This is a genomic window from Halomonas nitroreducens (genome assembly GCF_003966155.1).
GTDB lineage: Bacteria > Pseudomonadota > Gammaproteobacteria > Pseudomonadales > Halomonadaceae > Halomonas > Halomonas nitroreducens.
This window is the reverse complement of sequence record NZ_RXNS01000015.1, coordinates 56865-114535: the sequence shown is the minus strand read 5'-3', so window position 1 is coordinate 114535 and position 57671 is coordinate 56865. Positions and strand designations below refer to the sequence as shown.

46 protein-coding genes (2 of these 46 cut by a window edge) are annotated in these 57671 nt (G+C 68.7%); 29 read left to right on the top strand and 17 right to left on the bottom strand.

Annotation, left to right across the window (positions count from 1 at the left end):
• The 9 genes from EKG36_RS15515 to EKG36_RS15475 all read left to right on the top strand — a co-directional run.
• Positions 1–578: the 3' portion of a TonB-dependent receptor gene (locus EKG36_RS15515; RefSeq protein ID WP_126485714.1), read on the top strand. 1555 nt of this gene lie to the left of the window's left edge; 578 of the gene's 2133 nt are visible here — the last part of the coding sequence; the start codon falls outside the window, past its left edge; the stop codon is at positions 576–578.
• Positions 579–935: 357 nt separating this feature from the next.
• Positions 936–2483, top strand: coding sequence for a pyridoxal phosphate-dependent decarboxylase family protein (locus EKG36_RS15510; protein ID WP_126485712.1), 1548 nt, complete (start codon positions 936–938; stop codon positions 2481–2483).
• 19 nt (positions 2484–2502) lie between these two features.
• On the top strand, positions 2503–3831 hold the full coding sequence (locus tag EKG36_RS15505; protein ID WP_126485710.1) for a lysine N(6)-hydroxylase/L-ornithine N(5)-oxygenase family protein: 1329 nt from the start codon (positions 2503–2505) through the stop codon (positions 3829–3831).
• A complete protein-coding gene (locus EKG36_RS15500) occupies positions 3828–5000 on the top strand; it encodes an MFS transporter (protein ID WP_126485708.1) in 1173 nt (390 codons plus the stop codon). Before EKG36_RS15505 ends, EKG36_RS15500 begins: the two co-directional genes overlap by 4 nt.
• Before the next feature lie 3 nt (positions 5001–5003).
• On the top strand, positions 5004–7451 hold the full coding sequence (locus EKG36_RS15495) for a GNAT family N-acetyltransferase (RefSeq protein ID WP_126485706.1): 2448 nt from the start codon (positions 5004–5006) through the stop codon (positions 7449–7451).
• A 112-nt stretch (positions 7452–7563) separates the two neighbouring features.
• Complete coding sequence (locus tag EKG36_RS15490; protein ID WP_126485704.1) at positions 7564–8070, top strand: RNA polymerase sigma factor; 507 nt, start codon at positions 7564–7566, stop codon at positions 8068–8070.
• A 71-nt stretch (positions 8071–8141) separates the two neighbouring features.
• Positions 8142–8891 (top strand): siderophore-iron reductase FhuF, encoded by a 750-nt coding sequence (gene fhuF / locus EKG36_RS15485; RefSeq protein ID WP_126485702.1) that lies wholly within the window; start codon positions 8142–8144, stop codon positions 8889–8891.
• The gene (locus EKG36_RS15480) at positions 8888–9832 is read left to right on the top strand and encodes a helix-turn-helix transcriptional regulator (protein WP_126485700.1); all 945 of its coding nucleotides are present in this window, start codon (positions 8888–8890) and stop codon (positions 9830–9832) included. Before fhuF ends, EKG36_RS15480 begins: the two co-directional genes overlap by 4 nt.
• 104 nt (positions 9833–9936) lie before the next feature.
• Complete coding sequence (locus EKG36_RS15475) at positions 9937–12045, top strand: TonB-dependent siderophore receptor (protein WP_126485698.1); 2109 nt, start codon at positions 9937–9939, stop codon at positions 12043–12045.
• Between the two features lie 235 nt (positions 12046–12280).
• Here the strand turns inward: EKG36_RS15475 and EKG36_RS15470 are convergent, their stop codons facing one another.
• A complete protein-coding gene (locus tag EKG36_RS15470) occupies positions 12281–14467 on the bottom strand; it encodes a TonB-dependent siderophore receptor (protein ID WP_126485696.1) in 2187 nt (728 codons plus the stop codon).
• Between the two features lie 199 nt (positions 14468–14666).
• The gene (locus EKG36_RS15465; RefSeq protein ID WP_126485694.1) at positions 14667–16469 is read right to left on the bottom strand and encodes an ABC transporter ATP-binding protein; all 1803 of its coding nucleotides are present in this window, start codon (positions 16467–16469) and stop codon (positions 14667–14669) included.
• A gap of 148 nt (positions 16470–16617) precedes the next feature.
• On the opposite strand from EKG36_RS15465, the gene EKG36_RS15460 reads away from it, so the two are divergent.
• The 10 genes from EKG36_RS15460 to EKG36_RS15415 all read left to right on the top strand — a co-directional run bounded on the left by EKG36_RS15460 (position 16618) and on the right by EKG36_RS15415 (position 29333).
• Positions 16618–17385 carry an ATP-binding cassette domain-containing protein gene (locus EKG36_RS15460; RefSeq protein WP_126485692.1) on the top strand — a complete coding sequence of 256 codons (768 nt, stop codon included), beginning with the start codon at positions 16618–16620 and terminating at the stop codon, positions 17383–17385.
• Between the two features lie 14 nt (positions 17386–17399).
• Complete coding sequence (locus EKG36_RS15455; RefSeq protein ID WP_425459607.1) at positions 17400–18284, top strand: ABC transporter substrate-binding protein; 885 nt, start codon at positions 17400–17402, stop codon at positions 18282–18284.
• Complete coding sequence (gene fhuB / locus EKG36_RS15450; RefSeq protein WP_126485690.1) at positions 18274–20286, top strand: Fe(3+)-hydroxamate ABC transporter permease FhuB; 2013 nt, start codon at positions 18274–18276, stop codon at positions 20284–20286. Before EKG36_RS15455 ends, fhuB begins: the two co-directional genes overlap by 11 nt.
• A gap of 196 nt (positions 20287–20482) precedes the next feature.
• Complete coding sequence (locus EKG36_RS15445; RefSeq protein ID WP_126485688.1) at positions 20483–22645, top strand: TonB-dependent receptor; 2163 nt, start codon at positions 20483–20485, stop codon at positions 22643–22645.
• A gap of 257 nt (positions 22646–22902) precedes the next feature.
• Complete coding sequence (locus EKG36_RS15440; RefSeq protein WP_126485686.1) at positions 22903–24372, top strand: DHA2 family efflux MFS transporter permease subunit; 1470 nt, start codon at positions 22903–22905, stop codon at positions 24370–24372.
• Entirely contained in the window at positions 24369–25442 is a 1074-nt protein-coding gene (locus tag EKG36_RS15435) for an ABC transporter substrate-binding protein (protein WP_126485684.1), read from the top strand. The genes EKG36_RS15440 and EKG36_RS15435 overlap by 4 nt, the downstream gene beginning before the upstream one ends.
• The gene (locus EKG36_RS15430) at positions 25436–26434 is read left to right on the top strand and encodes a FecCD family ABC transporter permease (RefSeq protein WP_126485681.1); all 999 of its coding nucleotides are present in this window, start codon (positions 25436–25438) and stop codon (positions 26432–26434) included. The genes EKG36_RS15435 and EKG36_RS15430 overlap by 7 nt, the downstream gene beginning before the upstream one ends.
• A gap of 2 nt (positions 26435–26436) precedes the next feature.
• Positions 26437–27483 carry a FecCD family ABC transporter permease gene (locus tag EKG36_RS15425; RefSeq protein ID WP_126485679.1) on the top strand — a complete coding sequence of 349 codons (1047 nt, stop codon included), beginning with the start codon at positions 26437–26439 and terminating at the stop codon, positions 27481–27483.
• Positions 27484–27567: 84 nt separating this feature from the next.
• Entirely contained in the window at positions 27568–28428 is an 861-nt protein-coding gene (locus tag EKG36_RS15420) for an ABC transporter ATP-binding protein (protein ID WP_126485677.1), read from the top strand.
• The gene (locus EKG36_RS15415) at positions 28425–29333 is read left to right on the top strand and encodes a ferredoxin family protein (protein WP_126485675.1); all 909 of its coding nucleotides are present in this window, start codon (positions 28425–28427) and stop codon (positions 29331–29333) included. The genes EKG36_RS15420 and EKG36_RS15415 overlap by 4 nt, the downstream gene beginning before the upstream one ends.
• Positions 29334–29423: 90 nt before the next feature.
• On the opposite strand, the gene EKG36_RS15410 is transcribed toward EKG36_RS15415, so the two are convergent.
• The 4 genes from EKG36_RS15410 to EKG36_RS15395 are packed head-to-tail and all read right to left on the bottom strand — an operon-like array spanning position 29424 to position 33515.
• On the bottom strand, positions 29424–30575 hold the full coding sequence (locus EKG36_RS15410; protein ID WP_126485673.1) for a metal ABC transporter permease: 1152 nt from the start codon (positions 30573–30575) through the stop codon (positions 29424–29426).
• Positions 30575–31723, bottom strand: coding sequence for a metal ABC transporter permease (locus EKG36_RS15405; protein WP_126485671.1), 1149 nt, complete (start codon positions 31721–31723; stop codon positions 30575–30577). Before EKG36_RS15405 ends, EKG36_RS15410 begins: the two co-directional genes overlap by 1 nt.
• On the bottom strand, positions 31720–32502 hold the full coding sequence (locus tag EKG36_RS15400) for a metal ABC transporter ATP-binding protein (protein WP_126485669.1): 783 nt from the start codon (positions 32500–32502) through the stop codon (positions 31720–31722). Before EKG36_RS15400 ends, EKG36_RS15405 begins: the two co-directional genes overlap by 4 nt.
• A gap of 32 nt (positions 32503–32534) precedes the next feature.
• Positions 32535–33515: a metal ABC transporter solute-binding protein, Zn/Mn family gene (locus EKG36_RS15395; RefSeq protein ID WP_126485667.1), complete on the bottom strand. Its 981-nt coding sequence runs from the start codon at positions 33513–33515 to the stop codon at positions 32535–32537.
• Positions 33516–33697: 182 nt separating this feature from the next.
• Here EKG36_RS15395 and EKG36_RS15390 point away from each other — a divergent pair, with 182 nt between their 5' ends.
• Complete coding sequence (locus tag EKG36_RS15390; RefSeq protein WP_126485665.1) at positions 33698–34258, top strand: PRC-barrel domain-containing protein; 561 nt, start codon at positions 33698–33700, stop codon at positions 34256–34258.
• 79 nt (positions 34259–34337) lie between these two features.
• On the opposite strand, the gene proX is transcribed toward EKG36_RS15390, so the two are convergent.
• Genes proX through EKG36_RS15375 form a run of 3 tightly spaced genes read right to left on the bottom strand, consistent with a single transcriptional unit; the run spans position 34338 to position 37617 of the window.
• Positions 34338–35396, bottom strand: a complete 1059-nt coding sequence (proX, locus tag EKG36_RS15385; RefSeq protein ID WP_126485663.1) for a glycine betaine/L-proline ABC transporter substrate-binding protein ProX — start codon at positions 35394–35396, stop codon at positions 34338–34340.
• Between the two features lie 44 nt (positions 35397–35440).
• Positions 35441–36367, bottom strand: a complete 927-nt coding sequence (locus tag EKG36_RS15380; RefSeq protein ID WP_221766096.1) for an ABC transporter permease — start codon at positions 36365–36367, stop codon at positions 35441–35443.
• A gap of 2 nt (positions 36368–36369) precedes the next feature.
• The gene (locus tag EKG36_RS15375; protein ID WP_281274430.1) at positions 36370–37617 is read right to left on the bottom strand and encodes a quaternary amine ABC transporter ATP-binding protein; all 1248 of its coding nucleotides are present in this window, start codon (positions 37615–37617) and stop codon (positions 36370–36372) included.
• A 254-nt stretch (positions 37618–37871) separates the two neighbouring features.
• Between EKG36_RS15375 and EKG36_RS15370 the strand changes: the two genes are divergently transcribed.
• From EKG36_RS15370 to EKG36_RS15340, 7 genes are all read left to right on the top strand, one after another.
• A complete protein-coding gene (locus tag EKG36_RS15370; RefSeq protein ID WP_126485659.1) occupies positions 37872–38090 on the top strand; it encodes a DUF1656 domain-containing protein in 219 nt (72 codons plus the stop codon).
• A gap of 2 nt (positions 38091–38092) precedes the next feature.
• Positions 38093–38953 carry an efflux RND transporter periplasmic adaptor subunit gene (locus EKG36_RS15365; protein ID WP_126485657.1) on the top strand — a complete coding sequence of 287 codons (861 nt, stop codon included), beginning with the start codon at positions 38093–38095 and terminating at the stop codon, positions 38951–38953.
• A 6-nt stretch (positions 38954–38959) separates the two neighbouring features.
• Positions 38960–41017, top strand: coding sequence for an FUSC family protein (locus EKG36_RS15360; protein WP_126485655.1), 2058 nt, complete (start codon positions 38960–38962; stop codon positions 41015–41017).
• A gap of 54 nt (positions 41018–41071) precedes the next feature.
• On the top strand, positions 41072–41947 hold the full coding sequence (locus tag EKG36_RS15355; RefSeq protein ID WP_126485653.1) for an AEC family transporter: 876 nt from the start codon (positions 41072–41074) through the stop codon (positions 41945–41947).
• Positions 41948–42352: 405 nt separating this feature from the next.
• Positions 42353–43555 (top strand): quaternary amine ABC transporter ATP-binding protein, encoded by a 1203-nt coding sequence (locus EKG36_RS15350; protein ID WP_126485651.1) that lies wholly within the window; start codon positions 42353–42355, stop codon positions 43553–43555.
• Positions 43555–44394: an ABC transporter permease gene (locus EKG36_RS15345; RefSeq protein ID WP_425459606.1), complete on the top strand. Its 840-nt coding sequence runs from the start codon at positions 43555–43557 to the stop codon at positions 44392–44394. The genes EKG36_RS15350 and EKG36_RS15345 overlap by 1 nt, the downstream gene beginning before the upstream one ends.
• A gap of 288 nt (positions 44395–44682) precedes the next feature.
• Positions 44683–45555 carry a glycine betaine ABC transporter substrate-binding protein gene (locus EKG36_RS15340; RefSeq protein WP_126485649.1) on the top strand — a complete coding sequence of 291 codons (873 nt, stop codon included), beginning with the start codon at positions 44683–44685 and terminating at the stop codon, positions 45553–45555.
• A gap of 134 nt (positions 45556–45689) precedes the next feature.
• Here EKG36_RS15340 and EKG36_RS15335 read toward each other — a convergent pair whose 3' ends face one another.
• From EKG36_RS15335 to EKG36_RS15300, 8 genes are all read right to left on the bottom strand, one after another.
• A complete protein-coding gene (locus EKG36_RS15335) occupies positions 45690–47099 on the bottom strand; it encodes an aminotransferase (RefSeq protein WP_126485647.1) in 1410 nt (469 codons plus the stop codon).
• Positions 47100–47175: 76 nt separating this feature from the next.
• Complete coding sequence (locus EKG36_RS15330; RefSeq protein WP_126485645.1) at positions 47176–48588, bottom strand: APC family permease; 1413 nt, start codon at positions 48586–48588, stop codon at positions 47176–47178.
• Positions 48589–48661: 73 nt separating this feature from the next.
• The gene (locus EKG36_RS15325) at positions 48662–50149 is read right to left on the bottom strand and encodes an aldehyde dehydrogenase (RefSeq protein ID WP_126485643.1); all 1488 of its coding nucleotides are present in this window, start codon (positions 50147–50149) and stop codon (positions 48662–48664) included.
• 204 nt (positions 50150–50353) lie between these two features.
• Positions 50354–51304 carry a LysR family transcriptional regulator gene (locus EKG36_RS15320; protein ID WP_126485641.1) on the bottom strand — a complete coding sequence of 317 codons (951 nt, stop codon included), beginning with the start codon at positions 51302–51304 and terminating at the stop codon, positions 50354–50356.
• 226 nt (positions 51305–51530) lie between these two features.
• Positions 51531–52742 (bottom strand): acetylornithine deacetylase, encoded by a 1212-nt coding sequence (argE, locus tag EKG36_RS15315; RefSeq protein ID WP_126485639.1) that lies wholly within the window; start codon positions 52740–52742, stop codon positions 51531–51533.
• A 205-nt stretch (positions 52743–52947) separates the two neighbouring features.
• The gene (locus EKG36_RS15310; RefSeq protein WP_126485638.1) at positions 52948–53622 is read right to left on the bottom strand and encodes a DUF1028 domain-containing protein; all 675 of its coding nucleotides are present in this window, start codon (positions 53620–53622) and stop codon (positions 52948–52950) included.
• Positions 53619–54044: a RidA family protein gene (locus EKG36_RS15305; protein WP_126485636.1), complete on the bottom strand. Its 426-nt coding sequence runs from the start codon at positions 54042–54044 to the stop codon at positions 53619–53621. Before EKG36_RS15305 ends, EKG36_RS15310 begins: the two co-directional genes overlap by 4 nt.
• The gene (locus tag EKG36_RS15300) at positions 54044–55378 is read right to left on the bottom strand and encodes a flavin-containing monooxygenase (RefSeq protein WP_126485634.1); all 1335 of its coding nucleotides are present in this window, start codon (positions 55376–55378) and stop codon (positions 54044–54046) included. The genes EKG36_RS15305 and EKG36_RS15300 overlap by 1 nt, the downstream gene beginning before the upstream one ends.
• Positions 55379–55842: 464 nt before the next feature.
• Between EKG36_RS15300 and EKG36_RS15295 the strand changes: the two genes are divergently transcribed.
• A complete protein-coding gene (locus EKG36_RS15295) occupies positions 55843–56268 on the top strand; it encodes a universal stress protein (protein ID WP_126485632.1) in 426 nt (141 codons plus the stop codon).
• A 42-nt stretch (positions 56269–56310) separates the two neighbouring features.
• Positions 56311–57671 carry the 5' portion of a BCCT family transporter gene (locus EKG36_RS15290; protein ID WP_126485630.1) on the top strand. It continues 301 nt past the right edge of the window, so only the first 1361 of its 1662 coding nucleotides appear in the window; its start codon is at positions 56311–56313; the stop codon falls past the right edge of the window.

Sequence of the window (57671 nt, the reverse complement as noted above, 5' to 3'; positions counted from 1 at the left end):
AGCTCGGCTGGCGCTATAACGGCGCGGAATGGATGAGCCAGGCGGCGGTCTACTACGCCTGGTCCGACAAGGCGGTGGAAAATGCCGACGACCTGAGCGTCATCGTGGTCGAGGAGGAAAAGCGCGACTATGGCCTCGAGGGCGCCGTGACCCGCTACTTTGATCATGGCTTCGAGGCCGGGGGCACCCTGCACCTGATCCGTTCCGAGCAGAAGAATGCCGACGGCGACTGGGACAAGCGCGATGCCCGCTACGCCTCGCTGTCCTCCGCCACCGCCTTCGTCGGCTGGTCCGACCTCGACCGCTCGGCGCGCCTGCAGGCCAGCCGCGCCTTCGACCTGGAAGACGAGGAGGACCGCAAGATCGTGGGCTTCACCACCGTGGACCTGACCCTCGGCCAGCAGACCGAGTTCGGTAGGTTCAGCCTCGGCGTGCAGAACCTGCTCGACGAGCAGTACTCCACGGTCTGGGGGCAGCGCGCGGCGATGTTCTATTCCCCCTACTACGGGCCGGAATACCTCTATGACTACCAGGGACGCGGCCGCACCTACACCCTGAACTGGTCGCTCAACTACTGATCGGCCGCCCCGCCGGTTTCAATCGTCCTGCGCCCACCCTTGCGGTGGGCGTTTCCCTGGACCTTCGACGGTGCGGTGGATAAGTGCCCGCCTCCATGTCGAATGAAGTGACGATCGCCTCGGCCGGCCACTCTTCCTCCAAGCCACCCTGTTCTCCAGCCCCCTTCCTCGCCGCCAGAAAAAATGTCGTCGTCGCGGTTCAGAACCCGTCGGCTCCTGCGTCATCCATGGGGCCACAACTAATAAATGAAAAGCATTCGCATTCTCATACGAGCCTGCCTCGCCTCCGCGAGGCACCGTTCGATACCCCCAAGCCGGGCCCGGGGCCCGGCAGCGACGAACTGACAAGGTGACCCCATGACGACACGGCTAGAGGAACGGGGGCCGAACATCGGCACCGAGCCGGCCCCCCTGGCGATGGACCAGCTGTTCAATGCCCGTCACGCCGAGGCCTACTGGCAGCAGGCGACCCGCTGCATCGACCTGGTGCGGCGCAAGGTGGCCCACGTGGAGCGGCCCTTCACCGGCGCGCGCCCCGAGGATCTCGAGGGGCTCTTCGCGGCCATCGACCTGGACGCGCCCCTCGGCGAGCTGCGCCCGGCCCTGGAGGAACTGGAGCGGGTCTACCTGGACGATGCCGTCTACTTCCATCATCCCCGCTACGTGGCGCACCTCAACTGCCCCATCGTGCTGCCCGGCATCCTCGCCGAGGCGATTCTCTCGCCGATCAACTCCTCGCTGGACACCTTCGACCAGAGCGCCGGCGGCACCTTCATCGAGCAGTCGCTAATCGACTGGACGGCCAGCCGCATCGGCCTGGGCGAGGACGCCGACGGGGTCTTCACCAGCGGCGGCACCCAGTCGAACCTGATGGCGCTGATGATCGCCCGGGATCACTATGGCGCAAAGCTGGCCGGCCACGGCGGCAACAAGCAGCAGGGGCTGCCGCCGGGCCACCAGCGGCTGCGCATCCTCGGCTCCGAGGTCAGCCACTTCAGCCTGCAGAAGTCGGCGGCGATCCTCGGGCTCGGCTACCAGGCGGTGATGCCGGTGGCCTGTGACGATCAGTACCGCATGGACCCCGCGGCCCTCAAGGCCCGCCTGGAGGAGTGCCTGGCGATGGGCCTGATCCCCCTCGCCGTGGTGGCCACCGCCGGCACCACCGACTTCGGCAGCATCGATCCCCTCGAGGAGATCGCCGCGCTGTGCCGCGAGCACGGCATCTGGCTGCACGTGGATGCCGCCTATGGCGGGGGCCTGCTGTGCTCGCATCGCTATCGTCACCGCCTGGCAGGCATCGAGTACGCCGACTCGGTGACCGTCGACTACCACAAGACCTTTTTCCAGCCGGTAAGCTGCAGCGCCTTCCTGGTGCGTCGGCGCAGCGACCTGCGCCACGTCACCTACCACGCCGACTACCTCAACCCGCTGTGCCAGGCCGAGGCCGGCACCCCGGACCAGGTCAACAAGAGTCTGCAGACCACCAGGCGTTTCGATGCCCTCAAGCTGTGGCTAACCCTGCGCATCATGGGCGCCGACGCCCTGGGCGAGATGTTCGAGCGGGTCATCGACCTGGCCGGCGAGGCCCACGCGGCGCTGGCCCGCCAGCCTGAGGTCGAGGTGCTGCTCGCCCCGCCCATGAGCACCCTGGTGTTCCGCTACCGCCCGGCGGGCCTCACCGACGCCGAGCTCGACGAGCTCAACGCCCATGTGCGCACGGCGTTGTCACGGAACAGCGAGGCGGTGATCGCCGCCACCCGGGTCGCTGGGAAGCGCTACCTCAAGTTCACCCTGCTCAACCCCGACACCCGCCTCGAGGACCTCACCGCCATCGTCGAGCGCATCGTCCACCACGGCCGTGACTGGTGCGAGGCCCAGGCCCCGACCCGCGCCGCCGCTTCCTGAATTCCAGCGAGACACGACCATGACCCAACACGTCCACGACTTTATCGCCATCGGCCTCGGGCCCTTCAACCTGGGCCTCGCTTGCCTGACCGACCCCATCGAGGAACTCGACGGTGTCTTCCTGGAACGCCGCGACGGCTTCGACTGGCACCCCGGCATGCTGCTGGAGGACGCCACCCTGCAGACCCCCTTCATGTCGGACCTGGTCACCATGGCCGACCCCACCAGCCGCTTCAGCGTGCTCAACTACCTGAAGCAGCAGGGCCGGCTCTACAACTTCTACATCCGCGAGAACTTCTTCCTGCTGCGCAACGAGTACAACCGCTACTGCCAGTGGGCCGTCGAGCAGCTCGACAGCATTCGCTTCGGCACCGAGGTGACCCGCATCGACTTCGATGCGGCAGAGGGCGTCTACCGGGTGAGCTGCCGCGACACCGGAAGCGGCGAGGCCCGGGTCCACCTGGCCCGGCACCTGGTGCTCGGCACCGGCACCACGCCCTACCTGCCGGAGGGCTGCCGCGACCTGGACCCGCGCCCGCTGCACTCCAGCGAGTACCTGGAGCACAAGGCCGAGCTGCAGCGCCAGGCGGCCATCACCCTGGTCGGCAGCGGCCAGAGCGCGGCCGAGATCTACCACGACCTGCTCGCCGACATCGACCGCTTCGGCTACCGGCTCGACTGGATCACCCGCTCGCCGCGCTTCTTCCCGCTGGAGTACGGCAAGCTGACCCTGGAGATGACCTCGCCGGACTACATCGACTACTTCCACGCCCTGCCCGAGGCCACCCGCAACACCCTGATGCAGCAGCAGAAGAGCCTCTACAAGGGCATCAACCTGGAGCTGATCGACGCCATCTACGAGCTGCGCTACGCCAAGGAGCTGGGCGGCGAGGTGCGTTCCGACCTGCTGACCAACACCAGCCTGGAGACCTGCCGCCATGACGCCGCGCGCGGCGAGTACGAGCTGACCCTGTGGCACAGCGAGCAGCGGCGTCACTTCCGCCACCGCACCCCGGCGCTGATCATGGCCACCGGCTACCGCTACCACATGCCGGACTTCCTGGCGCCCATCACCTCGCGCATCGCCTTCGACGACGCCGGGCGCTACGCGGTGGGCCGCTTCTACGACATCGACGGCGGGTGCGGCGAGATCTTCGTGCAGAACGCCGAGCTGCACACCCACAGCCTGGTGGCGCCGGACCTGGGCATGGGCCCCTACCGCAACGCCTGCATCATCCGCGCCCTGACCGGCCGGGAGGTCTACCCCATCGAGGAGCGCATCGCCTACCAGCGCTTCGGCGCCCCCAGCGAGGCCGTCTTCGAACCCATGGACGCGGAGCCCGCATGAGCCCGACCCCCTGGCTGGTGGCCGTGACCGCGGTGGCGGTGGTCAGCGACGCCATGCTGCTGCCCTTCTACCCGCAGTTCTTCGCCGAGCGCTTCGGCGTGACCGCCCCGTCCCACGTCGGCGCCTACCTGGCCATGAGCTGCCTGGTGGTGATGCTGGCGCTGCCCGGCTGGGCGCGACTGGCGCGCCGGGCCGGCACCCTGCGCCTGCTGATCGGCACCCAGGTGCTGGCCGGTGGCCTGAGCCTGTCCTGTGCGGTGGTCACCTCGCTGCCGTGGTTCTGGGGCCTGTCGCTGGCCATGCTGGTGGCCAAGGCCAGCTACCTGCTGGTCTACCCCTACCTGATGCACTTCGAGCCCCAGCATCGCCACACCACCCTGATCGGGTTGCTCTCGGTGGTAGTGCATGCCGGCGGCATCCTCGGCGCCGTGATCGGCGGCCTGGTGCTGGAGCACTGGCAGGCGGCCCAGGTATTCCGGGTGATGGCGGTCAGCGATGCTCTCCAGGTGGCGGTCTGCCTGCTGCTCCTGCGTCGCGGCCGGGCGCCCCATGCCGCTCCCGCCACCCCGCCGGCCCCAGGCACCAGCGGCGCCATCCTGCGCCTGGGCGTGGTGATGCTGCTGTTCTACTTCAGCGCCTACCTGGCGAGGCCCTTCTTCGCCCAGTACTGGGCGCTGGCCTCGGGCCTGCCCGGCGAGGTGCTGGCCGGCGCGGTCTTCGCCATCCCCGGCGGCGTGGCCGTGGCCCTGCTGGCCCTCGACCTGCTGGGCCGCCGCCCCGGGGGCGAGGCCATCATCCTGCCGCTGGCCATCGGCCTCACCGGCCTGCTGCTGCAGGCCAGCGGCGAGATCGCCGCCATCCTGGCTGGCCGCCTGCTGTTCGGCTGGGCGCTGTTCCGCGTCACCGTGCGCCTGGAGGTGCGCATCTTCCAGCTCAGCACCCCGGCGCGCTACGCCAGCGACTTCAGCAAGATCCATGTCTTCCAGGGGCTCGGCGTGCTCGTCGCCTCCTGGGGCGCCGGCCGCCTGGTCGACGCCCAGGGCCTGGCCAGCCCCTTCCTCGTCGCCGCGCTGGGCTTCGTCCTCTGCGCCCTGGCCCATCGCCTGCTGCTGGCCCGCGCCGAGGCAACCCCGGCGCGGCCCACCGACCCCGTTTCTGCAAGGACCTGACCCATGAACCTCTTCCACCCGACCCCGACCACCCGCATCACCTATTCACGCCACGTCCAGGGGCTGGGCACCTTCAGCCTGCGCCCGCTGCACCTGCCCGAGGACCTGGCGCGGATCCATGCCTGGGTCAGCGCACCCCGGGCCCGTTTCTGGGGCATGCAGGGCCACTCGCCGGAGCGGGTCCAGGCCTTCTACCGCGACCTCCAGGAGAGCGACCACGCCCAGGGCTACCTGGGGCTGTTCGACGGCGAGCCGGCCTTCCTGGTGGAGTGCTACGACCCCCGCCACGATCCCATCGGCGAGCACTACGCGGTGGCCGAAGGCGACCGCGGCATGCACTTCCTGGTAGCCCCGGCCGAGACGCCGCTGCCCGGCTTCAGCGCCCAGGTGATCACCACCATCCTGGCCTTCATGTTCGAGGATGCCGATACGCGGCGAGTGGTGGTGGAGCCGGACGTCAACAATCGCAAGATCCATCCGCTCAACCGCCGGGTCGGCTTCGTCTACGACCGCGAGGTCGAGCTTCCCGAGAAGACCGCCCACCTGGCCTTCTGCGACCGGGCGGCCTTCGCCTCGGCGGTGAGCGCCGAGAACCCGCGCCTGGACCCGAGCCTGGCCGCCGACCCGGCCCGCGCCGCCGACCACCTGACCCCCGAACTCTGGGCCCGAGCCAACCGCTGGCTGATCCGCAAGGCCATCGCCGAGTTCACCCATGAGCGGCTGCTGGCGCCCGAGGCGCTGTCCGTCGACGCGGACGGCCACGGCGACTACCGGCTGGCCGCCCCGGACGAGGCGGCCGAGTACCGCTTCCGCGCCCGCCGCCTGGCGCTGGATCACTGGGTGATCGACCTCGACTCCCTCGAGAAGCGCGTCGACGGCGCCCCGGCGGAGCTCGACGCCCAGGCGTTCATCCTCGAGTTCCGCCGCTCCCTGGGCATCGGCGACGAGATGCTGCCGGTCTACCTGGAGGAGGTCGCCAGCACCCTGTTCGGCGGCGCCTACAAGCTCGCCGGCACCCGCCCCGACGCCGACGGCCTGGTCGACGCCGACTTCCAGACCCTGGAGGCCGCCATGACCGAGGGCCACCCGGTGTTCGTGGCCAACAACGGCCGCATGGGCTTCGACGCCGTGGACTACCATGCCTTCGCGCCGGAGGCCGCCGCCCCCATCACCCTGGTGTGGCTGGCCGTGCACCGCGAGGACGCCCACTACAGCGCCATCGAGGGCCTGGACTACATGGCCCTGCTGCGCGACGAGCTGGGCGAGGCGACGCTCGCCGACTTCCACCGCCGGCTCGAGGCCCGCGGCCTCGCCCCGGCGGACTACCTGCTGATGCCCGCCCATCCCTGGCAGTGGTTCCACAAGCTGGCCATCACCTTCGCCGCCGAGGTGGCCCGGGGCCGCATCGTCTGCCTGGGCTACGGCCACGACCAGTACCGCGCCCAGCAGTCGATCCGCACCTGGTTCAACGTCAGCCAGCCGAGCCGGCGCTACGTGAAGACGGCCCTGTCGATCCTCAACATGGGCTTCATGCGCGGCCTCTCGCCCAACTACATGCGCGCCACCCCGGCCATCAACGACTGGATCAAGGCCCTGGTCGACGGCGACCCTGAGCTGCGTGCCCAGGGCTTCACGGTGCTGCGCGAGGAGGCGGCCATCGGCTTCAGGCGCGATGCCATCGAGCCGGCCTTCGACCGCTACAGCGCCTACAAGAAGATGCTGGCCTGCCTGTGGCGGGAGAGCCCGGTGCGCTACCAGCAGGACGGCCAGCGGCTGATGACCATGGCCGCCCTGCTCCACGTGGACGCCGACGAGCGAGCCCTGCTGCCCCGGCTCATCGCCACCTCGGGGCTCGCCACCCGCGACTGGCTGGACCGCTACCTGCGGGTCTACTTCCGCCCGCTGCTGCACTGCTTCTACGCCTACGACCTGGTGTTCATGCCCCACGGCGAGAACCTGATCCTGCAGCTCGAGGACGGCGTGCCGGTGCGCGCCATCATGAAGGACATCGCCGAGGAGATCGGCATCATGAACACCGAGGTGGCGCTGCCCGAGGCCATCTCGCGCATCGCCGTCGAGGTGCCCGAGCCGCTCAAGGTGCTGTCGATCTTCACCGACGTCTTCGACTGCTTCCTGCGCTTCGTGGCCCCGATCCTCGTCGAACAGGGCGACATCACCGAGGGCGAGTTCTGGGAGCGGGTGGCCCGCTGCGTCATCGACTACCAGCAGGACCACCCCGAGTTCGCCGAGAAGTTCGCCCGGCACGACCTCTTCGCCCCGGAGTTCACCCGCTCCTGCCTGAACCGGCTGCAGCTCAACAACCACCAGCAGATGATCGACCTGGCCGATCCGGCGAAGAACCTCCAGTTCGCCGGCACCCTGGTCAATCCCATCGCCGCCTATCGCCCGCAGACCGCGACCAATCACGCCAGCGAGGACGCCCTGGCCTGACACCATCCGCTGGCCAGGCGTCGCCTCGGCGGGGGATGCCTGGCCAACTATATTTGATAATAAGTCTCATTATCATAGAATACGCGACTTCGGTTCCCAGGACGGAGCTCGCATGACTGCCCACCCCGATCTCGATGCCCTCTTCCAGCGTTACGCCACGGACCTCGCTGGCTACCTGCGGCGCCAGCTGCAGTGTCCCCACCTCGCCGAGGACCTCTGCCAGGAGGTCTTCCTGCGCCTCGGCCAGCACCCCGAGCCCGGCCGGCTCGAGGAGCCCCGGGCCTACCTGTTCCGCATGGCCCGCAACCTGGTCATCGACCATCATCGACGCTGCCGCTCGCGTCCCGTCAGCCACCCCCTGGACGACCCCGCCCTGTGTCTGTCCTGTCCGCGCCCCTGTCCCGAGGAAGCGACCGAGCACCACCTCCACCTGATGCGCCTGCGCGAGGCCCTGGACGCCCTGCCACAACGCTTGCGGCAGGCGCTGACCTGGCACCGGCTCGAGGGGCTGACCCAGGCGGAGATCGGCCGCCGCCTCGGCGTCTCCGAGCGCATGGCCGGGCGCTACGTGGCCCAGGCCATCGAGCATTGCCGGGCGCAGCTGGAGGCCGCAGCCTGACACGCGGCCTCATTTGATAACGATTCGCATTTTAATTATCATCCGGCATCGACGTCCCCGGTGGAGGCACCATGACCCAAGCGCTGTCGACGCTCTATATCGGCCCCCTGGAGGGCCTGACGCCGCCCCGGGTCGCACCAACGCCCGGCCCCGACGCCCTGCCCGCCGGCATGCTGCTCGACCCCGCCTACCTGGATACGCTGTTCGCGCGTTTCGGCGCCCAGTATGGCCACGGCGACCGCCGGGCGGTGGCCTCGCTATGGTCCAAGTGGCACTTCAGCGGTCTCGCGGTTCATGGCCTGGCCGCCAACCTGCTGCTCGAGCGCGACCTGCCGCTGGGGCTGGACGACCTGCACCTGGTGCAATCCGCCGAGGGCCAGACCACCGGCCTCGAGCTGCACCACGCCGGCCGCCCGCTGGCCGAGCTCGGCGCCCTGACGCGCTTCGCCACCCTGCTCGACGACCACCTGACGCCGCTGGTCGAGGCCCTGGCCACGGCCACCGGGGCCTCGACCAAGGTGTTCTGGAGCAACGCCGGCAACTACTTCGAGCACTTCGCCGGCGCCCTGGCCGACCACCCCATGGCCGCCCCGGACGTGAGCGAGCCCGCCCAGGCGCTGATGGAGAGCCGAACCCTGCCCGACGGCCGCCGCAACCCGCTCTACCGGCCGGTGCGCTATGTCACGCCCGACGCGCCCGAGGCGCCCGCGCGGATCCGCCGGCTGTGCTGCATCCGCTACCTGATCGACGAGCTCGGCTACTGCGCCAACTGCCCGCTGGAGTGCCGGCGCGCCGGCAAGGCGGCGAAGGAGGCCGGATGAGCCTGCCCGCTGCCGGCGTGCGCCCGCACACGCCCCGGGACCTGCAGGCCTATGGCCGGCGCTACGGCCTCGACTACCGGGTCCCGGGCCTCTCGCCCCGGGCAAAGGCTCCGGTGGTACGAGGCCTGGTGCGCGAGTTCGCCCCCCGACACGGCATGCAGCTGGTCGCCTCCGACGTGGAGGTACTGCATCGCTACGACTCCCGCTCCAGGGCGAGCTCGCCGCTGTCGATCATCGTCCTGCTGGAGGGGCGAGCGGAGGTGGTCATGGGGAACGAGGGCCCGCTTACCCTCAGCCCCGGCATGGCGCTGAGCGTGCGGCTCGAGGGCGAGCGCTGCCTTGAGGCCTCCCAGCCGGCTGGCCAGCGCCTGCGCGCCCTGACCCTGAGCCTCGACGAAGGCTGCCTGGCCCGGCTGGGGGCGAGGGCACCGGCGCCCGCCGCTTCCCACCTGCATGCCTGGCAACTACCCGAGCCGCTACGCCAGGGCCTGGAGCAGGCCCTGACCACGCCGCTCCCGGGCGAGGCCCAGCGGCTGGTGCTCGAGGGGCTGAGCCTGCAGCTGCTGGCCCACGGCGGCTGCTTCGGTGATCCCATGCCGTCCTCCGCACTGCGCCTGGCGCCCCAGGAGCGCGAGCGCCTGGAGCGAGTCCGCGAGGCGCTACACGAGGACCCCGCCGGCGACCATCGCCTGGCGTCCCTGGCCGAGCTCGCCGCCATGAGCCCCGCCAGCCTCAGGCGCAAGTTCCGCGCGGCCTATGGCCGCTCGGTGTTCGACTACCTGCGCGAGTGCCGACTCACCCTGGCTCGGGACTACCTGCGCAAGGGCTACAGCGTACAGCAGGCGGCCCACTTCTGCGGCTACCGCCACGCCAGCAACTTCGCCACCGCCTTCCGCCGTCACTTCGGCCATTCGCCGAGTTCCCTTCCCGAGACGAGCTGAGCATCCCGCATAGCCGAGTGATCATTGCGCATACCTCGCGGGCCAGGCAAAAGGGAACAATTCTCATTACCTAAAGTCACTCAGTATCATTACAGGACCCCTTCATGCCCACTCCACGCCCGCTGGCGCTGGCGGTATCCCTCGTTGCCGCCGGCACGGCCCTGGTCGCCCACGCCGAACAGGCCGAACAGGCCGAACAGGCCGAACAGGCCGAACAACTCTCCACCCTGACCGTCACCGCCCAGGCGGCCACCAAGACCGAGACGCCCTTCAACGAGACGCCGCAGTCGGTCTCGATCGTCGAGAACGAGCAGTGGGAGGCCCGCGGCGCCGCGACCGTGCAGCGCGCCGCCGACTACACGCCGGGCGTCTACACCAACCAGGTCGGCGCCTCCAACCGCTACGACTACCTGGTGCTGCGCGGCTTCACCGACGGTAGCGTCAGCAATACCTTCCTCGATGGACTCAAGGTGATGAGCGACGGCGGCTCCTTCAGCTCGCTGGTCATCGACCCTTACTTCCTGGAACGCATCGAGGTGGTCAAGGGGCCCGCCTCTGTGCTCTATGGCCGTGCCTCTCCCGGCGGCCTGGTCGCCCAGACCAGCAAGCGCCCCGAGTTCGAACGCAGCGGCGAGCTGCGCCTCGGGGCCGGCAACAATGCTCAGCGCAGCGCCGCCTTCGACCTCACCGGCCCGCTGGACGACGAGCGCCGCGTCGCCTTCCGGCTGACCGGCCTGGCCCGGGCCGCCGACACCCAGTTCGGCCCGGTGGAGGAGGAACGCTATGCCTTCGCCCCCCAGCTGACCTGGGACGTCACCGATGCCACCAGCCTGACCCTGCACGCCTACCTGCACAAGGACCCGGAAGGCGGCTACCATGCCGGCCTGCCCTTCGAAGGCACGGTGGTGGATCACGCCGGGCGGCGCGTCTCCAATACCTTCTTCGAGGGCGAGGACGACTTCGACAAGTTCGAGCGCGAGCAGCGCATGGTGGGTTATGAACTGGAGCACCGCTTCAACGACGCCCTGACCGGTCGCCAGAAGCTGCGTTACACCGAATCCGACGTCGAGCTCGAGCAGGTCTATGCCTGGGGCTGGGCCAACGACACCGAGCTCAACCGCTACTTCTCCAGCGGTGACGAGTCCCTGGAGGCACTGGCGGTGGACAACCAGCTCGAGGCCCGCCTCGCCACCGGTACCGTGGACCACACCCTGCTGGCCGGTGTCGACTACCAGCAGCGCGACAACGACGTGGTCTGGGGCTCGGGCGCCTTCCCCACCATCGATGCCTTCGATCCCGAGTACGGCGCCGAGCCCACCGCCATGTTTCCGGACATCCGTCGCAAGCGGGAACTCGAACAGACCGGCGTCTACCTCCAGGACCAATTGGCGCAGGGGAACTGGCGACTGAACCTGGGCGGGCGCCATGACTGGGTCGATGTCAGCAACAGCGACCGCGACAGCGGGGCCGAGAGCGAACTGGATGATACCCAGTTCAGCGGTCGCGCCGGGGTGCTCTACCTGTTCGACAACGGCCTGGCCCCCTACGCCAGCTACACCACCTCCTTCAGCCCGAACTCCGCCATCGACGAGAACGGCGACCTGATCGAGCCCTCTCAGGGCGAGCAGGTCGAAGCAGGTCTGAAGTTCCAGCCAACCGGCACCCAGGACCGCTACAGCCTGGCGCTGTTCCACATCACCCAGGAAAACCTCGCCACCAAGCGCGCCAGCGAGACCTTCTTCCGCGCCACCGGCGAGATCGAGTCCCGGGGGGTCGAGCTGGAGGCCCACACCCAGCTGACCGACAACCTGCGCCTGCAGGCCGGCTACAGCTACACCGACGTGACCCTCGAGAAGACCGGCGATGCCAACGAGGGCAACACCGACAACTGGGTGCCGCGCCATCAGGCCTCGCTGTGGGGGCAGTACGCCGTCCAGCAGGGCGGACTCGCCGGCCTGGATGCGGGCCTCGGCGTGCGCTACTACGCCGACATCTACGCCGACGAGGCCAACACCGAGAAGGTGCCCGACTACTACGTGGTCGATGCCACCCTCGGCTATGACCTGGCCGAGGTGGGCCTCGAGGGCGTCTCGACCCGGCTCAACGTGACCAACCTGCTCGACGAGGACTACGTTTCCGGCTGCAGCAGCATCAACTTCTGCTACTTCGGCGCCGAACGCAGCGTGAAGGCGACGGTCAGCTATAACTTCTGACCCCGTCCCTCCCCTGCCATTGGCAAGACGACACCGGCGGCCCTCGGGCTACCGGTTTTTCTTGTCCGAGCGGAAGCGAGCCTGCGAGCGCACCGAGGATGGCCGAGGCGATCCCGTGGATGGGCTGGCGCTTATCTCCCCCACGAGCACCGCAGTGCCTTGCTCGCAGAAACGCAAAGGGCCCACCCCGTCACCGGGGTGAGCCCTGGTTGGCCTGGCTAAACTGCTCCGGGCCTTAGTAGGTCCAGGTCAGCTCGGCCATGACGTGGCGCGGGGCGCCGTGGAAGGCCTGGTCCCACTTCAGGCTGGTCAGGTATTTCTCGTCGGTGACGTTGTTGACGTTCAGCGAGCCGGTCAGGCTGTCGCTGAAGTCGTAACTGGCCATCAGGTCGACCAGCGCGTAGGCCTCCTGGCGGGTCTTGCCATCGGCGAAGTCACGCTCCCGATCGATATCGTCCTGCCAGCGCACCCGGGCACCGACCTTGAGCGCGTCCAGTGACGCCGGGCGATAGCTGGTGGCGGCCCGCACCAGATGACGCGGGATATAGGTGTTGGTGGCCTCGCCGTCGGCGTCCTCGATCTCCAGGTAGGTGTAGCCGACACTGGCCTGCCAGCCCGGGGCCAGCTCGCCGGCCAGGGTGACCTCCACGCCCTCGCTGGTAATGCCGTCGACGCCTTTGTGCACCTGCTGGGTACCGACCATCTCCCCCGTCGGCTCGGCGACGTTGTTCTGTTCGGTACGGAACAGCGCCAGGGCCGCATCGGCACCGCCGTCGAAGACGTCGGCCTTGAGCCCGACCTCGTAGCTCACCCCCTCGACGGGATCCAGGAAGTCGCCATTGCCGTCGATCTCGGTCTGCGGATTGAAGATCTCGGTGTAGCTGGCGTAGAGCGAGGCCTGCTCGGTGACGTCGAAGATCAGGCCCGCATACGGAGTCAGCTCTTCGTCGAGGTTGGTGTCCTGGGAGCTGGCGTACTGCTCGCCCACGGTGTCGAGCCAGCTCAGACGGGCGCCGACCACGGCGGTCCAGCGATCGGCCAGGTCCAGCTTGCCGGCACTGTAGAGGCTGCGCTCCCGGATGGTGGCATCCCCCACGGTGGAGGGATAGGCGATCCAGGCATCGGGCTCGGGATAGCTGCCGTCCCACTCCTCGAGCGGCGGCAGGCCCTCGCTCAGCGCCGTGGTGGGGTAGCGGGACTCCTGCTGGTTGCGGCTCTCGCTCCAGTCCGTACCCAGCACCAGCTGATGGCGACGCCCGAAGGCCTGGACGTCGCCCTTGGCATGCAGGTCGGCGGTCCACTGCTCGAGGTGGCGATCGTACTGGCTGATGAACAGCTGGCTGCTGTCGACGGTGCCCGTGGCAGCATCGGGCACCCCCCAGATGTAGAGCAGCTGGGTATCGGACACCATGTCCAGGTAGTTCACCGTGCCCTTGATCTGCCAGTCGTCCGAGAGCCGCTGGGTCAGCTCGACGAAGCTGCGCTGGGTCTCCACGTCCCAGTAGGACCAGTCGGGCGCGGAGGTAGTGGAAACATCATAGTCCGTCGGGTCGCCGGCCGAGTCGTAGAGCGGCAGCGATCCCCACATGTTGCTGTCGGTGTTGTTCTGCTGCCAGGTATGGCCCAGGGCCAGTTGCGTGCTGTCCGTCAGGTCGGCTTCCAGGACGCCGTACAGCACGCCCCGCTCCCGATGCAGCCGATCCAGGTAGGAGTCGCCGTCCTGCCCCGCGGCCACCAGGCGGCCGCGCACCCGGCCTTCATCGTCGAGGGGGCCGGAGACATCCAGCGCCAGGCGGCGGTGGTCATCGCTGCCCAGGGTCCCCGTGACGGACACCTGGGGTGTCGCGGTGGGCCGCTTGCGGATGAAGTTGACGGTGGCCGCCGGGTTGCCCGAACCGGACATCAGGCCGGTGGCGCCGCGCACCACCTCGACCCGGTCGTAGACGGCCGTGTCGACATCGCCCTGGACGTTGTTGTAGGGCATCGGCACGCGCAGGCCGTCGATCTGCAGGTTGGAGATCTCGAAGCCCCGCGAGGTGAAGTAGGTCCGGTCGGTCTCCAGTCGTTCCACCGTCACGCCCGGCGTGGTCTCCAGGACGTCGTTGATGGTATCGAGATTGAAGTCCTCGATCTGGGCGCGGGTCACCACCGAGACGGATTGCGGCGTCTCGCGAGGCGTCAGGTCGAGCTGGGTCGCGGTGCTGGTGCGCGAGACCCGATAGTCGTCGGAGCCCTCGGTGACGATCGACAGCGCCTCGGCCTCGACGGTGACCGTCTCGAGTTCCTCGGCGGACTCGGCCTGCTGGGCCAGCAGGGTGGGCGACATCAGCACGAAGGCGCTGGCGGTGGCCAGGCCGAGGGCCCGGCGCACGGCCAGGGCGAGGGGATCGACCCCGCAGAGACGGGAAACAGGATGAGACATGTGAGCAAGCCTTGAGTTCTGATGCAACGGGAACGCGCATGATAATGACTCGCATTGGTCACAACAACCAATAATGATTCACATTTATTTCTTGCTGCTCGTTCGCCCCCTGCCCTGGCTGGTGCCGAGCCCCGCGCAAGAACGGCACCGGCGGCCAGGGGCCGCCGGTCGAGGAAGGGAGTCAGGATGGCGATGACGATCAGGCCAGGGAGACAGGCGCCGCCTCGACCTCGCCGGTCTGCACGCGCCACTGGGCGGCGTAGCGGCCCTCGCCGGCGAGCAGCTCGGCATGGGTGCCCCGCTCGACCACTCGGCCGGCCTCGATGACGGCGATCTCGTCGGCGTGGACGATGGTCGAGAGGCGGTGGGCGATCATGATCACGGTGCGGCCATGGCCGATGCGCCTGAGCGAGCGCTGGATGGCCGCCTCGGTCTCGTTGTCCACGGCGCTGGTGGCCTCGTCCAGCACCAGCACCGGCGGGTCCTTGAGCAGCGCCCGGGCCAGCGACAGGCGCTGGCGCTGGCCGCCGGAGAGACGCACGCCGCGCTCGCCCACCGGGGTGTCGAGGCCCTGGGGCAGGGCCTGGATGAAGTCCCAGGCCTCGGCCGTCTTGGCCGCCTCGACGATCTCGGCCTCCGCGGCGTCCGGCTTGCCATAGGCGATGTTGTCGCGCACCGAGCCCTCGAACAGGTAGACGTCCTGGCTGACCAGGCCGATGGCCCGGCGCAGCGAGGCCAGGGAAACCTCGCGGATCGGCTGGCCGTCGATCTGCACCCGCCCCTCGGCTGGGTCGTGGAAGCGCAGCAGCAGCTTGATCAGCGTCGACTTGCCGGAGCCGGTGGCGCCCACCAGGGCCAGGGTGTGCCCCGCCGGTACCGCCAGGTCGACGCCCTGGACCCCGGCGTCGCCCTCGCCGTAGCGGAAGGCGACCCCTTCGAAGGTCACCGCGCCGCGAACCGGCTCGGCCAGCGCCTGGCCGGCGTCGTCGCGCACCCGGATGGGCGTGGCCAGCAGGTCGAGGATGCGCCGGGTGCTGGCCATGGCCCGCTCGAAGAGGTCGATGACCTGGGCCAGGCCGGTGAGCGGCCACAGCAGCCGCTGGGTGAGGAACACCAGCACGCCGTACGCCCCCACGTTGAGCTCGCCCTTCAGGGCCATCATGCCGCCCACGGTGAAGGTGGCCAAAAAGCCGGTGAGGATCGCCATGCGGATCACCGGGATGAAGGCGGAACTGATGCGGATGGCCCGCCGGTTGGCCTCCACATAGGCCTCGCTGGCGGCCCTGAGACGCTCGGCCTCGCGGGCCTCGGCGGTGAAGCTCTTGATGGTGGCGATGCCCGCCAGGTTGTTGGCCAGCCGGCTGGACAGGTCGCCGACCCGTTCGCGGACGTCGGCATACAGCGGCCCGGCCTTGCGCTGGAAGTAGAAGGCCCCCCAGACGATCAGCGGGATCGGGGTGAAGGCCAGCAGGGCGATCAGCGGCGAGAGCACGAAGAACACCGCGCCCACGGCCACCACGGTGACGCCGACCTGGATCATGGCGTTGGCCCCGCCGTCGAGGAAGCGCTCGAGCTGGTTGACGTCGTCGTTCATGGTCGCCACCAGCTGTCCGGAGCTCCGCGACTCGAAGAAGCCCATGTCCAGGCGCTGGGCGTGTTCGTAGGCATCCTGGCGCAGGTCGGCCTGCAGGCGCTGGGCCAGGTTGCGCCAGAGGATCTGGAAGAGGTACTCGAACAGCGACTCGCCGGCCCAGATGAAGAAGGTCAGCCCGCCGAGCACCAGGATCTGCTGCTGGGCGGTGGTGAAGCCCAGCCCGGCCACGAAGCTTTCCTCCTGGTTGACCACCACGTCGATGGCCACGCCAATCAGGATCTCCGGGGCGATATCGAAGAGCTTGTTGAGGATCGAGCAGACGCTGGCGGCGATGATGCGACGCCGATATCCCCGGGCATAGCGCAGCAGGCGCCCCAGGGCCTGGAAACTGGAAGCGGTGGACGACATCGGGCCTTTCCTTGTGGATGGGGGCTCAAGCCTACGGCATGCACGTCGCCGGACCAACCGATAACATTGATAAGAATTCTCGTTTGCCTTACGCTTTGCGTCGCAACGGACCGCCCCGGGTGGCGGCCTCCCGCTAGCGGAGCCTTCCATGATCGAAACGCGCGCCGCCTCCTTCGAGGTCAACGGCCAGTGCCTGCTGCATCCCCTCGACCTGGCCTTCGATGAGGGCCGGGTCCATGGCCTGATCGGCCACAACGGGTCGGGCAAGTCGACCCTGCTCAAGCTGCTGGCCCGCCAGCAAGCCGCCAGCCGGGGCGAACTCAAGCTGGACGGCAAGCCGCTGACGGCCTGGGGTCATCGAGCCTTCGCTCGTCGGGTGGCCTACCTGCCCCAGCATCTGCCCGCCGCCGAGAACCTCACCGGGCGCGAGCTGGTGGGCTTCGGCCGCTATCCCTGGCATGGCCTGCTGGGCCGGCATGGCCGCGAGGACGAGGCAGCCATCGACCGTGCCCTGGCACTGACCCATACCGAGCCCTTCGCCGACCGCCAGGTCGATACCCTGTCCGGCGGCGAGCGCCAGCGGGTCTGGCTGGCCATGCTGCTCGCCCAGGGCAGCCGCTTCCTGCTGCTCGACGAGCCCCTCGCGGCCCTGGACATCGCCCACCAGGTGGAGGTGCTGGCCCTCACCCGCCGGCTGTGCCGGGAACTGGGCCTCGGGGTGATCATCGTGCTCCACGACATCAACATGGCATCACGCTACTGCGACCACCTGATGGCCCTGCACGGCGGCCGCCTGCTGGCCCAGGGCGCGCCATCGGAGATGATGAACGGCGACACCCTGCAGGCCATCTACGGCATTCCCATGCACGTCATGGCCCACCCGACCGGCGAGCACCGCGTCGCCATCGCCCACTAGGCCCGGAGATCGCCTTGCTTCGCCTTCGCCGTCCTGACCGACACCCCTGGCTCCGCTGGCTCTCCGGCCTGTTGACCGGGCTTTTGGCCACCTCGGCCACGGCCGGCCCGCCCCGCCTCGCCACGCTCGACTGGACCCTCGCCGAGACCCTGGTAGCCCTGGGCACCCCGCCCCGTGCCGTGGCCCAGGTCGAGGCCTACCACGCCTGGGTGGGCGAGCCGGCCCTGCCCGACACGACCACCGACCTGGGGCTGCGCAGCCAGCCCAACCTCGAGCTGCTGGCGGGCCTGATGCCGGAACGCATCCTGATCTCGCCGATGTTCGCCAACCTGACCCCCAGGCTCCAGCGCATCGCCCCGGTGGAGTCCCTGCCGCTCTACAGTCCCGGGCGCGACACCTGGAGCGAGATGCGCCAGCTGACCCGCTCGCTGGGCCGCCTGGTCGAGCGACCCGAGGCGGCGACGCGGCTGATCGAGGACACCGAGGCCCGGCTCGACACCCTGCGCCAGCGACTCACCGAGACGACACCGCCCCTGTTGGTGGTGCAGTTCATGGATAGCCGCCATGTGCGGGTGTTCGGCACGGGTGGCCTCTACCAGGCGGTGCTCGATCGGCTGGGCCTCGACAACGCCTGGAGCGGGCCCACCAACGCCTGGGGCTTCTCGCTGGTGGGCATCGAGGCGCTGGCCGGCATCGATGCCCGCCTGGCGGTGGTGGAACCCTATCCCGCCGGGGTCCACGAGGCCCTGGCCGAGGGCGGACTGTGGCAGCACCTGGTCGAGACGAGCCGCGGGGCCCCCATCGTGCTGCCGCCGGTCTGGAGCTTCGGCGCTCTGCCCTCGGCGACACGCTTCGCCGAGCTGCTGGTGACTGCCCTGGAGCCCGACGATGCCGCCTGACGTCCTCGCTCCCCGTCGCCCGTGGCGCCCCCGGCTGACCCCGAGGCGCCTCTGCCTGCCGCTGGCCCTCGGGGTGCTGGCCCTCGGCATCCACCACCTCCTCGCCGGCCCCGGCCTGGTGACAGGGCTCGCCGCCCTGTTCCGCGCCAGCGTCCCGGCCGAGGCGACCGCGACGCTGGTGCTGCACTACGCCTGGTGGCCACGGCTGGCCATGGCCCTGCTCGCCGGGGGCGGCCTGGCGCTGGCCGGGGTCCTGATGCAGCAGGTGCTGCGCAATCCCCTGGCCGCCCCCACCACCCTGGGCGTGGCCAGCGGCGCCAACCTGGCGCTGATGGCCGCGACCCTGATGGCCCCCGGCCTGCTGGGGCTGGGGCGGGAATGGGTGGCCCTGGCCGGCGGGGGCATGGCCATGGGCCTGGTCTTCGCCCTGGCCTGGCGGCGCGGCCTGGCGCCGGTGGTGGTGGTGCTCGGCGGCCTGGTGGCCAACCTCTACTTCGGCGCCCTGTCCATGGTCCTGCTGCTTTTCCATCAGGAGGAGCTCAAAGGGCTGCTGATCTGGGGGGCCGGGTCGCTTTCCCAGAACGGCTGGCAGGACGCCGCCTTCCTGGCGCCGCGCCTGGCGCTGGGCGCCCTGGCCGCGGCCTGGCTGCTGCGCCCGCTGGCGGTGCTGGAGCTTGACGAGGCCGGCGCCAGGAGCCTCGGGGTCTCGCTCAAGCACCTGCGCCTGGCCGGCCTGGGGCTGGCGGTCTTCCTCACCGGCTGCGTGGTCAGCGTGGTGGGCATCATCGGCTTCATCGGCCTGGCGGCCCCGAACATCGTGCGGCTGGCCGGCGCGCGGCGCCTGGGCGCGCGGCTCGCCTGGTCGACGCTGCTCGGCGCCCTGCTGCTGGCCACCACCGACCTGCTGCTGCAGCGCGTCTCGGGCCACCTGCCCACCCTGATTCCCACGGGGGCCACCACCGCGGCCCTGGGCGCGCCCCTGCTGCTGTGGCTGATCCCGCGGCTGCGCCTGGGCGGCGAGGCTCCGCCCCGGGAGGCCCGGGCCCTCGGCCGCCGGCATCCGTCCCCCGGGCGCCTGGCCAGCGGACTTGCCCTCGGCCTGCTGGGCCTCGCCGGGGTCGCGGTCCTGGCCGGCCAGGGCCCCGACGGCTGGCAGTGGGTCGCCCCCAGCAACTGGCACGTGCTGCAGTGGCGAGCCCCCCGGGCACTGGCAGCCGCCGGTTGCGGGGTGATGCTGGCCATCGCCGGCACCCTGATCCAGCGCCTCACCGCCAACCCCATGGCCAGTCCCGAGGTGCTCGGCATCAGCGGCGGCAGCGCCATCGCCCTGATGGGCGCCATCTTCCTGCTGCCCGCCCCGAGCAACCTGACCCTGGTGGCCGCCGGCACCCTCGGGGCACTCGCCAGCCTGGCGGTACTGGTGGGGCTGAACCGCCAGAGCGGCTTCCAGCCGGAACGGCTGCTGCTCACCGGGGTGGCCATCACCGCCCTGTTCGAGGCGGTCAAGGCCGTGGTGCTGGCCGGCGGCGATCCGCGGGGGCAGCAGGTCATCGCCTGGCTGTCCGGGTCCACCTACTACGTCGACCTGACCAGTGCCCTGGTGGTGAGCGTGGCGGCCCTGCTGCTGGCCCTGGTCGCCGCGCCGCTGACCCGCTGGCTGGACATCCTGCCCCTGGGCGGGGCCACCGCCACGGCCCTGGGCGTACCCCTGGCCCGCTCTCGCCTGGTGTTGCTGCTGCTGGTGGCGCTGCTCACCGCCGGGGCCACCCTGGTGGTGGGGCCGCTCTCCTTCGTCGGCCTGCTGGCCCCGCACCTGGCCCGGCTGCTGGGCTTCTCCCGGGCCGGCGCACATCTGCTCGGCGCCGCCCTGGCCGGGGCGCTGCTGATGGTGCTGGCCGACTGGCTGGGCCGCCAGTGGCTGTTCCCCGAGGAGATCCCCGCCGGCCTGGTGGCCTCGCTGCTCGGCGGCGCCTACTTCATGTGGGGGCTGCGCCGCCTCTAGCCGATGCCCCGGCGCCGGGGCATCGGCGCTGGAGCTCCCCGAGGCTGCCAGCCCCGCCCGTGGCGGCGACAGAATACTTTGAAAACGATTATGATAATCGTTATCATTTGATCCGCTCTATATCAGCGTCATTCGCGAGCTCTCACAACAACAAGCCACTCGCGCCATTCAGGATCAACCAAGGAACGCCCGTCAGATGCCCACCCTTTCTCTATCGCCTCATACGCGACTGCTGCCCCTCGTGCTGTTCTCCGCCCTGCCCGCCACGGCCCTCGCCCAGGCCACCACGAGCACCGAGTCCGAGCAAGCGGCCGGCGGTGACGAGCTGAACCCCATCGTCATCACCGCCACCCGTAGCAAGAGTACCGAGGGCGAGACCTCCCAGAAGGTCACCATCATCACCCGCGAACAGATCGAGCAGCAGCTGGCGATCACCCAGGACCCCGGCCAGGTGCTCAGTAACCTGATCCCCTCCTACTCGCCCAGTCGCCAGAAGCTCTCCAACGCCGGCGAGTCCTTCCGCGGTCGCTCGCCGCTGTTCCTGGTCGATGGCGTCCCCCAGAGCAACCCGCTGCGCGACAGCGCCCGCGACAGCTATACCATCGACCTCTCCATGGTCGAGCGCATCGAGGTCATCCACGGGGCCAGCGCCGAGCATGGCCTGGGGGCCACCGGCGGCATCATCAACTACGTGACCAAGCGTCCCGACGGCGCCGGGGTCCGCCAGCATGCCGGCGTCAGCCTGACCAGCGACGACGACTTCGAGTCGGATGGCTTCGGCCACAAGCTCGACTATCGCCTCAGCGGCCAGGACGGCGACTGGGACTACCTGGTAGCCGCCAGCCGCCAGGAACGCGGTGTCTTCTACGACGGCAACGACGAGCGCGTGGGCATTGCCTACCCCGGCGAGCTCCAGAACTCCACCAGCTACGACCTGCTGGCCAAGGCGGGCTACTGGTTCGACGACGACCAGAATCTCGAGGTGGCAGTCAATCACTTCGAGCTGGAGGGTGACGGCGACTACGTGCCGGTGCCCGGCGATCGTGATGCCGGCATCGCGACCACCGCACGCAAGGGCGACCCGGATGGCGAGCCTGGCTATAACGAGGTCACCACCGCCCGGCTGTCGTATTCCCACACCGACTTGCTCGGCAACAGCCTGGACGCCCAGCTCTACAGCCAGCGCTTTCGCGCCCGGTTCGCCACCACGCCCTACTTCCCCTACCAGGTCGACGGCGAGACCCGCTTCGACCAGACCCGCAACGAGTCCGACAAGGTGGGCGCCAAGTTCACCCTGTCCCGGGACGGCCTGCTTAACGATCGCCTGACCCTGACCACCGGCCTCGACCTGCTCCAGGACGAGACCCGCCAGGAACTGGTGCATACCGGCCGCACCTATGTCCCGGAAAGCCAGTTCCGCAACTATGCGGTCTTCCTGCAGGGCGACTATGCCCTGACCGACGCCCTGAGCGTCAACGCGGGGGTCCGCCACGAGCAGGCCGAGCTGAACGTCGACGATTTCAGCACCCTCGATCGCACCACCGACGATGGCGACCCCAAGGACGTGACGCAGGACCTGGTGGATGTCGACGGCGGCAGCCCCGACTTCGACGAGACCCTGTTCAACGCCGGCCTGGTCTACCAGGCCACCGACTGGGCCCAGCTCTACGCCAACTACTCCGAGGGCTTCGGCATGCCCGACGTGGGCCGGGTGCTGCGCGGCATCGAGGCCCCCGGCCAGGACGTCGATACCCTGCTGACGCTGCAGCCCATCGTCACCGACAACCGCGAGATCGGCGCCCGCTTCGACTGGGACCGCTACGGGCTCGAGCTGAGCTACTACGAGTCGAACTCCGACTTCGGCGAGCGCCTGACCGAGGAGAATGGTGTCTGGGTCGGCAACCGCGAGAAGACCGAGATCCAGGGCTTCGAGATCACCGGCGATGCTCGCCTCAACGACGCCCATGAGCTGAGCCTGTCCTACACCCATGCCGAGGGCGAATCGGACACCGACGGCGATGGCCGCGTGGACACCGAGCTGACCGGCATCAACATCGCCCCGGACACCCTGAAGCTGGGCTGGAGCGCCGCCTGGAGCGAGAAACTCTCCTCGCACCTGCAGTACCGCTACTACTTCGACCGCAGCGTCGACGATCCCGAGCTCGAGTTCGACGGCTATGGCCTGGCAGACGCCTCCCTGACCTATCGCCTGCCGGTGGGCCGCGCCAGCCTGGGTATCGAGAACCTCACCGACGAGGACTACTTCACCTACTACTCCCAGGCGGCCCGCGTCAGCGACGACTACTACTTCAAGGGGCGCGGTCGGACCCTCACCCTCGGGTACCAGGTCGACTTCTGAGTCGGAGCCGAAGCGTCCGAGTGACCTGGCTTGTTGAGCGGCGCCCCATGGCGCCGCTTTTTTGATGGTTCATTGCAGCTTGCCGGACCATGCGGCTCGGGGATGCACATCCTTCCCCCGATGGCCCCGCCCCGGTCTTCTCGCAATTGATAACGTTTTGCATTTGACGTTGTGCCGTGTCATCATCCTGCCCCCATGACGCGTTGCGCAGTGGCGTTCTGCCAGGCAACGCCCCGTGCCCCGCTAAGTGAACGTCCATGCCGAATGCTCCCGGGCATGGCGGCAAGGTGCTGTTCAGTGTGCTGCTGGGCACCTTCACCGTCAGCCTCAACAACAGCGCCCTGAACCTGGCCGTGGCCGACCTGATGGCCACTTTCGACGCCCGCGCCTCGGAGGTCAGCTGGGTGGTGACGCTGTTCATGATCAGCATGGGCATGACCATGCCACTCACCGGCTACCTGGCCGACCGCTTCGGCCGCCGGCGCGTCTACCTGCTGGGCCTGTGGGGGTTTCTGGCGGGCTCCGCGCTCGGCGCCATGGCCCAGGGCCTGACCGGCATCCTCCTCGCACGCGGACTGCAGGGCATGGCCGCGGGACTGATGATTCCCCTGTCCCTGTCGCTGATCTTCTCCGCCTATCCCGGCGACCAGCGAGGCCGTGCCAGCGGGATCTGGGGCTTCGCCGTGATGATCGCCCCGGCCATCGGCCCCAGCGTCGGCGGGCTGCTGCTCGAGGTCAGCCACTGGCGGGCGCTGTTCCTGATGAACATGCCGTTCGCGCTGCTGGGGCTGCTGTGCGGCTATCGCTATCTACCAGCCGACTCCGTCAACCGTCGGCGTCGGTTCGACCTGCCCGGCTTTGCGCTGATCACCCTGGGCATGGGCGCGGTGCTGTTCTCCCTCAGCCGGGTGGAGTCGCTGACCGACCTGTGGCGCATCCAGGCCCTGCTGCCACTGACCGCCGGAGTGCTGGCCCTGTGCCTCTTCGTGCGCGTCGAAGGGCGCGCCCGGACGCCCCTGCTCGACCTGTCGCTGTTCGCCCAGCGGGGGTATCGGCTCAGCGTCATCCTGGCCTGCCTGCAGTCGATCATCCTGTTCGGCTGTGTCCTGCTGGTGCCACTGTGGATGCAGACGGCGCTGGGGTTCGGTCCGCTGACCACTGGCCTGGTGTTTCTGGCCACCGCGCTGGCCGCCTCCGTCTGCTCCCCCGTCGCGGGTCACCTGATCGACCGCTACCCGCCACACTGGTGCATTGGCGCCGGACTGCTGATCACCCTGGCCAGCCTGCTGGGACTCGCTACCCTGACCGAGGCCACGCCGGTGTGGATGATCGGCGCCTGGATGGGCCTGCGCGGCCTCGGCCTCGGCTGCGCCTACCTGCCGGCCACCGCCGTGGGCATGCAGAACCTGCCCGAGCCGCACATCGCCCAGGCCTCGGCGATGAACAACATGGCCAGGCGCCTGGTCTCCTCGCTCGGCATCGTCGCGCTGTCCATCCACTACGACACGGCCGTACAGGCCGCGCTGCAGCGGGGCATGCCCTATACCGAGGCGAGCGCCGCCGCCCTCCAGCATGCCTTCCTGGCCCTGGCAGCGATCGCCATGGGCTGCCTGCCGCTGGCCTGGCGGCTCGGCCGCGCCATGACGCGCCACGCGCCTGCGGCGCCCGGCGACATGCCATCCCCCGATCACGCCCTGACGACCGCATCCGCCAGGAGGCCACAATGACGACCCGCGCCCGAATCCGCCATCGCTGGCTGGCAATGCTGCTGGTCACCCTCATGCCGTGGGGGGCCACCGCCCTCGCCGCCGACGATGCCCGCGACGGGCGAACCGTCGCCAATGCATTCGGCGACACGCGCCTCCCCGCCACGCCACGGCGCGTCGTCACCCTCTACCAGGGCGCAACGGACAGCGCGGTGGCACTGGGCCTCACGCCGGTCGGCGTCGTCGACTCCTGGCTGGAGCCGCCCATGTATCGCTACCTGCGTGAGGCCCTCGCCGGCGTGGAGCACGTCGGCCTGGAGACCCAGCCCAACCTGGAGAAGGTGGCCTGGCTGGCCCCCGACCTGATCATGGCCACGCGCTTTCGTCATGAGCGGGTCCGGCCGCTGCTGGAGAAGATCGCGCCGACGGTGGCTACCGGCAGCGTCTTCGACTTCAGGGCCTCCCTGGCCCTGCTGGCCGAGGCCACCGGCCGCAAGGCCCGCGCCCAGGAGCTGCTGCAGGACTGGGACGAACGCGTGGCGGACTTTCGCCGGCGGATCAAAGACACCCTGGGCGGCGCCTGGCCGCAGAAGGCCGCCGTGGTCCGCTTCAAGAGCGACCATGTGCGCCTCTACTCCACGGGATTCGCCGGCTCGATCCTGGATGAGCTGGGCTTCGAGCAGCCGGGCTCCGTGCAGGATCAGGGCTGGGGCATGAAGCTGACCAGCGAGGAGAACATCCCGGTCATGAATGCCGACGTGATCTTCGTGCTGCTGGAGCCGGATGATCCCGCCATCGCGGAGAACTATCGGCACTGGACCTCCCATCCTCTCTGGCAGCGGCTGGACGCCGTGCAGCACCGGCGCGTCTTCGAGGTGGATGCAGTGAACTGGATCATGGGCGGCGGCATCCTGGCCGCCAACGCCATGCTGGACGACCTCTACGCCCACTACGGGCTGAATCAGCCCCGCAGCCCCATGACGCCAGGGCCGGCCATATCGACCGAGGCGGCCTCCTCCAACCCTGCGTCCTGCGCCGGAAAGGCGTCCGCGATGGCTCCGGCTCGAGACGAGGTACTCGCCGCATGCTGAATCACCGGGTTTCCCGTGTCGCCGGGCTGCTGCTGGGCCTGGCGCTGGTCGCGGCGGCCTTCGTGGCGAGCGTCATGCTGGGCACCACGGAGATCGCCCCGCCGACCTTCGCCCAGGCCCTGATGCACTACGACCCCTCCCGGGTCGCGCATATCATCATTCACACCGAGCGTCTGCCGCGGGCGGTGATTGCCGCCCTGGTCGGCGCGAGCCTGGCCATCGCCGGCGCCCTGATGCAGACCATGACCCGCAACCCCCTCGCCTCGCCGGGCATCCTGGGCATCAACGCCGGGGCCATGTTCTTCGTGGTGATCGCGGTCTCGCTGCTGCCCCTCCATACGCCGGCCGAGTACGTCTGGGCGGCGCTGTTGGGCGCCCTGGTCGCGGCCTGCCTGGTGGTGGTCCTGAGTCGTGGTCGCCAGGGGGAGCTCTCGCCGCTGCGGGTCGTGCTGGCGGGCGTGGCGATCACCGCCATGTTCGTCTCGTTCAGCCAGGGCCTGCTGATCATCGACCGGCAGAGCTTCGAGAGCGTGCTGTACTGGCTGGCCGGTTCGGTGTCCGGGCGCGAGCTGTCCCTGGTGGTGCCGCTGCTGCCACTGTTCGGCGGCGCCCTGCTGCTGTGCGCCCTGCTCGTCCGCCACGCCAATGCCCTGATGCTGGGCGATGACATGGTCAAGGGACTGGGCATGCGCGCCGGCACCATCAAGCTGTTGCTCGGCCTGGTGGTAATCCTGCTCGCCGGCAGCTCGGTCGCGCTCGCCGGCATGATCGGCTTCGTCGGCCTCATCGTGCCGCACATGGCGCGGGGGCTCTTCGGCGTCGACCATCGCTGGCTGCTGCCGGCCTGCGCCCTGCTGGGCGCGAGCCTGCTGCTGCTGGCCGACGTGGCCTCGCGCTTCCTGATGCCCCCTCAGGACGTCCCGGTGGGGGTGATGACCGCCCTGATCGGCACGCCCTTCTTCATCTACCTGGCGCGCAGCAAACAGGCCTGACCATGACGCATTCCGCTTCCCTGAACCAGACAGGCGAGGGCACCACCGATGCCCCACGGGCACGCTACCTGCGCATCGCGACCCTGCTCGGGCTGTTGCTGCTGACCAGCATGGGCCTGTCACTCGCCCTCGGCAGCTTCCCCACCTCGTTCGTCGAGGTGGGGCACGCGCTGGTCACCCCCCAGGACAGCGACATCGCCTTCATCGTCTGGGAACTGCGCCTACCGCGCATCGTGCTGGCCGTGCTGGTGGGGGCGGCTCTCGCCGTGGCCGGCGCCATCCTCCAGGCCATCGTGCGCAACCCGCTGGCCTCCCCGGACGTGATCGGCATCACCAGCGGCGCCGCCCTGGCCGCCGTGGCCTTCCTGGCACTGTTCGGCACCGCCCTGAGCATCCACTGGCTACCGGCCTCGGCGCTGACCGGCGCACTGCTGGCCGCCCTGCTGGTGTTCCTGCTGGCCTGGCAGCGCGGCATCAGCCCCTCGCGCATGGTGCTGGTCGGCATCGGGCTCTCCGCCGCCATGGGGGCCGTGACCACCCTGCTGATCGTGATCAGCGACGATGCCGCCGCCATGTATGCCTATGTATGGTTGACCGGCAGCCTCTACGCCGCCCAGTGGCAGGACGTGCTCGGCCTGCTGCCCTGGCTGCTGGTCGCCGTTCCCCTGTGCCTGACCCGGGCTCGTCACATGGATGCCATGGCGCTGGGGGACCAGGTGGCCCAGGGGCTCGGCGTGCACGTCTTGCACAGCCGGCTGGTGCTGATGGCCTGCAGCGTGTCGCTGGCGGGCGCGGCCGTGGCCTTCGCCGGGGGGCTGAGCTTCGTGGGGCTGATCGCGCCCCATATCGCCGCCCGCCTGGTGGGACGGGGCTTCGCCCGGCTGGTGCCCACCGCCGCCCTGATCGGCGCTCTGATCGTGCTCTACGCCGACCTGCTCGGGCGGGTGGCGTTCCTGCCCAAGGACCTGCCCGCCGGCATCTTCGTCTCGGGGGTGGGCGCGCCCTTCTTCGTCTATCTATTGCACCGCACCCGCTACCGCAGTGGCTGAATCACCGAACCGCTCGATGTTGAAAATGAGAATTTTTTGCTTTACGTTGCCTTGGCCCAGCCGTCACATCAACGAGCCCGCCCCATGCCCTCGACACCAGCCAAGACGCCTCGACTGACCGGCGAAGCCCTGCACGCCGGGTACGAGTCCCGCCGCGTCCTGGACGGCGTCGACCTGGCGGTGGCCGAGGGCCAGCTGACGGTACTGCTCGGCCCCAACGGCAGCGGGAAGTCGACGCTGCTCAAGACGCTGGCGCGCACACTGACGCCCAGTGCCGGCCGGGTCTGTCTGGATGGCCAGGACATCCATCGCCGCAACACCCGCGAGGTGGCCCAACGCCTGGGCATCCTGCCGCAGGGGCCTTCCGCCCCGGAGGGGCTGACGGTCAGGCAGCTGGTCGGCATGGGGCGCTTCCCCCACCGGCGGCTGTGGCGACAGGATGCCGAACGGGACGCCCGCGCCATCCACGCGGCGATGGCCTATACCGATGTCGCGGCCTTCGCCGAGCGCAGTGTCGACGCGCTCTCCGGCGGTCAGCGACAGCGTTGCTGGATCGCCATGGTGCTGGCACAGGAGACGGACCTGATCCTGCTCGACGAGCCCACCACCTTTCTCGATCTCAAGGTGCAGGTGGACCTGCTGGAGCTGCTGTCTCGCCTGGCCCACGAGCACGGCCGCACCCTGCTGCTGGTGCTGCACGACCTGAACCTGGCCGCGGCCTACGCGGATCGGCTGGTCATGATGCGCGACGGGCGCATCGTCACCAGCGGCACGCCACGGGACGTGTTCACGGCCACCCACCTCAAGGGGGTCTTCGATCTCGATGCCCGGGTCCTCGAGGATCCCGAGACGGGCAGCCCGATCTGCGTGCCGACCCCCCGGCGGGGGGCCAGGCCGTCCGCCCGGCCCGCCTCGCCCACCGTCGACCGGCGCTGTATCTCGTGAGTCATACCTTCTGTGCGGACCTCAGCCGCGAGCAGCATGATCCGCTGGCCGGCAGTGCCGCCCATGCCGACCGCAACCTGCTGATCAGCTGGCCCCGCGCCAAGTGGACACGCAACCTGCGCCATGCCAGCGACATGCCGGACAACCTGGTGCGAAGGCTCGATGCCATCGCCGCCGAGGGGCGGCGGGTCAACCTGATCCATCGCCGCGAACAGCCAGGCGACATCCACCAGGTGTTCCTGATGCCCGAACGCCGGCGCTTCGTCGTGCCGCGCGCGGCACTGGAGGCGTTCCTGGCCGCCTGGCAGTCAGGGTCGCCGCTGACGGAATGGGAAAGGGGGACGGTCGACCGGGAGCTGGTGCTGTGCTGCACCCACGGCAAGAAGGACAAGTGCTGCGCCAAGTACGGCTACCAGACCTACAAGCAGCTGGCCGAGGTCGTCGCGACGCACGCCCTGCCCTTCGAGGTATGGGAAAGCAGCCACCTGGGCGGTTGCCGCTTCGCGGCCAGCATCATCCTGCTGGCACCGGTGCGCAAGTATGGCCGCATCACGCCGGAGCAGGCCTTGCCCTTCCTGCAGGCAGAGGCGCGCGGCTGTCGCTTCCTGCCCGGCTATCGCGGTGACTCCCGGCTGACACCCGCGCAACAGTGTGCCCAGCTCGCGGCCCTGACCTCACTGGAACCGCGCTACCCGGCCGCCCGCCTGACCCTTCAGGAAGACACCGGCGACGAGCATCGGCGACGCCTGCTATGGCGATGGGAGCGAGCGGACGCTCAAGGTCGCCTGCAGGTCGTCTGCGAAACGACCACGATCCGGCGGGTCGACACGTGTTCCGATCTGCACGACGGTCCCTCCGACAGCCTCGTCTGGCAGGCCACCGAGGTCACCGCGCTGCAGGCGTGAGACCGGCGCTCCCCTGCCTGTATCGGCATCACCGGCATCGGACGCATGTCGGCAGGGGCCCTCGACGCACACGCCGGTAGGCTGGCATGGCTAACCACCTCCCGCGCGCGCTTCCCGCCGCCCCGGCTCGAGGATCTCCCGGGCCAGCTCGCGACCGGCCGAGGTCAGGGTCAGGGTGTCGCCGGCGCGCACGATCAGGTGCCGCTCGCAGCTGCGCTCCACCACCCGCCGGGCCCTGGCGTCGTCCCACAGCAGGTGCTCGCGCAGCGCCCGGGTGACGTTCTCCTCGTGCTGCTCGGGGGTGCCCTCGTGGTTGTAGAGGTGCACGGCCAGAGTGCGGATCTCGTTGAGCCGGCGCTGGCCGCGGCGGCGCAGCCACTGGGCGACCAGCCCGTAGCGGGGCCCGGCGAGGAAGGCCAGCATCAGCAGGACGCCGGTCATCACCGCCATCATGCCGCCGATGGAGACGTTCCAGGCCACCGCCAGGGTGTAGCCGCTGATGCTGGCGGCGATGGACACCAGGATGCCGTAGAAGAACATCAGCCACAGCCGATCGGTGAGCAGGTAGGCGGTGGCCGGCGGGACGATGACGAAGGCCACGAAGAGCACCGCGCCCACGGCGTCGAAGGCCGCCACCGCGGTGCCGCTGGTCAGCAGCAGCAGGCCGTAGAAGAGCACTCCGGGCGCCAGTCCCAGGGCCCGGGCCAGGGTCTCGTCGAAGGTGGCGAGCTTGAGCTCCTTGTAGAAGAGGCCCACGAAGGCGGCGTTGAGCAACGTCATCGCGCCCATGGACAGCAGCGCCCGGGGCACCCGAAGGTCGCCGAGGGTGACGGTATCCAGCCACACGAAGCCGATCTCGCCGAGCAGCACCGTGTGGGTGTCGATGTGCACGTCCCGGGCGTAGAGGTTGAGCAGCAGCACGCCGATGGAGAACAGCACCGGGAACACCAGGCCGATGGCGGCGTCCTGCTTGACCCGCCGGGTCCGCACCAGCAGCTCGGTGAGCACCACGGTCAACAGTCCGGTCAGGGCGGCACCCAGCAGCTGCACCGGGCCGCTCTGCTGGTGGGTGAGCAGCCAGACGATGACGATGCCGAAGACGATGGCGTGGCCGATGGCATCGGAGAGCATGCTGTTGCCGCGCAGCACCAGGAAGGTACCCACCAGCGAGGAGGCGATCCCCACCAGGGCGCCCACCAGCATGATCATCAGCGGCACGTTGTCGAACAGTGCGGCCAGCATCAGGCCTCCTCCCCGTTCAGCGAGGCCAGGATACGCTCAGCCTCGGCGATGCCGGCCGGGGTCAGTACCCAGCGCCGCTCGGGGCCGGGCTCGGCGGGCGGCGCCTCCCCCCATTCGACCAGGCCACGCCGTTCGAGCTTGCGCAGCGCCGCCCGGGTACCCAGGCCATGATAGGTGTCGAGCATGCCCTGTTCGGAGCGATAGACGGGGTCCTCGTGGTGGGCGGCGAGCCGGTACAGGGTGGTCAGCACCTGCTGATCGCGCAGCCGGCGCCGCCCCCGCCACAGCCGCAGCGCCGCCCAGATCAGGCCGCGGCCCGGGGCCAGGGTGATCGACACCAGCACCACCGCGGAGACGCTGAGGATGATCAGCGGACCGGTGGCCAGTCCCCGGGACAGGGCGCTGAGCAGGGCGCCGAACACGCCGCCGGCCACCCCGATGGCCGCGGCCAGCCACACCATGTCCTCGAGCCGATGGCTCCACTGGCGCGCCGCCACCGCCGGGGCGATGACCATGGCGGCCATCAGCACCACCCCCACCATCTGCAGGCCAACCACCACGGCAAGCGCGATCATCACCGTGAGCAACACCTCGAGCCAGACCACCGGCATGCCGAGGGAGGCGGCGAACTCGGGGTCGAAGGTGACCAGCTTGAACTCCTTCCACAGCGCCGCCACCAGCGTCAGCGCCGCGGCGGTGATGGCGCCCATGATCCAGACGTCCGAACGCAGGGTGGCCGCCGCCTGGCCGAACAGGAAGGCGTCGAGCCCCCCCTGGGCGGCGTTGTTCATGCCCTGGATATGGGTCAGCAGCACCACGCCCAGGGCGAAGAAGACGCTCAGGGCGATGCCCAGGCCGGCATCGGTCTTGAGCCGGCTCATGCGGGTCAGCAGCAGCATGACCAGGGCGGCCAGGGCGCCGGTGGCCAGCGCCCCGAGCAGGATGCTGCCCATGTGCCGGGTGCCGGCGATGATGAAGCCCAGGCAGACCCCGGGCAACGCGGAATGAGACATGGTGTCGCCGAGCAGGCTCTGCTGGCGCAGCACCGCGAAGCTGCCCAGAACCCCGCTGATCAGCCCCAGCAGGGCGGCGCCGGCGACCACGTTCTGAATGGTGTAGTCCTGCAGGAGCGCCAGGAAGCCCGTCATGAGCCGGAAGCCTGATTGGAGAGGAACCCGGTCTCGTCGAGCAGGGCAATCTGGCCACCGTAGGCCCGCTTGAGGTTGTCGGCGGTGTAGATCTCATGAACCGGCCCCTGGGCGATGACCCGCACGTTGAGGATCAACAGCCAGTCGAAGTAGCTGCGCACCGTCTGCAGGTCATGGTGCACCACGATCAACGTCTTGCCGTCGTCGCGCAGGCGGCGAAGGATGTCGACGATGGCCCGCTCGGTGGTGGCGTCGACCCCGGCCATGGGCTCGTCGAGGAAGTAGACGTCGGCCTGCTGGACCAGCGCCCGGGCCAGGAAGACCCGCTGCTGCTGGCCGCCGGAGAGCTGGCTGATCTGGCGGCGGGCGAAGTCCGCCATGCCGACCTGTTCCAGGGCCGCCATGGCCTCGTCGCGTTCCCGCCGTCCAGGGCGCTTGAGCCAGCCCAGCCGGCCATAGAGCCCCATGGTGACCACGTCCAGGGCAGTGGTGGGGAAGTCCCAATCGACGCTGGAGCGTTGCGGCACGTAGCCCACCCGCCGGCGCCGCGCCTTGTAGGGCAACCCGAACAGCCGCACATGGCCGGCCACCACCGGCACCAGCCCCAGCACGCTCTTGATCAGGGTGCTCTTGCCGGCACCGTTGGGGCCGACGATGCCCGCCATCACGCCGGGCGGCACATCGAAGTCGATGTCCCACAGCACCGGCTTGCTCTGGTAGCTGACGGTCAGGTCCTCGACGTGCAAGGCGAGGTCCGGTTCATGCAGCGAAAGTGTCATGACGGTGCTTTCCTGTCGGTCGGCGGCCGGGCCTACTCCATGGGGACATCCCAGCGCTCTGCCCAGCCGGCCAGGGCCTCGGGCAGCGGCGCCGGGGTGCCACCGAGCGCCTCGACGATATGTCGGGTATTGGCGTGGAGCATGCCGATATAGGTGCCATCGGCGGTGCCCGCTTCGCCCATGGCGTCGGAATAGAGCTGGCCGCCGATCGCCACCGCCTGGCCCCGCTGTCGGGCGGCGTCGATCACCGCCTGGACGGTGCGCGGATTGATGGTGCTCTCGATGAACACCGCCGGCACCTCACGCTCCACCACCACCTCGGTCATGGCACGGATGTCGGCCACGCCGGTCTCGGTCTCGGTGCTGATGCCCTGGATGCCGGCGACCTCGATGCCGTAGGCCCGGCCATAGTAGTTGAAGGCGTCATGGGCGGTGACCAAAATGCGCTGGGCCTCGGGGATGGTGGCGATGCTCTCGCCGATCCAGCCGTGGAGCGCCTCGAGTTGGCGGCCATAGGCCTCGGCGTTGGCCTGGATCGCCGCCTCGCATTCGGGGCGCGCCTCGGTAATCGCCGTGGCCAGGGTGGGGAGGGTCTGGGCCCACAGCGAGACGTCCATCCACAGGTGGGGGTCGATGCCGTAGACATCCTGGACGGTGATCAGGTCGGCGGGCTCGATGGAGGACGGCGCCACCGCCACGGTCGGCTTGATCTCGGCGAAGCGCCCCAGCACCTCGCCGAGCTGGCCTTCCAGGGAATAGCCCGAGTAGAGGATCAGCTCGGCGCCCTGGAAGGTGGCCACATCCCGGGCGCTGGCCTGATAGAGGTGCGGGTCCACACCGGGGCCCATGATGGCCGTGACCTCGACGCACTCGCCGCCGACCCGGGCCGCCACGTCGCCGATCATGCCGATGGTCACCACGGCCTCCACCGGGTCGGGCGCCTGGGCGCCGGCGCCGCCGGCGGCCAGCCACAGCGGCGCCATCAGGGCGATCGCCGCCCGCCGAATTCTCATCGCAGCCCTCCCGAAGCCATGCCTGACGAGGCAGGTATAGCATCCGCCATGGCCCCGAGTAAAAGCCCGGGCTTTAACACTTCGTTACCAGGGCGACTGAACCCCGGGCGCCGATGAGGACACTAACGATTGCCTGGCAACGTCAGGTGTCATGAATGGACCCTCATGAAAGGAGAGACAGGATGACCCTCGACACACCGCATACCCGCGCCCTGACCGCCGCCCTGATCGCCGGCGGCATGGCCGTTTCCGTGAGCGCCCAGGCCGAGACCCAGGGCCTCTACTCCGCCGACGAACTGCTCGACGCCGATGTCTACACCCAGGCCAATCCCGACGTGGAGATCGGCGAGGTGGAGGATGTGCTGCTCGACAACGACATGCGCCTGCGCGCCCTGGCCATCGATACCGGCAACTTGCTCGACATGGGCCAGAAGCAATACGTCATCGAGACCAGCCACTTCACCGTGGAGACGCACAACGGCAACAGCCTCGACGACATGGAGTACCGCGTCCAGGTCGATCTCAGCGAGCAGGCCATTACCCAGCAACCGGAATACACCGACACCTGGTGGAGCGAGGCCCGCCAGAACATGCAACAGGCCTGGAGCGAGACCAAGCAGGGCGCCGCCAGCGCCTGGGATACCACCCAGGAAGGCGCCTCTGAAGCCCTGGATCGCATCGGCAACGCCCTGAAGGCAGCCGGCGAGAAGACCCAGCAGGCCGCCGAGGACGCTACCCAGTAACGCCCCTTCCCACTCCCCTCGCTACCCGCCGGGCCGATGTCGGCCCGGGGGGTGGTGGGTAATGGCGTACCGTGGGCGCCTACTCGCCTTCCGTCCTCGCTGCCTGGCGGGCCCGATCGAGCCAGCCATCGACGTCGTCGCGGTGCGCCGCGATCCACTCCTCGGCGTGGCGCTGGATGTCCTGGGCACTGTCCTCGCCATCGAACATCTTGGCATTCTGGGCAAAGATGTCGTCGACCGGGATGCGGACCTCTTCGAACAGCTCCGCTGCCGCCGGGTTCTCTGCGGCGAAGGCGCTGTTCACCACCGGCCGGATGTCGTTGGCCGGCCAGCCCAGGTTGCAGGGGTTCTCGGTGCAGCCCTCGACGCCCTCGACCACGGTATCGTCCTCGAAGTCCTGCTGTTCCTCCGGCAGGGAGGCCTCGTCCACGGTGATCCACACCACGTCCTTGCCCGGCTCGAGCAGGCCCACCGTCCAGTTGGGGGTCCAGGTGTAGAAGAAGATCGAGCCGCCCTCCTGGTAGCGCCCCAGGGCATCGGCCATGGAGGCGGAATAACTTGCCTTGATCGGCTCGACGGTATCGCTGAGGCCATAGGCCTCGAGATGGTGGGCAATCACCAGCTCGCAGCCCCAGCCCGGCGGGCAGGCGACCAGCTCGGCCTTGCCGTTGCCGTCGGAGTCGAACAGGGCGGCGATCTCGGGGTCCTTGAAGTCCTCGAGGCCGGTGATGCCGTGCTCATCGGCGGTCTTCTTGTCCACCAGGTAGCCCTGCAGGGCGCCGCCCTGGGCCACGTAGCCGATCAGCTCGGCCCCCGCCCGGAAGGTCCGGCGATAGGTGTTGTGCAGCGGGAACCAGCCGTTCACCCAGAAGTCCACGTCGCCCTGGGCCACCGACTGATAGAAGGGCGGGTTGTCGAGGGTGGTGGGCCGGTCCACCTCATAGCCCAGTTCCTCCAGCAGGTGGCTGTAGACGGCGGTCGGGAACCAGCCGGTGTCCCAGGTGGCCCGGGCCGGAGTCACGTCCACCCCCTCGCCGGGCAGGTGCTGGTCGGCCAGGGCCACCCCCGGCACCAGCGACAGGGCCAGGGCGAGGCCCGCCCAGCCCAGGGCATGTGTGGCGTTGCGACTAGGATGCATACGATTCCCTCCTCTGTAAGCCCCGGGATCGGCCCGGGGAAGACTCATGAAACGTCGTCCCTGTCGGTCTTGCTGACTCCCTTGGACAGCAGTTTCTTGAAGGAGCGCTTGCCGCCGGCATCGGCGCGTCCGCCCTCGCCCAGCGCCTGGGTGACGCGATCGAGCAGGATCGCCAGCAGCACGATGCCGATGCCCCCCAGGCTCGCCTTGCCGATGTCCAGGCGCCCCAACCCGGTGAACACCGTGAGTCCCAGGCCGCCGGCGCCGATCAGCGCGGCGATCACCACCATCGACAACGACAGCATCAGCGTCTGGTTGAGCCCGGCCATGATGGTGCGCAGCGCCAGCGGGATCTGGATCTCGAAGAGCAGCTGGCGCCGGGTCGCGCCGAAGGCCAGGCCGGCCTCGACCAGCTCGCCCTGCACCTGACGGATGCCCAGGTTGGTCAGGCGGATGATCGGTGGCAGCGCGAAGATGATGGTGGCGATGACGCCGGGTACGATGCCCACGCCGAACAGCATCACGATGGGCACCAGGTACACGAAGGGCGGGATGGTCTGCATGATGTCCAGCACCGGCCGGATCACGCTGGCGAAGCGATCGCTGCGGGCCGCGAGGATCCCCAGGGGCACCCCCACGATCGTGCAGAAGGTCACCGCGGTGACGATCATGGCCAGGGTGATCATGGTTTCCCGCCAGATGCCCAGCAGATCCAGGAAGACCACCGCCGCCAGGGCGAAGATGGCCACCCGAGAGCCGGCGGCCCGCCAGGCGATCAGCGGCACCACCACCACGAACACCGGATAGGGCAGCCAGAGCAGGAAATCCTCGAGACCGCTCAACACCTGATCGATCGGCCACTGCAGCGCCTGGAAGACCGGGCGGAAGTTCGGCACCAGCCAATCCTTGACCGCCACCTCGATCCAGTCGTCGAGGGGCAGGGTGTAGAAGTCGGAGATACTGTCGGCCATGGTCATTCCTCCCTCGCCGCCAGAGGGGCGGAGGCTTCGGCACGGCGGGACGTCTCGCCCTCGCCCGGCTCCCCGGCCAGAAGCGCGAAGACCCGCAGAGGGTCGACGGTGCCTTGCAGGCGCCCGGTGTCGTCGAGCACCGCGATGGGCAGACCCTGGGCGCAGGCGCCATAGAGCTCGATCAGCTCCTGGTCGGCCCGGGCCACCGGGTAGTCGGGCTGCATCAGGTCACGCAAGGCGTCATCCTCGGCCGACGCCAGCTCCGCGCGCACCAGGATGCCCAGCGGGTAGCCGTCCGTGTCGACCACGTGGAGGCCCGCCACGCCGTGCTCGTCGCAGCGCCGCCGGGCCGTCGCCGGGTCGTCATCCGGCGTCACGGTGGGCGCCTCATGACTCAGCCGCCCCATGCGGAAGACCCGGCCGCGATCCACATCACGGGTGAAGGCGGCGACGTAGTCGTCGGCGGGGTCGGCGACGATCTCCTCCGGCGTGCCGGTCTGCACGAAGCGACCGTCCTTCATGATGGCGATGCGGTCACCGATACGCAGGGCCTCGTGCAGGTCGTGGGTGATGAACAGGATGGTCATGTGCAGCTGTGCCTGGAGGGCCAGCAGCTCGTCCTGCATGTCGCGGCGGATCAAGGGATCGAGGGCGCTGAAGGGCTCGTCCATCAGCATGATATCGGGATCCACGGCAAGCCCCCGGGCCAGCCCCACCCGCTGCTGCATCCCGCCACTGAGGTTGTCGGGCGGGACGTCGGCATAGGCCTCGAGCCCCACCTGCTCCAAGGCTCGCCGGGCCTTGTCGCGGCGCTCACCGGGCGGCACCCCGCGCACCTTGAGGCCGAATTCGACGTTCTCGCCGACGGTCTTGTGGGGGAAGAGCGCGAAGTGCTGGAAGACCATGGACAGCTTGTGGGCGCGCAGCTCGCGCAGGGCGCCGGCGTCCATGGCCACCACGTCCTGGCCGTCCAGCAGGATGCGTCCCCGCGTGGGGTCGATGAGCCGATTAAGGCAACGAATCAGGGTCGACTTGCCGGAGCCGGAGAGGCCCATGACCACGAAGATCTCGCCCTGGTCGACGGTGAAGGAGACGTCGGCGACGGCGGCCACGGAGTGGGTGTCAGCATAGATGCGATCCTTGGCCTGGCCGGCCTGCACCCGGCGGATCGTCTCGTCGGGGTCCGGGCCGAAGACCTTGAACAGGTGCTCCACGCAGACCTTCTGGTGTGATGCGATGCCAGCGTTCACGCCACCCCCTTCGCACGCAAGGCGAACGGTGGCTCGACGCCACTTCAGGCGGTCGGCTTCCTGCCGACTAGATCGCAGGAAGGTAGCGCCGAGCGTCGAACGCCCGGACGCAGCCTAGCCTCATGTCTTCATGGCGACATGAGCCCTGTATACCGAAATCTAGGAAGTCGTCCCATGAGCGTCAAGGCGCGGACCGTGCCGGCACCGCCGGGGGCTGTTATAATAGCACGCTAACCATATAGCCGGGAGCAGCCATGGGACTCCGGGAAATCGCCATCGGCGGCCTCTATCTCTCGCCACTGCTGCTGTATGTCCTGCTCGGGCTGGCCGTCGCGCTGCTGGTACGCGCCCTGCTCCACCACCTGGTGGGCACGAGGCGCCTGTGGTTCGAGGCCTGGTTCGATACCGCGCTCTTCGTGATCTGCACCGCCGCGGTCGCCTTCCTGTCCTCATCCGCCGCCGGAGTCGCCTAATCATGCGCATCCTGCTACGCAGTCTCGTGACCCTGGCCATCGTGGCCTTGGCCATCGCCGCCGGCCTATGGCTGTGGCACTACTACCTCTTCACTCCCTGGACCCGGGATGGCCGAGTCAGGGCCGACGTCGTCACCATCGCTCCCGACGTCTCGGGTCAGGTCGTGTCGCTGGCGGTCAGGGACAACCAGCGCGTTGCCGAGGGCGAGACGCTGTTCCGTCTGGACCCGGCACGCTACCAGGCGACGGTGGACAAGGCCGAGGCGGTGGTCGCGCAGCGCCAGGCCGAGCTGGAGCTTCGCCAGCACGAGGCCTCGCGCCGTAACCGCCTGAGCCGGCAGGCGATCAGCGACGAGACCCGCGAGACCTCGCGCATCGACAGCCACGTGGCGGCCGCCGCCCTGGACCAGGCGCGCAGCGAGCTGGCGACTGCCCGCCTCGACCTGGCACGGACCACCCTCAGGGCACCGGCCGCGGGCCACGTGCTCAACCTCCAGCTGGCCGAGGGCAATTACGTCAACGCCGGCAACCCGGTGATGGCGCTGGTCAAGGCGAACTCCTTCTATGTCACCGGCTATTTCGAGGAAACCAAGATCGAGCGGATCGCCGTGGGCGATCCGGCGCGGGTGACCCTGATGAGCGGCAACGCCACGCTCGACGGCCACGTCGAGAGTCTCGGCCGCGGCATCGCCGACCCCAACACCGCCTCCAACGCCCAGCTGCTGCCTCAGGTGGAGCCGACCTACAGCTGGGTGCGCCTGGCCCAGCGCATCCCGGTACGCATCACGCTCGAGGAGCTCCCCGAGGGGACGGTGCTGAGCGCCGGCATGACGGCCTCGGTGCACATCGAGCCGACGGAGTAACCGCGCATGTCGCCCTGGCTGGAGGCCTACCTGATACCCAGTGGCCAGGCCGTACGGTTCGCCGTCAAGGCGACCCTCGCCATGCTGCTGGCGCTCTATGTGGCGCTGTGGTGCGACCTCGAGCGCCCCTACTGGGCACTGATCTCGGCGGCCTTCCTGCAGATCCGCCCGATGAGCGGCATGGTGATCGAAAAGGGCTTGAGCCAGCTCGCCGGCACCCTGGTCGGCTGTGGGGTCGGGATCGCCATCATGGCGCTGTTCGCCCAGGCGCCCGTCTCGGCGCTGGCGAGCCTGACGCTATGGATCATGCTGTGCACCTACGGCAGCTCGCTGCTGCGCAACAATGCCTCCTACGGCTGCATCATGGGCGGGGTCACCGCCATGCTGATCGTGGTGATCGGCGCGAGCCAACCCGACGGCATCTTCGCGATCGCCGTGGCGCGGCTGTCGGAGCTGGCCCTGGGCGCGGTCTGCGCCACCCTGGTCAGCGCCCTGCTGTGGCCCATCCGGGTCCGCGACCACCTGGCCGACCAGGCGGACCAGGTGATCAACGAGGCCTTCCGACACGCCGGGCAACGGCTGTCGGACAGCGCCGACCTCGGCACGCTTCAGGCCAGCCTGACCGGCAGCCTCGGTCCTCTCACCCAGCTCGAGACCGACAGCCAGGCTGCCCGCTACGAGGGACCCGAGGGGCCGGGACGGATCCGCGCCAGCCATGTGCTGACCCGCCGCACGCTGCGCCTGATGGCCACGCTGCATGCCCTCCAGCAGCTGCTGCACCACTACGGCGACCGCCTGGATCCCGGCACCCGCCACCTGGCCGACGACCTGGCCCGGGAATTGGGCGATGCCGCGGAAGCGACGGGGATCCCCCAAGCCCGCCGGCGCCTCCAGACGCTGCGCCACCGGGCCCTGGCCGGCCCCGACAACCAGGTCACACCGCTGGCGCAGCGCGTCCGCCTGGGGCTGCGCGAGACGCTGGGGCATGCGCTGGTCATGCTCGATGCCCGCGAGGCGATCCCCCATCCCGGACGCCGACGCCTGCGGGGGGCGGCCCTCGCCTGGCACCGCGACCACTTGGCCGCCGGCCTCAACGCCCTGCGCGCGGGGGTCGTCTTCGTGACCCTGGCGGCCTTCTGGCTGGCCACGGGCTGGAGCAACGGCCAGGTGGCCATGCTGATGGGCACCCTGGGCTCCGCCTTCTTCGCCAGCCGGGACAACCCCGCCGCGGTGAGTCTGATGTTCGCCAAGGGCATGCTGGCGGCGATCCCCAGCGCCTTCCTGTTCGGCCATGTGCTGCTCGCCCAGGCCAGCGGCTTCCCCATGCTGGCGATGTTCTTGCTGCCGCCGCTGTTCCTGGGCCTGCTGGGCGCGGCCTCACCGCGCCTGATGGGCTACTGCCTGGCCTTCACCATCGGTAACATCCTGCTGACCATGCCCGGTAACGGCATGGATTTCTCCCTCGACGGCTTTTTCAACCGCGCCATCGCGGTGATGATCGGGTTGGGTGCGGTGGTCTCCGGCTTCCGCCTGATCCCCGGCCTCGGGCCGCGGCTACACCAGCGCCGGCTGGTCGGTGCGATCGCCCGCGACCTGCGTGCCTTTCCGGCCGCTCCCGTGCCCGAGGCGGAGACCCGTTTCATCGGCGGCATGGCCGACCGCCTGCTGCAGCTGGCCCGTCACGACGACATGCTGCACGAGGATCAGCGCCACCTCTTTTCCCTGGGCCTGACCGGGCTGGATATCGGCTATGCCTGCCTGCAGCTGCGCCGGCGGCTCGACGACCTGGGCGGCGCCCCCCTGCCCCGGGCCCGGCGGGCGTTCTTCGCCGCACTGGCCAGCGCCTTCGAGGACAGTGCCCGAGGGCGCCCCCCCGGCGAGGTGTATCGTACCGGGACCGAGCTGGTGGCGGCCCTCGACGACCGGCAGGCGCTGAGCCCCCGCCAGCGGACGATGATCGCCGGGCTCGTGGAGCGTCTCGACCTGGCGCTGCACCATCAGGCCGAACGGGCGCGGGCTTCCGGGCTCCCGCCCGTCGCCGCTGCCTCCTCGGCGTCGACCTGACGTCCGGGCGGGCAGGGAACGCACCGCCATTCACCCTCTGCAAGGAAGATTCTGATGCTTGCCGAACTCTTCGCCGTCATGGCTCCGGTACTGGCCGGCGCCGGCCTGGGCTTCGGCTGGGTCCGCCTCGGCCACGACTACCCCGTGGACTTTGTCACCCGGCTGGTCTTCAACATCGGTACGCCCTCCCTGGTGCTGGCCTCCCTGGCCGATGCCGAGATCGATGCCGGCAGTTTTGGCCGGACCATGCTGGCCACCGCCCTGGTGCTGTCGTGCATGGCGGCGGCCACCGGCCTGGTGGCGCGACTGCTGCGCCGGGACTGGCGGGTGCTGCTGGCGCCGATGATGTATCCCAATACCGGCAACATGGGCCTGCCGGTGGTGCTCTATGCCTTCGGCAGCGCCGGCTTCGTGTTCGGGATCACGGTGATGGTCACCGTGACGCTGTTCCAGTTCACCCTGGGCTCGCTGATGGCCGGTCGCGGCAACCCGCTGAAGATCCTGGTCACGACTCCGACGGTCTATGCCATCTTGATCGCCCTGGCCTTGCTGCTCACCGACACCGACCTGCCCCGGTGGCTGGCCAACAGCGTGGAGCTGATCTCCGGCTTCACGGTGCCGTTGATGCTGATCACCCTGGGGGTCTCGCTGGCCAACATCCAGGTGCGAAGCCTGCGCTCCGGACTCGGCTTCAGCCTGCTGCGCCTGCCACTCGCGGCCGGGATCGCCTGGGGCATCGGTAGCCTGCTCGCGCTGCCGCCGATGGCTCATGCCATCCTGGTGCTGCAGATGAGCATGCCGGTGGCAGTCTTCAACTACCTGTTCGCCCAGCGCGCCCGGCGCGCGCCGGAGTACGTGGCGAGCCTGGTGTTCTGCTCCACCCTGCTTTCGCTGCTCTACTTGCCGCTGCTGCTGATCCTGCTGATGTAGCCCGGCGACGCCTCCCCGCGACACCCCGGCGCGCGGCGCAGACGCAATCCGCTCGAGAGCGAATCGACACGACGCGTGCCGGGGCCAGGCCGAGGATGGCGGGGCCCGTGACGCCTGCCGATCGACGACGCAGTGGCGCCGAGCTTGCTCAATCTCCCCCTCGCCGGTAGCCTCGGTCAGCTGTTGCCGACGCCCCCGTCCCATCAGGGCCTTCCCCGGCAAGACAGGTGCCGCGCCCGATCGGCGTTTCTGCACAAATTTGAATGACTGTTCAACAAACGCTAGGGTGTAGCGCTTCGATTCGTGTCAACGCTGGCCAACAGGCATGCTTAAGACACCCTACATCCCGTCAACCCGCCTCCGCCCCGGCGCCAGCGCCGGGCGGGCGCCACGAAGGCACAGCCAATGAGTGACAACCGAAACGTCAAGATTCGGGTCCGACAGCTCAGCAAGGTCTTCGGCAATCAGCCGAAGAAGGCGCTGGAGCTTCGCGACCAGGGGCTCAAGCGCCCCGAGATCCTCGACAAGACCGGCCAGACCCTGGGCCTGTCCGACATCAACTTCGACGTCTACGAGGGCGAACTGCTGGTGATCATGGGGCTCTCCGGCTCGGGGAAGTCGACCCTGATCCGCTGCCTCAACCGGCTGATCGAGCCCACAGAGGGCGAGATCGTCATCGATGGCGAGAACATCCCGAGCCTCAAGGAGAAGGAGCTGCTGGAATGTCGCCGCCGCCACTTCTCCATGGTGTTCCAGAACTTCGCCCTCTTCCCCAACCGCACCGTGCGCCAGAACGCCGAGTTCGGCCTGGAGATCCGCGGCGTCGATCCCGCCGAGCGCCGTGAGACCGCAGCCAATGCCCTGAAGCAGGTTGGCCTGGAGGGGTGGGAGGACGCCTATCCCAACCAGCTCTCCGGCGGCATGCAGCAGCGGGTCGGTCTGGCCCGGGCACTCGCCAACGACGCCAGCGTGCTGCTGATGGACGAGGCCTTCTCGGCGCTCGACCCGCTGATCCGCGGCGACATGCAGCAGGAGCTGCTGGAGCTCCAGCATCGCATGAAGAAGACTACCGTCTTCATTACCCACGACCTCGACGAGGCCCTGAGCATCGGCGATCGTATCGTGTTGCTCAAGGACGGCGAGGTCGTGCAGATCGGCACCCCGGAGGAGATCCTCACCAAGCCGGCCGACGACTATGTGCGGCGCTTCATCGAGGGCGTCGACAAGTCGCGGATCCTCAGCGCCGAGAGCGCCATGCGCAAGGTGCGTTCCACCGTGCGCGACACCGACGGCCCGCGCACCGCGCTGCGCAAGATGCGCGACCATAGCCTCGACTCCATCTACATCCTCGATCGCGAGCGTCGCCTGATCGGCCTGATCGATGCCGACGCCGCCAGCCAGGCACTCGAAGAGGGCAAGGAGCGGGTGACGGACGTCATGACCCAGGACTTCCGCAAGGTGGTCCGCGCGGAACCGCTGCACAACCTGTTCGCCATGTTCCACGAGAACCGCTTCCCCATCGCCGTGGTGGATGACAACCAGGTGCTGCAGGGCGTCGTCGTCAAGGGCGCCGTGCTCGATGAACTCGCACAGGCAGGAGAACGCTGATGGCTATCGAATTTCCCCGTGTGCCGCTGGGTGACTGGATCGAGGGTGGCCTGAACTGGCTGACCAGCGAGTATTCCATCGTCACCCGCGCCATCTCCCGGGTCACCCAGACCGGTATCGACGGCCTGAACGATGCCCTGATGTGGCTCCCCGACTGGTCGCTGCTGGTGATCATCGCCGGCCTGTGCTGGTGGCTGGCCAATGTACGCCTGGCCATCGGCGCCGTGGCCGGCCTGGCCCTGATCTGGAACCTGGATCTCTGGGACCCGATGATCGAGACCCTGACCCTGGTGGTGATCGCCACCCTGGTGGCGGTGGTCATCGCCCTGCCCGTGGGTATCGCGGCGGCCCTCTCCGAGCGGCTCTACAAGACGATCATGCCGGTGCTGGACTTCATGCAGACCATGCCGGCCTTCGTCTACCTGATCCCGGCGATTCCCTTCTTCGGCATCGGCTCGGTATCGGCGATCTTCGCCACCGTGATCTTCTCCATGCCGCCGGCGATCCGCTTCACCACCCTGGGTATCCGTCAGGTACCGGTGGAGCTGGTCGAGGCCGCCGACGCCTATGGCGCCACCCGCGGCCAGAAACTGCTCAAGGTGCAGCTGCCGATGTCGCTGCCCACCGTGATGGCCGGCATCAACCAGACCATCATGCTGGCGCTGTCGATGGTGGTGATCGCCGCCATGATTGGCGCCGACGGCCTGGGCAGCGAGGTCTGGCGTGCCATCCAGCGCCTGCGCCCGGGAGACGGCTTCGAGGCCGGCATCGCGGTGGTGATTCTGGCCATGCTGCTGGACCGCCTCACCCAGTCGCTGCGCAAGCAGCGCAAGTCCTGAGCCGACCGCGGCCCGACGCCCGCAAGACGATCTGGGGAGGTGCTTTAGGCACCTCCCTTCTTTTGTGTCGTCACCGGCCGCTCATGACGGCGACGTGTGCCGTCATCCAGTGAGGCCGTGGTGCCTTCCCGCTCATGAACGCGTCGTGATGGTATCCCGCGGGATGCTCTGGCAGGTCGAGGCCGGCCGGTGACCGGAGCCCTGGACCTCCCGTTGATGGTCGTCGTTTGCATCCAGCGCCTGTCGCTTGCATCCTTTTTGCCACCATTCTCAGTAAAGGCAGTTCAGATGACCAAGCATCCGATGCATCGCAGCCTCCGTCTTGCCGGCCTGGCCCTGGTCGCCGGCGCCGGTCTCAGCGCCGCCACCGCCCAGGCCCAGGACAAGGGCACCGTGCACCTCGCTTATGTCGAGTGGTCCGACGCCGTGGCCTCCACCAACGTGATGCGTGCCGTGCTGGAGCAGGCCGGCTACGAGGTGGAACTCACCTCGCTGTCCGCCGCCGCCATGTGGCAGTCCGTAGCCACCGGCGACGCCGATGCCATGACCACGGCCTGGCTGCCCACCACCCATGAGGACTACTACAAGCGCCTCAAGGACCAGATCGTGGATCTCGGCCCGAACCTGGATGGCACCCGGCTTGGCCTGGTGGTCCCGGCCTACAGTGAGATGGAGACCATCGGCGACATCAACGAGCATGCCGAGGCCATCGACGGCAAGATCACCGGCATCGACCCGGGTGCCGGCCTGATGAGCCTGACCGAGGAGGTCGTCGAGGCCTACGACCTCGACGTGGACCTGCAGAGCGGCAGCGGCGCCACCATGACCGCGTCGCTGCAGAACGCCGTCGGCAACGAGGAAGAGATCGTGGTGACCGGCTGGACGCCGCACTGGAAGTTCGCCCGCTGGGACCTCAAGTACCTCGAGGACCCCAAGAACGTCTATGGCGGTGCGGAGCAGATCCATACCATGGTCCGCCAGGGCCTCGAGGAGGACATGCCGGAGGCCTATGCCATCCTGGACGCCTTCGAGTGGACACCCGAACAGATGGGTCAGGTCCAGCTGCTGAACCAGCAGGAGGACTCCGACCCCTACGAGAATGCCAAGCAGTGGGTCGAGGAGCACCCGGACGTGGTCCAGGAGTGGCTGCCGGAAGAATGATCGCCGGGTGATCACCCGACCACCGCAAGGGGGGATGCCTGACGGCACCCCCCTTGTCGTTGGCGTCCGACGGTGCGGCGAGTCACCCGGGGACGATGGAAGCGCCCGCCTCCTGCGAGGCGGGCATGGCCGGATCAGCGTGGCAGGTAGCCGTCGGCCTTGAGCGACTGGGTGGCGGCCTCGATGCTCTCGCGCAGGGTCGCCGCCACGAAGTCGACGTGCTCGCGACTCAGGATCAGCGTCGGGGAGAGGATGTTCATGTGCGCCAGGGGCCGCACGATCAGGCCGCGCTGCTGGCACTCGTCGGCGATGCGATTGCCCACCTTGGCCTCCGGCGCGATCAGTTCCCGGGTCGCCTTGTCGGCGACGTTCTCTAAGCACATCATGAACTTGCGGCCGCGAACGTCGCCGATGATCTCGAGGTCGGCAAGCGCCTTGATCTGCTCCTCGAAGTAGGCGCCGACGTCGTTGACGTGATCACACAGGCCCTCGCGCTCCATGATCTCGATGTTCTTGAGTCCCGCCGCGCAGCTGACCGGGTGGCCGGAGTAGGTGAAGCCATGGGTGAAGATGGCGCCATCGGCCTGGGGCTCGCTGATCACCTCGTAGATGCGGTCGGAGAAGATGGTCGCCCCGAGCGGCAGGTAGCCGGAGGTCAGGCCCTTGGCGCAGGTGATGATGTCCGGGACGATACCGAACTCGTCCTCGGAGGCGAACATGTGCCCCAGCCGGCCGAAGGCGGTCACCACCTCGTCAGAGACGTAGAGGACGTCGTACTTGCGGCACACCGCCAGGGTCTTCCTGTGGTAGCCCTCGGGCGGCACGATCACGCCGCCGGCGCCCATGATCGGCTCGGCGAAGAAGGCCGCCACGTTATCCGGGCCCAGCTCCAGGATCTTGTCCTCGAGCTCCTGGACCTTCGCGTCGCAGAAGGCCTCCAGGCTCTGGCCTTCCGGGCGACGGTAGGGGTTCGGACAGGAGATGTGGTGGACCAGTTGCCGGTCGATGTCGAAGCCGATGTGGTCGACCTCGACCCCGGTGATCGACATCGCCATGTAGGTGCTGCCGTGATAGCCGTCGATGCGCGAGATGATCTGCTTCTTGCTCGGCTTGCCGAGCTGGTTGAAGTAGAAGTGGATCATGCGCACGGCGGTGTCATTGGCCACCGAGCCGCCGCAGCCGTAGAAGACATGGTTGAGATCCCCCGGGGCCAGGTCGGCGAGCTTGGCGGCCAGCCGAGCCGCCGGGGCGGTGGTGTGGTGGCCGAAGGTCGAGAAGTAGGGGATGTCGCGGATCTGCTCGGCGACGGCCTCGGCGATCTCGTCGCGGCCATAGCCGATGTTGACGCACCAGAGCCCGCCGATGCCGTCCAGGTAGCGCTTGCCGTCGGCGTCCTGCAGGGAGACGCCATCGGCCTGACGGAAGACCATGGAGCCGGTCTCCTTGAAGGTGGAGAAGTCGGTCCAGGGGTGCATGAAGTGATCGCGATCCTTCTGCCAGATTTCCTGTTTCTCGAGCTGGGCGGACGCGTTCTGACTGGTCATTGTGATTCTCCTTCGGGGGTCGGGAGGCGGCACCCGGCGGGGCCGCCTCACGCTTGATGCCTGTCGGCGCTGTCATTCAGCGCTTGGCGATCTCGTTCAGGGGTTCGGGCTTGAACAGCGGCTTCTTCATCACCAGCTTGATCCAGGCCACGGCGACGACGCTGACGATGCCCAGCACGACACCGGCGTTGGTGAAGATCTCCGCGGTCAGCTCCGGCGCCGGCGAGGCATAGACGATGGCGTAGACCATGCCGGCGATGCCGATCAGCTGCGGCAGCGGATAGAGGGGCGAGCGGTAGGGGCGCTCGGCGTCGGGATAGCGCATGCGCAGGGCGATGACGTTGACGTGGGCGATGATGTAGGCGATCAGCCAGGCGATGGCGGCGGAGATCAGCAGCAGCCCCACGGTGCCGGCATCGTTGCCCCAGATCAGCAGCGGCAGGCCGGTGATGGCGGCGGTAAAGAGCACGGCGACCCAGGGCTCGCGCGTCTTCTTGGTCTTCCAGCCCAGCATCGGGAAGGCCTGGCCCTGCTCGGCCATGCCCTGCAGCATGCGCGGCACCGCAGCCAGGGAGGTGTTCACCGTGCTGCAGGTGGCGGTGATCGCCGCCACGGCCAGCAGGAAGGTGCCCGACCCGCCGAAGGCGGCGGTGGCGTATTCCAGGTGGGGCAGCTCGGCGGTCATCAGCACGTCGCGCGGCAGGTAGAAGAGCGCGCCCAGGCAGTAGAGGGCGAAGACCGCGAAGATCACGGTCAGGCCCAGGTACATCGAGCGCGGGATGTAGCGCTCGGGGCGACGCGCCTCGCCGACCAGCGGGCAGACAAACTCGGCACCCACATAGCCCCAGATGGCCAGCGCGATCAGGGTGAAGGCGCCCTCCCCCAGGTTGAAGCCCGCGGCCAGCTCCGCAGTATCGAACTCGTGAGGCGCGAAGCCGCCGGACAGGGCGCTGACGCCGAGCAGGGTCAGGGCCACCACCATGGCGAAGGCCAGCACGTTCTGCAGCTTGGCAAAGACGTCGATGCCCAGCAGGTTGAGCACCGTGAAGACAGCGAGGATGCCGAAGGCGACGTAGTGGGTGCCTTCCACGGCCGGATAGAGTACGCCGAGCAGGAAGTTGACCAGCAGCAGCTCGGCGGACAGCGCGAACATGGCCACCACCACATAGCCGGAGAACACCGCAAGGATCGCCGGGAAGTGCCCCAGGGCCACCTCGGTGTAGGCACTCAGGCTGCCCGCCCGGGGCACCAGCAGGGCCAGTTCGGAGAAGGACGCGGCATAGCACAGCGCCAGCACCCAGGCGATCGCCAGGGGCACGATGAAGGCGGAACCAGCGATACCGACGCCCTGGAGCATCAGCACCATCACGCCCTGGGACACCACCAGGCCGACTGCCACGGCCATCAGGGACTTGAGTCCCAGGGCCCCGCGGGCCTGCTTGCCGGAGGCGGTCGTAGTCGCCGCCGAGTTGGATACGGCATCTTGCATTGTCGTCACCCTCTTGTTGTTGTGGGGGTTCCCAACCGCCGGTGACTCGCCGGCGGGGGTGGTCAGGGACAGCTCAGAGGCGCACCCAGGTGGTCTTGAGCTGGGTGAACTTGTCCAGGGCATGCAGCGACAGGTCGCGGCCGAAACCGGACTGCTTGTAGCCACCGAAGGGGGTGGTGAAGTCGATGGCGTCCACGGTGTTCACCGAGACCGTGCCCGCCCGCAGGCGTCGCGCAACGCGATGCGCCCGCGACAGGTTCTCGGTCCAGACGGAGGCGGCCAGGCCGTAGATGGAGTCGTTGGCGATGGCCACCGCCTCGTCCTCGTCGGCAAACTCGATCAGCACGGCCACCGGGCCGAAGATCTCCTCCCGGGCGATGGTCATCTCAGGGGTCACGCCCGTGAACAGCGTCGGCGAGACGAAGGCGTCCTGCGCCTCGCCGCTGGGCGCCTCGCCCAGCGCCAGGCGCGCGCCCTCTTCCAGGCCCAGCGAGATGTAGCCGCGCACCTTGCCGGCATGGCCGGCGTCGATCAGCGAGCCGACATCGGTGGCCGGATCCAGCGGATCGCCGACCACCAGCTCGGTGGCGGCGGTCACGAAGCGCTCGATGAAGGCATCCTTGGCGTCGCGCTGGATCAGGATCCGTGAGTTGGCCGAGCAGACCTCGCCCTGGTTGAAGTAGATGCCCTGCACCGCGGTCTTCGCCGCGGTCTCCAGGTCGCTGTCGGCGAAGATCAGGTTGGGGCTCTTGCCACCGCACTCCAGCCATACCTGCTTCATGTTCGAGCGGGATGAATATTCCAGAAAGCGCTTGCCGGTGGCGGTGGAGCCGGTGAAGGTCAGGCAGTCCACGTCGTCGTGCAGGCCCAGGGCCTGGCCGGTGACATGGCCATGGCCCGGCAGGACGTTGAAGACGCCGTCGGGGATGCCCGCCTCCCTGGCCAGCTCGGCCAGGCGCAGCGCGCTGAGCGGGGACTGCTCGGCGGGCTTGAGGATCACGCTGTTGCCGGCGGCCAGGGCCGGGGCCAGCTTCCAGGCGGTGATGTCGAGCGGGAAGTTCCAGGGGATCACCGCCGCCACCACGCCGATGGGCTCGCGGGTGATGGTGGCCAGGTTATCGCCATCGGTGGGCGCCACCTCGCCGTAGAGCTTGTCGGTGGCCTCGGCGTACCAGCCGAAGCAGCCGGCCGCGCCGGGGATATCGAGCTCGAAGGCATCGCGGATCGGCTTGCCGGTATCCAGGGTCTCCAGCAAGGCGAGCTCTTCCTGGTGCTCCATCATCAGCGCCGACAGGCGCTGGAGCACCGCCTTGCGCTCTGCCGGCGCGGCCCGCGACCAGTCGCCGGCCTCGAAGCTGCGCCGCGCCGCGGCCACGGCGCACTCCACATCATCGACGCCGCAGGCCGCGACGTCGCTCAGGGCCTCGCCGGTGGCCGGATTCCAGGTGGTCAGGGTGGCGCCGTCGCCGGCCGGGACGTCCCGGCCGTCGATGAAAGCTCCGGTCGGCAGGGACAGCCGGGTACGCAGGTCACGCCAGAAGGACAGATCATGTGCCGCCATCGGGGGGCTCCGTTGTCAGTGTCGTTGTTGTCGGAATCGCGGCGTCGTGCATCACGCCCGTAGAGTCACGATAGCCCCGGCCTCCTGGTTAACTAAAATATTATTATTCGAAGGAAAGGATCATAAATTCCTATACAACGGAGAGACACCGCTGCCGGATGCCTTCCTTGTGTTGCTGCGTCCTGGGAGGTAGCGCCGGCCAGTTCAGGGCATGATCGGCTGGGCCAGTCCGCCGCCGAGCCGCTCGAAGACATCGCCTCGCGCCTCGCTGTCCCGGGCCAACCGATGCATGGCCTCGGCGGCGGGGCTGAGCCGCAGACCGCGCAAGCAGGCGATGCCCATCGACAGCGGCGGGGCATCGTCCTCGAGCCGCAGTGGCTTGAGCCCGCCGCCGTCGAGGGCCTCGAAGGCCGCCAGCGGGGTGTTGAACAGCGAGAAGCCGAACCCGTTGGCCACCAGGCCGCGCAGCATGTCCATGGACTTGGCACGGTGCGCCACTGCGGGCGAGAAGCCGTGGTGGGTGAAGATCGACAGGAAGTACTCGCGACTCAGCGGCCAGTCGAGCAGCACCATGGGGTAGGCCACCAGCTCGGCCAGGCCGATGCTGTCACGCTCGCTCAGGGGATGGTCGGCGGCGACCACCGCATAGGGCGGAAAGCGGTACAGCGGCGTGAAGTCGATCTCCTCGGGCACCTGGAGGTCATAGGTGAAGGCCAGCTCGTAGTCGCCCTGCCCCAGGCCGCGGACGATGTCCACCTGGTTCATCTCGTCGCAGTAGAGGCTCACCGAGGGGTGGCGATCGGCGTAGCGGCGCAGCAGCTGGGGCAGGAAGACCGGCGCGAAGGTGGGAAAGGCCACCAGGCGCAGCTCCCCGCCGATCTCCTCGCCCAGCGAGAGCGCGTACTTCTCCAGGCCTTCGGCATCGCGCAGCAGCTGGCGTGCACGCTGCATCAGCTGCTTGCCCGAGGGCGTCAGCGACAGGCCCTGGGCATGATGGCGCACGAACAGCTGCAGCCCGGTGACTTCCTCGATCTGCTGGATGGCCGCCGAGATCGAGGGCTGGGAGACATGCAGCTTGCGCGCCGCCTGGGTGACGCTGGACATCTCGCCGGCGACCACGAAGTAGCGCAGCTGCTTGAGGGTGAATTGACGCATCGACTGGTTACCGCCGCTGACGAACAGGCGCCCCGCGACGCATGCGGGGCGGTCCCCGTCAGCATATCAGGCGCCCGGGCCAGGCGTCTCGACCGCCCCGGCCGCAGCAGGATCATCGTAGTGGCATGTGACGAGGGACGCCGGGGACATCGAAGAGGAGATCCTGCGCCATGCATGGCGTCGGTAGCGGGTTCAAACCGCCGCCGCGGGGCCATGGCACGGCGATTCAGGCCGGGGCGGCGACCAACAGCCCGCCTGCAGCCAGGCGCCGCCGCGCCTCCGGCCCCGAGAGGGCCTCGCTCAGCCGGCTCAGGAAGGCCTCGCAGCGGGCCAGCTGGTCGCGCGTCACGGACTCGTCGGGCTGGTGGCCCTGAGCCATGCTGCCAGGGCCGCAAACCAGGGTCGGGATGCCCAGCTCGTGCTGGAAGAGCCCGCCCTCGGTGCCGTAGCCGATGCGCTCGAGTTCGCGCTCGTCGAGCAGCGCCAGGATGAAATCGACCAGGGCATGGTCGTCGGCCATCGACAGCCCCGGGTAATCGCTGAGGCGCTCCAGCTGGATGCCGGCCTCGGGGTGCGTCTCGCGCATCTCGGCCTCCAGAGAGGCGGCGACGGCCATCAGCTCGCCGAGCAGCGCCTCGGGATCGTCCTCGGCGACGTTGCGGATCTCGATGTCCAGCCGGCAGTCCTGAGGCACGATGTTGAGCGCCGCCCCGCCCTGGATGGTGCCCACCTGCAAGGTGGTGTGGGGAATGGCGAAGCGCACGTCGAAGGGCCCCCGGGTGGCCTTGGCCACGGCCGTCTCCTCGACCCAGGTGGCCAGGCGGGCGGCGACATGGATCGCATTGACGCCCTCCGGGGCCATGCCGGAGTGGCAGGCCTTGCCGCGCACATGGAGACGCACCGCGAGCTTGCCCTTGTGGGCGGTGGCCGGCCGCATGGAGGTCGGCTCGCCGACCAGGCAGGCGGCCGGGCGCACCGGCTGATGGGCCAGGTCGGCGAGCAGGGAGCGTACACCCAGGCAGCCCACCTCCTCGTCATGGGAGAAGGCGAGATGCACGGGGACGGCGAGATCGGCCTCGACCAGGGCCGGCACGGCGCCCAGCATCGCGGCGAGAAAGCCCTTCATGTCGGCGGTGCCCCGGCCGTAGAGGCGCTCGCCCTCGACGGTCAGGCGAAAGGGATCGACACTCCAGGCCTGGCCGGTGACCGGCACGGTGTCGGTGTGCCCGGAGAGCATCACCCCGGGGCGATCCACCGGGCCGATGGTGGCATAGAGGTTGGCCTTCTCGCCGGTGTCGTCCGGCACGCGCCGCGAGGCCACGCCGTGGCGAGCCAGATACGCCTCGACGAAGGCGATCAGCGGCAGGTTGGAACGGTGACTGGTGGTGTCGAAGGCGACCAGCTCGGCGAGCAGGTCGACGACAGTATCCTGGGACATGGAACCCCCGAATCGTCCGGGAAAATGGATGGCGGTCATGATGATCGCAGCGGCTCGGGGCTGATCCGTCGACAGGCCTGCGAGGAGGCGCTATGAACCCTTCCATGGGCGCTACCGACGCCATCCCTGGCGTAGGAACTCCTCTTCGGCCTGTCCCCGGCGCCCCTCGCCTGATCCAGCTTGGGCCCAACTGACCGAGATGATATCAGCGCTCGTCGCCTGGCACGCCATAGGACGGGGACGCGTCGGGCCGCACCGCCCGCAGCACATAGGCGTCGCGCTGGGGCAGGTAGTGCTCCCAGACCATGCGCAGCTCGGTCAGCGGGGCCACGTGCCAGTCGACCCGCAGGTCGACCACCGGCCAGCTGGCTCGGTCGGTGACCTTGAGCCCCGCCGAGAACACCGGCCCCATCTCGCCGCCGGTGGCCAGGCCGGCGTCCATGGCGGCCAGCAGGCGCTCGGCCAGCTCGCCTTCATGGGACTCGAAGGCGGCGACCATGGCGTCGATGACGCCGGTGTCGGCGAGCATGTTGCCGCCGGCCACGCAGTCCCGGCCCTGCCGGGTGGCGTGAATGCCCAGGGTCTCGGCGCCATTGTGCACCGCGCTCGCGCCCACGGCGTCGAGCACCTGCAGCTGGCGCCACTCGGGGTAGGCCTCGTGCTCGCGGAGTCGTGCCAGCACGGCCTCGGCGCCGAGCCCTTCCTCGAGCAGCCGCACGCCCAGCTGGCCGAGTTCGGGGTTGGTCACGTTCTGGGTCAGTACCGCCCCCTTGCCGGGGGCGATGAAGGGGCAGCGGCTGGCCACGCAGATGCTCGAGGAGCTGATGGCGGTGCCGAACTGGCCGGTCTCGCGGCAGACACCGGCGATGGAAAAGGTCATGAGTTGGCCTCCTCGTCGGGAATGACGGCGATGACGTCGATCTCCATCAGCCATTCGGGCTGGGCGAGGCCGGCCACCACCAGTCCGGTGGAGATCGGGAAGACGCCCTTGAGCCAGCGGCCCACCTCGCCATAGACCGGCTCGCGGAAACGCGGGTCGGTGATGTAGGTGGTGGTCTTGACGATGTGGCCGAGCTCGGAGCCGGCCTCCTCGAGCAGCTGCTCGACGTTCTTCATGGCCTGCTCGGCCTGGGCCCGCGGGTCGCCCAGGCCGACCAGCCGGCCCTCGAAGTCGGTGCCGACCTGGCCACGGACATAGACGGTGTTGCCCGCCCTCACCGCCTGGCAGAGATCGTTGTCCAACGCCTGGTTGGGGTACGTCTCCTGGGTGTTGAACATGCGGATTCGCGTGTGCGTCGGCATCAGTTGACCCTCTCTGCGCTGGTATCGTCGGTGGATGACTCGGCTGACGTGCACGTGTCCTGGCGCTGGGCGGCCTCGTGGTAGGCCAGGTACTTGCGCTGGGTGGCGATGTGGTCGGCGACGTGCTTGGCGTCGTGCCAGACGCCCCAGATGAAGCTGGAGCCCCGCCTGGACAGCCAGGGCAGCCCCACGAAGTAGATGCCCGGCTCGCTGGATACCCCGCGCTGATGCCGCGGCCTGCCGTTCTCGTCGAAGGCGTCGACGTCCAGCCAGCCGTAGTCCACCGAGAAGCCGGTGGCCCAGACGATCGCGGTCACGCCGGCATCGTTCAGATCCAGCTCACGCAGCGGGTCGGTCACGCAGGCGGGATCGCTCGGGATCCGCCGCGCCTCGGGCTCTTCCGGCAGGGCGAGGCCGTTGCGGGCGATATAATCGTCCGCGGCATCCAGCATCGCCAGGTAGTTGGCATCGCCGCGGGCCAGGTTGTCGGCCAGGTCGCCCTCAAAGGTCACCACGCCGTCCGCGAAGGCCTGCGTCCGCCCCACCAGCGTCATGCCCAGGTGCGCCAGCCGGCGGAAGTCGATCGTCTTGCCGCCGTCGGCGCCGCTCACGGCGATGGTGACATGCTCGGTGCCCGGCTTCATGACCTCGGCATCCCACTCGCCGAGCACGCCCAGCCACCAGCAGAAGTCACGCCCGCGATACGCCCGCGGCGGACGGTCATGCGGCCCCACCGAGAGGTAGACCCGCTTGCCGCTGCGCTGCAGCTCCTCGGCGATCTGCACGCCGGAGGAGCCGGCGCCAACCACCAGCACGGCGCCCTCGGGCAGCTGCTGCGGGTTGCGGTACGCGGACGAGTGGATCTGCACGAGGCGCTCGTCGTCGGGGGCGATCGACGGGATCACGGGGCGCTGGAAGGGCCCGGTGGCCGCCACCACGCGCTGGGCCGCGATCACGCCCTGGGACGTCTCGACGCTGAAGCCCGGCCGGCCCTGGTTGCGCTCGACCTTCCTGACCTCCACGCCGGTGCGGATGGGCGCGCCGATCTTGCGCGCATAGGCCTCGAAATAGGCCGCCACACGCTCCTTGGGGGCGAAGGCATCGGCCTCGACGTCGTCGAACTCCATGCTCGGGAAGCGGTCGTGCCAGGCCGGCCCGTTGGCCACCAGCGAGTCCCAGCGGCTGGTGCGCCAGGCTTCGGCGATACGATTGCGCTCCAGCACCAGGTGCGGTACCCCGAGAGTGCCCAGGTGTTCGCTCATGGCCACACCGGCCTGACCGCCGCCAACGACAAGCGTATCGATTTCTACTCTCTCAACAGCAAACTCGGTCATGGGAGGTCTCCTTGTTGTCGTGTCGACCACCTTAGGAGCACCGCCTGATTAGTTAAAATATATTTATTATCTAAAGTGGATCGGAAATATCTATACAAGCATCCTGCCCGATGCCCGACCCGCTGCCCTTCCTTCCAGGCTGGCCGCCCTCGGGGTCTTCAACGCGGAATGACCGGTCAACGCCCGCGATCGCCTCTTGACATGATGGCGACGTGTCGAGGCAAGTCGCCGGGGCGATGGGATGATATCTAATTCACGGTTATCAGAGATTCATCGATTGATTAGAATGCGTTATCCAAACGCTTCGAGTCTGTTCGCTGGTCGATGACATAGCGCCGGAGAATTGCTATTTCATGCCCCGGTTCTTGGCGTAATCCGTTGAAAGCGCGACAAGCTTCATGGGGCGCAACAGGCCAGACTGACCAGGAGAGTCAGTCGATACCACACGCAGAAGGAGCGCAGGCATGTACAAGAAGATCATGGTGCCAGTGGACCTGGCGCATTTCGATGTGATCGAACCATCGCTACAGGTGGTGGCGGACCAGGCCAAGCACTATGGCGCCGAGGTCTGCTATGTGGCGGTCACCGCCACGACGCCCGGCAGCGTCGCCCATAATCCCGAGGAGTATCAGCAGAAGCTGGAGGCCTTCGCCCAGGAGCGGGCCAAGGTCCACGGCCAGCCGGTGAGCGCGCGGGTCATCACCACCCCGGACCCCATCGCCGAGCTGGACGACGTGCTGATCCACGTCATCGACGAGGTGGGCGCCGACCTGGTGATCATGCCCACCCATCCACCGAAGCACCTGGATGTGATCATCCCCGCGCATGGCGGCAAGGTCGCCACTCACACCAAGGCCTCGGTATTCCTGGTGCGCCCCCAGCAGGATTGACGCCTACACTTCGCACATCGACGTCAACAAGGAGAGTCTCTCGTGACGAATGACAACAAGGCCCCAGAGGCCGCGGCAAGCTCCGAGGGCATACCCGCCCCGGAGGGGCCCGCCAACCTCATCGATACCGATTACGTGATCGGCCAGGACAACATCGCCACCACCAAGCTGGGGGTGAGCTTCGATCTCCACGGCAAGGTCTTCACCATCTCCTCCCTGGTGATCCTGTTCTTCGTGATCATCACGCTGGCCCTGCAGGACCAGGTGGAGCCGATCTTCAATGCCATCTTCAGCTTCCTGACCGGCAACCTGTCCTGGTTCTTCCTGCTGGCGGCGAACATCTTCGTCGTGGTGGCCATCGCGCTGATCTTCACGCCCATGGGCAAGGTCAGGATCGGCGGGGCCCACGCCACGCCGGACTTCAGCTACGCCGGCTGGTTCGCCATGCTGTTCGCCGCGGGCATGGGCATCGGCCTGATGTTCTACGGGGTCTCCGAACCGCTGACCCACTTCGGCACCGCCATGGGTGGCACCACCGTGGAGGACGGCGTGCGCACCGACTGGTCGCCGCTGGGTGCCGCCGCCGGCAACCAGGAAGGCGCCATCTCGCTGGGCATGGCCGCGACCATCTTCCACTGGGGCCTGCATCCCTGGGGCATCTACGCCGTGGTCGCCCTGGCCCTGGCGCTGTTCTCCTTCAACAAGGGCCTGCCGCTGACCATGCGCTCGATCTTCTACCCGATCCTGGGTGAACGCGTCTGGGGCTGGGCCGGCCACGTGATCGACATCCTGGCGGTGTTCGCGACCCTGTTCGGCCTGGCGACCTCGCTGGGCATCGGTGCCTCCCAGGCCTCGGCGGGGCTGGGCTATCTGTTCGGGGTTCCCAACACCGACGTGACCATGGTGATCCTGATCATGGGCATCACCGCCGTGGCGCTGTGCTCGATCCTGCTCGGCGTGGAGAAGGGCGTGCAGCGCCTCTCCCAGCTCAACATGGTGCTGGCCTTCCTGCTGCTGGCGTTCGTGATCTTCGTCGGCCCGACCCTGCTGATCGCCACCGGCTTCTTCGAGAACCTGGCCGCCTATCTGGTGAACCTGCCAGCACTCTCCAACCCCTTCGGGCGTGAGGACGCCAACTTCAGCCAGGGCTGGACCGCCTTCTACTGGGCCTGGTGGATCTCCTGGTCACCCTTCGTCGGCATGTTCATCGCCCGGGTCAGCCGCGGCCGCACCGTGCGTGAATTCCTGATCGCCGTGCTGCTGGTGCCCTCCGTGGTCTCGGTGCTGTGGATGACCTCTTTCGGCACCACCGCCATCGACCAGGTGATCACCGACGGCTTCCAGGGCGTGCAGGATGCAGCGCTGGAGCTGCAGCTGTTCGTGATGCTCGGCGAGCTGCCGCT

What these genes read in the sequence shown, in the direction of transcription:
- EKG36_RS15300 (WP_126485634.1), bottom strand. Translation starts at nt 55,378, where the DNA reads ATGACCGAGTTTGCTGTTGAGAGAGTAGAAATCGATACGCTTGTCGTT.
- EKG36_RS15425 (WP_126485679.1), top strand. Translation starts at nt 26,437, where the DNA reads ATGACGCATTCCGCTTCCCTGAACCAGACAGGCGAGGGCACCACCGAT.
- EKG36_RS15420 (WP_126485677.1), top strand. Translation starts at nt 27,568, where the DNA reads ATGCCCTCGACACCAGCCAAGACGCCTCGACTGACCGGCGAAGCCCTG.
- EKG36_RS15475 (WP_126485698.1), top strand. Translation starts at nt 9,937, where the DNA reads ATGCCCACTCCACGCCCGCTGGCGCTGGCGGTATCCCTCGTTGCCGCC.
- EKG36_RS15465 (WP_126485694.1), bottom strand. Translation starts at nt 16,469, where the DNA reads ATGTCGTCCACCGCTTCCAGTTTCCAGGCCCTGGGGCGCCTGCTGCGC.
- fhuF (WP_126485702.1), top strand. Translation starts at nt 8,142, where the DNA reads ATGACCCAAGCGCTGTCGACGCTCTATATCGGCCCCCTGGAGGGCCTG.
- EKG36_RS15360 (WP_126485655.1), top strand. Translation starts at nt 38,960, where the DNA reads ATGTCGCCCTGGCTGGAGGCCTACCTGATACCCAGTGGCCAGGCCGTA.
- EKG36_RS15340 (WP_126485649.1), top strand. Translation starts at nt 44,683, where the DNA reads ATGACCAAGCATCCGATGCATCGCAGCCTCCGTCTTGCCGGCCTGGCC.
- EKG36_RS15500 (WP_126485708.1), top strand. Translation starts at nt 3,828, where the DNA reads ATGAGCCCGACCCCCTGGCTGGTGGCCGTGACCGCGGTGGCGGTGGTC.
- EKG36_RS15435 (WP_126485684.1), top strand. Translation starts at nt 24,369, where the DNA reads ATGACGACCCGCGCCCGAATCCGCCATCGCTGGCTGGCAATGCTGCTG.
- EKG36_RS15370 (WP_126485659.1), top strand. Translation starts at nt 37,872, where the DNA reads ATGGGACTCCGGGAAATCGCCATCGGCGGCCTCTATCTCTCGCCACTG.
- fhuB (WP_126485690.1), top strand. Translation starts at nt 18,274, where the DNA reads ATGCCGCCTGACGTCCTCGCTCCCCGTCGCCCGTGGCGCCCCCGGCTG.
- EKG36_RS15505 (WP_126485710.1), top strand. Translation starts at nt 2,503, where the DNA reads ATGACCCAACACGTCCACGACTTTATCGCCATCGGCCTCGGGCCCTTC.
- EKG36_RS15345 (WP_425459606.1), top strand. Translation starts at nt 43,555, where the DNA reads ATGGCTATCGAATTTCCCCGTGTGCCGCTGGGTGACTGGATCGAGGGT.
- argE (WP_126485639.1), bottom strand. Translation starts at nt 52,742, where the DNA reads ATGTCCCAGGATACTGTCGTCGACCTGCTCGCCGAGCTGGTCGCCTTC.
- EKG36_RS15490 (WP_126485704.1), top strand. Translation starts at nt 7,564, where the DNA reads ATGACTGCCCACCCCGATCTCGATGCCCTCTTCCAGCGTTACGCCACG.
- proX (WP_126485663.1), bottom strand. Translation starts at nt 35,396, where the DNA reads ATGCATCCTAGTCGCAACGCCACACATGCCCTGGGCTGGGCGGGCCTC.
- EKG36_RS15495 (WP_126485706.1), top strand. Translation starts at nt 5,004, where the DNA reads ATGAACCTCTTCCACCCGACCCCGACCACCCGCATCACCTATTCACGC.
- EKG36_RS15295 (WP_126485632.1), top strand. Translation starts at nt 55,843, where the DNA reads ATGTACAAGAAGATCATGGTGCCAGTGGACCTGGCGCATTTCGATGTG.
- EKG36_RS15365 (WP_126485657.1), top strand. Translation starts at nt 38,093, where the DNA reads ATGCGCATCCTGCTACGCAGTCTCGTGACCCTGGCCATCGTGGCCTTG.
- EKG36_RS15305 (WP_126485636.1), bottom strand. Translation starts at nt 54,044, where the DNA reads ATGCCGACGCACACGCGAATCCGCATGTTCAACACCCAGGAGACGTAC.
- EKG36_RS15410 (WP_126485673.1), bottom strand. Translation starts at nt 30,575, where the DNA reads ATGCTGGCCGCACTGTTCGACAACGTGCCGCTGATGATCATGCTGGTG.
- EKG36_RS15350 (WP_126485651.1), top strand. Translation starts at nt 42,353, where the DNA reads ATGAGTGACAACCGAAACGTCAAGATTCGGGTCCGACAGCTCAGCAAG.
- EKG36_RS15480 (WP_126485700.1), top strand. Translation starts at nt 8,888, where the DNA reads ATGAGCCTGCCCGCTGCCGGCGTGCGCCCGCACACGCCCCGGGACCTG.
- EKG36_RS15445 (WP_126485688.1), top strand. Translation starts at nt 20,483, where the DNA reads ATGCCCACCCTTTCTCTATCGCCTCATACGCGACTGCTGCCCCTCGTG.
- EKG36_RS15310 (WP_126485638.1), bottom strand. Translation starts at nt 53,622, where the DNA reads ATGACCTTTTCCATCGCCGGTGTCTGCCGCGAGACCGGCCAGTTCGGC.
- EKG36_RS15460 (WP_126485692.1), top strand. Translation starts at nt 16,618, where the DNA reads ATGATCGAAACGCGCGCCGCCTCCTTCGAGGTCAACGGCCAGTGCCTG.
- EKG36_RS15405 (WP_126485671.1), bottom strand. Translation starts at nt 31,723, where the DNA reads ATGACGGGCTTCCTGGCGCTCCTGCAGGACTACACCATTCAGAACGTG.
- EKG36_RS15430 (WP_126485681.1), top strand. Translation starts at nt 25,436, where the DNA reads ATGCTGAATCACCGGGTTTCCCGTGTCGCCGGGCTGCTGCTGGGCCTG.
- EKG36_RS15355 (WP_126485653.1), top strand. Translation starts at nt 41,072, where the DNA reads ATGCTTGCCGAACTCTTCGCCGTCATGGCTCCGGTACTGGCCGGCGCC.
- EKG36_RS15440 (WP_126485686.1), top strand. Translation starts at nt 22,903, where the DNA reads ATGCCGAATGCTCCCGGGCATGGCGGCAAGGTGCTGTTCAGTGTGCTG.
- EKG36_RS15325 (WP_126485643.1), bottom strand. Translation starts at nt 50,149, where the DNA reads ATGGCGGCACATGATCTGTCCTTCTGGCGTGACCTGCGTACCCGGCTG.
- EKG36_RS15395 (WP_126485667.1), bottom strand. Translation starts at nt 33,515, where the DNA reads ATGAGAATTCGGCGGGCGGCGATCGCCCTGATGGCGCCGCTGTGGCTG.
- EKG36_RS15335 (WP_126485647.1), bottom strand. Translation starts at nt 47,099, where the DNA reads ATGACCAGTCAGAACGCGTCCGCCCAGCTCGAGAAACAGGAAATCTGG.
- EKG36_RS15400 (WP_126485669.1), bottom strand. Translation starts at nt 32,502, where the DNA reads ATGACACTTTCGCTGCATGAACCGGACCTCGCCTTGCACGTCGAGGAC.
- EKG36_RS15390 (WP_126485665.1), top strand. Translation starts at nt 33,698, where the DNA reads ATGACCCTCGACACACCGCATACCCGCGCCCTGACCGCCGCCCTGATC.
- EKG36_RS15330 (WP_126485645.1), bottom strand. Translation starts at nt 48,588, where the DNA reads ATGCAAGATGCCGTATCCAACTCGGCGGCGACTACGACCGCCTCCGGC.
- EKG36_RS15320 (WP_126485641.1), bottom strand. Translation starts at nt 51,304, where the DNA reads ATGCGTCAATTCACCCTCAAGCAGCTGCGCTACTTCGTGGTCGCCGGC.
- EKG36_RS15470 (WP_126485696.1), bottom strand. Translation starts at nt 14,467, where the DNA reads ATGTCTCATCCTGTTTCCCGTCTCTGCGGGGTCGATCCCCTCGCCCTG.
- EKG36_RS15380 (WP_221766096.1), bottom strand. Translation starts at nt 36,367, where the DNA reads ATGGCCGACAGTATCTCCGACTTCTACACCCTGCCCCTCGACGACTGG.
- EKG36_RS15510 (WP_126485712.1), top strand. Translation starts at nt 936, where the DNA reads ATGACGACACGGCTAGAGGAACGGGGGCCGAACATCGGCACCGAGCCG.